The organism is Streptodolium elevatio, assembly GCF_053592165.1.
Window position 1 is genome coordinate 171,634 of the sequence record NZ_JBSFVE010000004.1, and the last position, 54,130, is coordinate 225,763.

Consider the following 54,130-nt stretch of genomic DNA (forward strand, 5'->3'; position numbering starts at 1 on the left):
TGAAGCTCGCCGAAGTCGCGGCCGGGCTCTTGGGCGTGGCGGCTCCCCCGAGTTCGCCGGCGATCCCCCGGGGTGGGTCGCCGGGCACCGGACAGACGGCCGCGGGTGGCACGGCCGCGGGGCGGACGACGGCTCCGGGACTGCCGGGCACGGAATCGCCGGGCGTCGGGCAACCGGGCGCGGAGCAGTCGGACGCGGGGCAGCCGAACGCCGGGCAGCCGGGCACCGGCCAACCGGGCTCGGGGCCGCGAGGCGGCGGCCAGTCGCGCCGTGCCCGGGCCGCGGCCGACCGCAAGCCCGAGGGCGGACGGCGACGCGGTACGGCTCCCACGTCGAGGACCGTGCCTCCGGCGCGCGTCCACCCCGCCGAAGAACAGCCCGGCACCACGCGCACGCCGCTCGACCTGTCCTCCGAGGAAGCGGCGCGCTACCACCTGGTCGCGGCGGTCCTGGAGACCGCCGACGACGGCGACGACATGGCCCGGCTGCTGTGCGAGGAGGCACTCGGCAGCACCGAGGCCTGCATGGTGGCCATCGCACTGCTCGAACCGGACGGCGCGCTGCGCCTTGTGGGAACGCACGGGGTACCCGCGCAGGTCGCGAGCCAGTGGCAGCGGATACCCCCGCAGACGTCCGTGCCGCTCACCGACGTCGTGCACAGCGGCGAGCCCGTGCACCTGCCCGACCGGGCCGCGTTCGCCGCGCGCTATCCCCAGGTCGACGCGGCCCTGATGCCCGGCGAACAGCTGTGGGTGGTTCCGCTGGTCGACGCGCAGGGCGCGACGAGCGGTGCCCTGGCCGTCGGCTGGCCGGCCTCGGTCCAGGACATGAGCGCAGCCGCCTCGTTCCTTAGGGCGCTCGCCCAACTGTGCGGCGGCGCCGTGCCGCGCCTGGCCGCGCGGACGGCTCGCGGCGCGGTCTCCGGCGACGAGATGTGGTTCCGAGCGCTGCTGGACTCGCTGCTCGACCCGGTACTGATCCTGGCCCCGATACGCGAGGCCGGCCCCGAGTCCGCGGGCGCGCCTGACCCGGCGTCCGGCGGCACCGGCGGCGACCACGGCGGCGTGACCGACTTCCGCATCGACTACGCCAACGCCGCGACCGTCGACCTGGCCGGGCGTACCGGCGCCGACGTGGTCGGGCGGCGGATGACCGACCTGTACCCCGGCATGGTGGTGTCCGGCGTGTTCGGGCAGTTGCTGGACGTGCAGCGCACCGGCACTCCGTACGAAGGCGAGGCCGAGCAGTTCATCGAGATGGTGTCCGGCCATCTGCGGTCGTCGACGATGACGCTGCGCGCCGTACGCTTCCTCGACGGCGTGCTGCTGAGTTGGCGCATCCACGACGAGGACGAGCGGCGTGCCGCCCAGTTCGCCCAGGCACAGCGGCTCGCCAACCTGGGCACGTGGCAGTACGACATGGGCACCGGCGAAACCGTCTGGTCCCCCGAGATGTTCACGATCATCGGGCTGGACCGCGCGGACGGCACGCCCGGCCCAGCCGCGCTCGCGGACGCCGTCGCCCCGGACGACCTCCCGGCGGTGGAGGCGGTGTTGCACGAGCTGCTGACCGAACACCGGCCGCAGACCCTGGAGTTCCGGGTGACCCGGCCGGACGGCAGGCCGTGCACGGTACGCGCGGCCGCCGAGGCCGTGTGCGACCCGGACGGCGAGGAGGTGCTCGCGCTGCGTGGCGTGCTCCAGGACGTCACCGCGTGGCGCCGGACGCAGGACGCCCTTGCCGACGCCCGGGACCAGTTGGCGGAGGAGCGCGGGCGTACCGCCACCCAGCACGCGGCGGTGACGCTGCTCCAGCGCGCCATCATCGACGTGCCGCCGCCGTCCGACCCCGAGGTGATGCGCTTCGCGGCGCACTACGTGCCCGCCGAGAGCATCGCCCAGGTCGGCGGCGACTGGTACGACCGCGTCACCCTGCCCGACGGCCGTATGCTCGTCGCCGTCGGCGACGTCTCCGGGCACGGTCTGCCGGCGGCGGCCGGAATGACCCAGGTACGCCACGCACTTCGGGGCATGGCGTACACCGGCGCCGAACCGGCGCAGATCCTCACCTGGCTGAACCGCATGGTGTGCCACCAGCGTTCGGACTACATCGCCACGGTCATCTGCGCGCTGGTGAACCCCAGGACCAGGACCATGACGTGGTCCCAGGCCGGCCATCTGCCGCCCCTGCACGTACGCGAGGGCGCACCGCGGGTGCTCCAGACGCCGTTCGGCATGGTCCTGGGGGCGAGTTCGGGCGCGGCGTACGGCTCGGCGGTGGTGGACCTGGCGCCGGGTGACATGGTCCTGATGTACACCGACGGCCTGGTCGAGCACCGCGGCGCGGACCTGGGCCGCGGGCTGTCCCGGCTGGTCGGGACCGTACGGGAGGGCTGCGACGGCGAGCTGGACGCTTGCGTGGAGCACGTCATGCGGCATCTGGGCACTCCCAATCCCCAGGACGACACCTGCCTGATCGGCTTCCAGATCCCGGGCGGCAAGTAGGGGCGTGCCGGGCGCCCGATCATCCCACCGGCTCCTTCTCGGCCGCCGCGGCCGTGGTGGGGCCTGATGCGGCCGCGGAGTTGCGCGTCCTGGCATGTTGCACGAGCTGCGCGACCGCGGCGACCGCGATGTTGGCGACCAGGCCGAGGATGCCCGCGTTGACGTTGCCGACGTCGGGCTTCTCGAAGGTGACATACCAGACGACCGCCACGCCCGCCGCCATGCCCAGGAGGACGGGCCACTTGGCGAGCAGTCTGCGGGCGGTGAGGACCGCGACGAACCCGGGCGCAAGCTGCGCGAGGCCGCTGAACGTCAGGAGGCGGGGCGCGTCGGGCGGCACGCGGGTCAGCGGGTCAGCGGGTCGGCGGGTCAGTCCGCGACGCTCGACGCCGCCCGTTTGCGTGCCCGGTGGGCCGCCACGTTGGCGCGGTTGGCGCACGCCTCCGAGCAGTAGCGGCGGCGGCCGTTGCGCGAGGTGTCCGCGTACACGCGCTCGCAGCGGTCCGCCGCGCACACGCCCGACCGCTCGATGCCGTGTTCGGCGAGGAGGTTGGCCAGGCCGATGGCGGTGTTGATGCGGACGCGCTCGGCGAAGGGCACGCCGGAGGGCGCGTAGTGCACGTGGAGGCCGTAGCCGTGGTCGACGAGCCGCGGCCGCATGGCCACCCGCTCCAGCATGCCGTTGGCCAGGCCCACCGCCGCCTCCAGCTCGTCGGCCGCGAAGATGCCGCGCAGCTCGGTTCCCCACTCGGCGAGCTGCGCCACCTCGGGGGCGCGCAGGTCGCGGGTGAGGAACGAGAACGGCGCGAGCAGTTCGCGCAGCGCCTCGACGGTGACCGGCGGAGCGTCCGGGGACGCGTTGTCGACCGTCCAGAAATTCACCAGCGCGACAGCGGCGCCGACACCGTCGCTGCGGTAACCGTTGACGTCCATTGAACCCTTACTTAGTCTGATCGGTAAGGAGCAACCCGTACGAGAAGTATTACCGATCCTCGAAGGGACGGCCATCATGGCGAGCTGCGACGTCTGCGGGCGGACCGAAGGACCGTGGGAGCACGTGATCTCGCGGCACCGCACCTCGGAGGGCGAAGTCGTCTACACCCGCTGCTCGTGCGGCAGCGTCGCGGTACGACTCGCCGCGCCGAGCCACACCGAGGACGCCGAGGTCCTGGCCCGCGGGCCCGCCGAGCCCGCACTCGCACCGCTTCTGGCACTCGGAGCACTCGGCCCGCCAGAGGCTTCGTAGATATCAAAACGGTAACTTACCTTCCGCATAGTAGGTTTGCGCTGCTGATATGAGCCGTGCCATTTCGGCGCCCGCCGTCCCCGGGCCCGCCTGTCCGTCCGTCGTACGGAGGCAGCTCATGGAAAGACGCTCATTCCTCGCCCGGGGCGCGGTTGTCACGGGTGCCGCCCTGACCGCCACCGCCGGGCCGTTCCAAGGCCTCGTGGCCGCTCACGCCGACACCGCCCGGACGGGTCGCGGCGGGCCGCGGCCCGGGCCCGGCTTCGGTGCGCTGGTGCCCACTCCGGACCGCACCGACGGCCAGGTGCGGCTGCACCTGCCGAAGGGGTTCGCGTACCGCAGCCTCGGCGTCGCGGGCGAGCCGATGAGCGACGGCGTGCCGACGCCCTCGCGCCACGACGGCATGGCCGCCTTCCGTGGTCAGCGCGACGGCACCGTCCTCATTCGCAACCACGAAGTCCCGGGTGTGGCAACGGCTTTCGGCAATCCGTCCGACGCGTACGACCCGTCGTGCGGCGGCGGCACGACCACGCTGACGCTCGACCGGCGCGGCAACCTGGTCGACCAGCGTGTCAGCATCAACGGCACGATGATGAACTGCTCGGGCGGGCCCATGCCGTGGGGCTCGTGGGTGACCTGCGAAGAGGCCGTCGACGGCCCCGACGTGGTGCCGGCGTTCCCGGGCCAGGACAACTCCAAGCTGACCCGCAAGCACGGCTACATCTTCGAAGTCCCCCTGTACGGCCGGACGCGGCGCGAACCGATCCGCAACGCGGGGCGCTTCCAGCACGAGTCGGTCGCGTTCGACCCGGTGTCCGGAGCGGTGTTCCTGACCGAGGACAACTTCGTGGCGCCGTGCGGCTTCTACCGCTACGTGCCGCCGGTGCACCCGTTGCGCGCGGGCAGGCTGCTGGACGGCGGGAGGCTGCAGATGCTCGCGGTGCGCGGCCGCCCGAACGCGCCGCTGCAACTGGGCCAGTCTCGCGGGGCGACGTACGAGGTCGATTGGGTCGACATCACCGATCCGGACCCGGCGCACGCCCCGGGGACGAGCTGGTTCACCGCCTCAAGTGCGGTCGCCAACCAGGGGATTGCCCGTGGCGCGGCGCTGTTCTCACGGCTGGAGGGGTCGACGTACCGGCACGGCACCGTCTACTTCTGCTCGACGCAGGGCGGAGCGGCCGCGCCGGGCGACGAGTTGCCCCCGGTGCCCTTCCCGCGGTTCGGCGAGGGGCGCGGGCAGGTGTGGGCGTACGACATCCTGCGCCGCCGGCTGCGGCTGGTCTACGAGTCCCCGCACTCGCAGGTCCTCGACCTGCCGGACAACATCGCGGTGTCGCCGAACGGGACGTTGATCCTGTGCGAGGACGGCGACGGCGACAATTACCTGCGCGGGCTGACCCAGAAGGGCGAGATCTTCGACATCTCGCGCATGGTGACGCCCGCCGGCGACGCGGACGCGGAGTTCGCCGGGGCGACGTTCTCCCCGGACGGCGACACCCTGTTCGTCAACATGCAGTCGGTGGTCGGCCGGACCTTCGCCATCTCGGGTCCCTGGAACCGCTGTTGACCCCCGGTTGAACCCCCTGTCGAACCTCTGGGCGGACTCGTGGTCAAACCGCCGCCGAGCCGCCGGTTGATCCGTGGCGCACCGGAGGTTCAGCCGCCCAGCGCGGTGGTCGCGGCCTCCGTCGCCGCCGTCAACGCCGAGGCCCAGGACCGGCACACACCCGCCGGTGCCTGGGCCCGGTCGGCCAGCAGCGTGAGCGTGTACCGCTGCCGCCCCAGACGGTCGCGGATCGGCGCACTCAGCGCCGCCAACGGGACCATCTCGTCGTCTTCCTCGGGGAGTTCGGTCGTGTACTCGGCCCACTCGACCGGCGGCATGTGGCGGCGCAGCACGTCGAGGACGGACCGCGGAAGGCCGGACACCTCCAGGTTGGCCAGCACGATGGTCGGTGTCGCGGCGTCGTCCCCGGTGCGGCGTTCGACGAGGTAGCCGCGCTCGCGGGCGGCCCGGACCAGCGCCCAGGTGCGCTCCTGCGACACCGCGAACGGCGCGAGCGGCGTACGCGCGAGCCAGGCGCGCACCGCGTCGTCGTCCCGCCACGCCGTGTTGGTCAGACCCAGCGGCGGTGTGCAGGGGAAGCGCTCGCCGACGATGTCGCGGTGGTCGCCGACGGGGATGCGGCCCACCCGGTCGAGCACCACCAGCGAGTCGTCGTGCAGGCCCGCCAGCACGCAAGGCAGGCCGAGTTGCTCGTGCAGGCGGCGGATGTGCGGCCGGACGATGTCCAGCGAGGCGAGGCCCGTCTCGGCCGCCCAGCCGAGCCGCAGCAGCGCGGGGCCCAGGCCGTACGCCTTCACGTCGTCGCGCGTCGCGAACCCCGCCTCGGTGAGCGCCGCGAGGATGCCCAGGCAGGTCGGCTTGCTCAGCCCGAGCCGCATGCTGACCTCGGTGAGCGTCAGCCGCCGGCGCGGTTCCTCGCCGAGCAGGCTCAGGACCGCCAGCACGCGTTCCGTCGGCGGCGACTGACGTCCCGTCATATCCCCTCGGGCTCTTGATGGTTAGCGCAGGCTGTGCTTACCTGCACGGCACGCACGTCCTCGAATTCCACATTCCATATATGTACCAGGGCACGTCTGCCCGGAGAAGAGGCCGCCGGTGCTCCTCGCCGACAAGACCGTCATCGTGTCCGGAACCGGCCCCGGACTCGGCCGGGAGATCGCCTTGGCCGCCGCCCGCGAGGGCGCCAACCTCGTGCTCGGCGCCCGCCGCACCGAGAACCTGGCCGCCGTCGCCGACGAGGTCGACCCGTCCGGCGCCCGCGTGGTGTGGCAGAAGACCGACATCACCGACCACGCGCAGGCCGAGGCGCTCGCCGAGTTGGCCGTCAAGCGGTTCGGCCGCATCGACGCGCTCCTCAACGTCGCGGCGCTGGACACGGCGGCCGGCGGTCTCGAGCAGACCTCCTGGGACGACCTGCGCGCGGTGCTGGAGACGAACCTCGTCGGCAGCCTCGCGATGACCAAGGCCACGATGCCGGCCCTGCGCCGGCAGGGCGGCTCGGTGGTCTTCGTCGGCTCGCAGGTGGAGATGAAGGTCGTCTCCGACCACCCGCAACTCGCGTACGCCGCCTCGAAGGCCGGGCTGCGCACCGCCGCGCACTACCTGGCCCAGGAGTACGGCCCGGACCGCGTGCGCGTGAACACCGTGTCGCCGGGGTGGATGCTCGGGCCGCCGGTCGAGGCGTACTTGGGCTATATGGCCGCCGCGCAGCAGGTCTCCCGGGAGGCGGTGCTCGCCGACCTGGAGCAGAAGATGGCGCTGCCGTACCTCGCGAGCGACGGGGACACCGCCGAGGCCGTGGTGTTCCTGGCGTCGGACCGGGCACGCGGCATCACCGGGCAGACCCTGCTCGTCAACGCCGGGGAGTACATGCGCTGACGGGACCGGTCCGAGGCGGGGCCGGCCCCCGTGCGCCCTCCGTCCGCGGCGCACGGTGGCCGGCCGCCGCGTTCGGCCCGGCGCCGCGCCCCGGGTCGGGCCGACGGCCCGTGGGCGTCATGCGCGGGCGCCGCCGCCGCGGCGCCCGCGCAGTCCCCACATCGTGAGCACGGCCAGAGCGGCAAACGCCGCCGCCGCGACGTGGAACGCGAAGGTGTACCCGTCGGTGGCCGCCTCGGCGGGTGTCATGCCCTTCGCGGAACCGCTGCGCGCGTCGGCCAACGAGGCGAACAGCGCCATGCCGACCGTCGGCCCGAACAGCATGAAGGTGTTGAACGCCCCTCCCGCCAAAGCCGCCTGACGCTCCGGCACGTCACCGGTGGCGGCGGTCACCGCGCCGGCCGCGGTGAGGCCGATGCCGAGCGGCAGGACCACCATGCCCGCGAGCGGCGCGCCGACGTACGCGGATTCGGGGGTGATGCGGGCGAACAGCAGGAACGCCGACGCCATCAGGAGCATGCCGAGCGTTGCGGAGCGGCGGGCGCCGAGACGGCCGACGAGCGGGACACTGGCGGCACTGACGGCGACGAGGGCCAGCGCGTACGGCACGAAGCCCATCGCCGAGCGCAGCGACGACCAGCCCAGCACCTGCTGGAAGTACAGCGACATCAGGAACGCCGTCGTCGAACCGGCGATCGGCGCGAACATCCCGGTCACCAGGGCCACCACGCGCCGACGCGACGCGAAGAACGACGGCGGCATGAGCGGCTCCGGCACCGTGTTCTCGGCGAATCCGAAAGCCGCCAGCAGCGCGACACCGCCCACGGCCGGGACCAGGAACCAGGCGGACGTCCAGCCGTGCCCGCCGACCGCCACGAATCCGTAGCTGAGCAGGGCGATTCCGCCGGTCGCCAGGGCCGCGCCGAGCACGTCCACGCGTGCGGTCCGCGGTGCCGGGCCGGGCGGCACCCGCCGCGGCGCGAGCAGCGCGACCGCCGCCGCGACGACGCCCATGACCACGAACGCCCAGCGCCACGAGGCCCAGGTCGCGGTCACCCCGCCCAGCGGCATGCCAAGTGCCGCGCCCACACCGGATATCCCGCCCCACGCGGCCAACGCCCGGGCGCGGGACCGGCCTTGCGGAAACAGGTGGCCGACCAGCGCCATCGACGCCGGTGCCGCGAGGGCCGCGCCGACGCCCTGCACGAGGCGGGCGGCGATGAGCAACGCACCGGTCGGAGCCAAGGCGCCCGCGACGGACGCAACCGCGAAGAGCGCGACCCCGGCGACGAACACCGGGCGCCGGCCGTGCCGGTCGGCCAAGCGGCCGCCCAGCAGGAGCAGCCCGCTGAACACGAGCGTGTACGCCGCTGTCGTCCAGACGAGCGCCGAGGACCCGAGCGACAGGTCGCGGGCGATGTCCGGGGCAACAGCCGAGGTGAGGGTGACAGAGGTGTTGAGCACGGCTTGGACCGCGGCGAGGAGGACGAAGGCGGCGCCAACGCCGGCCGCCGTACCCGCCGACGCATCCGTCGGCTCGCCTGTCGCCGCGCTTGCCGGTGCGCGTTCCCTCGCGCCTTCCGTCGCGTTCTCCGTTGCGCTGCCCGCCGCGTCTCCCGGCGCGCCTTTCTGTGCGACCGGTATCTCCGGACGTGTGTGCTCCATCGCGGTCTCCGTCTCCCTAGGCGCATGCCGGTCCCCGCGGACCGGAGGCGGTGCGCGGGTGCCAAACTGTACTTCTAAGTTCAGATGAACTCAACAGTACAGTTCAGGTCTCGTAGACTGGCTCCCGTACGGGCCGAAGACCGCGTCCGAAGCCCGGAATCGCGACGGACGTGAGGGAAAGAGGCCCAAGTGACCGCACCCGGACACCGCACCGCGACCCGGCGGGTGCCCGCGGGGGACCGCGCCCGGCGCAAGCGGGAGGCCATCGTGCGCGCCGCGTCCGGAGCGTTCCTGCGCGACGGCTACGACGCGGGCATGGACGCGATCGCCGCGGAGGCGGGCGTGTCGAAGGTGACGGTCTACAACCACTTCGGCAGCAAGGAAGAGCTGTTCACCGCGATCGTCGGCGACATCCTGGACCGCGCACTCGCCGACTCCACGGCCCTCGTCGAGGCCCGGCTCGGCGCCTCGGACGACGTACGCGCCGACCTGACGGCCATCTGCCGCGCCTGGGTCGCCGGCCACGCCACCCCCGAAGTGCTGGCGCTGCACAACGTGGTGGTGGGATCCACCCGGCGCTTCCCCGACCTCGGCCGCACCTGGCAGGAGTTGGGCCCGGACCGCTTCCATACTCTGGTACGCGCGGCCCTCCAGGAACTCGTCGACCGGGGGCGCCTCGTCATCGACGACGTCCCGCTCGCCGCGATCCAGCTCTCCGGGCTGGTCCTGCTGCCGCACATCGCCTACGGCGCGGCCGGCTCCGCCCCCGACGCGGACCTGACGGAGCGCCTGATCACCGGCGGCGTGGACATGTTCCTCGCCCGCTACCTGCCCTCGGCTACGCCGACCCCGTGACACGCCTCCCCCGACGGCGCGTCAGGCGGCGCGGGATCCGTGAGGAATCGCCGGATCTGTGTTTGTCTGCTGTGCATGACCGATGAATCGATCCTGGTACTGGGGGCCACCGGTTCGACAGGACGCCGCGTCACGGCACAGCTCCGCCTCGAAGGCCGCACGGTCCGTGCCGCCTCGCGGCAGGGGCACACGAACGGCGGCGTGCGCTTCGACTGGACCGATCCCGACACCTGGGCGGACGCCGTCGGCGATGCCACCTCGATGTACCTGATGGCACCTCATGAGCTGCCGGTGGAGCCGGAGTTCGTGGACACCGCCGTGGCGTCGGGGATCCGCCGCATCGTGCTGCTGTCCAGCCGGGGCATCGAGCCCATGGACGACACCCGGCTTCTGGCCGCGGAGCAGCTCGTACGCGACTCGGGCGTCGACTGGACGATCGTCCGGGCCGACTGGTTCGACCAGAACTTCGACGAGGGCTTCTTCCGCGCCGCGGTCATGGCCGGGGAGCTCGCCGTACCGGTCGGCGACCTCGGGCAGGCGTTCGTCGACGCCGGCGACATCGCCGCGGTGGCCGCGAAGGCGCTGGTGGGCCGGGGGCACGAGGCGACGACGTACGAGGTGACCGGCCCCGAGGCGCTGACCTTCGCCGAAGCCGCCGACGCCATCGGCCGGGCGGCCGGCCGCAAGGTCGTGTTCCGCGGCGAACCCGACGCCTACCGAGCCGTCCAACGGGAGATCGGTTTCCCGGCGGAGCAGACCGAGCGGGACATCGTCGCGTTCACGGCGCTGCGGGAGAGCGGCGGCGGGGATGCCACCGACACCGTCCGCACGGTGACGGGCCGGGAACCGCGGAGTTTCGCCGACTACGCGGCGGATGCCGCGGCGCGTGGCGCCTGGCGCGACGGGCGCTGACCCTCCGCCTGCGCGCCCGTTGCCTGCACGCCCGTTGCCTGCACGCCCGTTGTCTGCACGCCCGTTGTCTGCACGCCCGTTGTCTGCGCGCCCGTTGTCCGCGCACCCGTCACCTGCGGAACGGTCGACTGCTGCCTCGACCGCTTCCGACGGGCGAGAACGCCGCGCAGAACCGCGGCCACCACCATGGCGGCCGAAGCCCGGTCCAGTGGACCCTTCGTCATCGCAACTCCCCTTCCAGGACGGCGGGAACGCCGGAACGCCGGAACGCGCACGGACGGCGCGGACCGGTACGGATCGGGGTCCCATGCACTCGTGCCATGCGACCCCGATCCACCCGCTCCACCCGGCCGTGGGCGCGTACTCGCCGACTACCCGGACCGGCCCCGCACAGTCGACACCCGCGATCGGAACGCCCCGCATTGGTCGGCGTCCGGACGCATGCCCCGGACACAACCGGGCAGCGGGAGGTTTCCGGCAGTCCTACGCGAGGAGGAAGCATGGCTTCGATGCCGCCCGACGCGGGCCGCCCCGGCCGCCCGCGCAATTCCGTCGACGGCGAGACGCCGCCGAAACCGCGGGTGTCGCCCGAGACCGGCACAAGCACGACAGGCCCGAACAGCGGCACCGGCACCGGCACGTCCGACGAAGGGACGTCCCACAGCACCGGATCGGTCATCCGCGAAGTGCCCAAGCGTGCGCAGGAAACCGCCGCGCACACCGCGCACATAGCCGCCGAGAAGGCCGAACTCGCGCGCGACCGCGCCGTTTCGGCCGGCCACCAGATCGGCGAGCACACCCCGGACTCCGTGAAGGCGGCGACGGGGGAAGCGGTTTCGCAGGCGCGCAGGCGTCCCGTTCCCGTGGTGGGCGCCGTGGTCGTGGGTGCACTGGTCGTGCTGTGGGTGCGGCGCTCGCGCCGCTCGTAGCCCGTACGAAAGGCCCGCATCTCGACACCCGGGCCCGCACGCCGACGGAAGGAGATCCACTTGGGCATCGCATCCGGCCCCGAGGACGTCATCGCCGTCCTGGTACGCGACCACCGCGACATCGAGGACGTCTTCCTCGAACTCGAGCACCGGGCCACCGCCCCGGCACGCCGCAGACACCTTGTGGACACGGCCATCAGCACTCTGGCACGGCACACGCTCGCCGAGGAGCGATACCTCTATCCGGCGGTGCGCAGGCACCTCGAGGACGGCGACCCGGTCGCCGATCGCGAGATCGCCGAACACGCCGAGGCCGAACGCCTCATGAAGCGCCTCCAGGGGGTCGAGCCGACGGACGCGCGGTTCGAGCCGCTGGTGCGCGAGCTGATCGCGAGCGTACGCGGGCACGTCGAGGGCGAGGAGCACGGGCTGCTCCCCCGACTGCGGGACGCGTGTGCACGCGACGAGCTGATGGAACTCGGCGACACGGTAAGGCAGTTCGAGCGGAATGCGGAGCGCGGGGCCCCGGACGGCCACGCGTACCCGCCCCCGCACCCCGGCGGCCCGGCACGCCCGGCCGCCGACCCACCTGAGGCTCCCGGAACCGGCATGGTGGACCGGCTCCGGGATGCGTTGACCGGGCGCGGCAGATAGCCGACCCATCTGCGCCGCGCGCCAACCCCCCTCCCGTGCGCCGCGCAGGCCGGCAGCCCCCGGTCACGCACGAGGCCGGCCCGCATACGCGGGCCGGCCTCCTTGTGCGTCCTGCCTGTTGCGCTTGCCGTCGTGCTTGCTGTTTGTTGCGCGTCCTGCTCGTTCTTGCCGGGTCTTACGGGTGCGTCTTGGTGCGTCGGGGCTGTCCGGCCTCAGCCGGCTTGGCGGCCGTAGTGCTCTTCCAGCAGCCGCCGGTAGTCGGTGTCACCGGTGTGCTTGTCCCGGTCGAACTCCGGCGCGGTCTCTATCTGGGACTTGCTCGCCTCGACGTACACGCGCTTGTCCTCGACGTCGATGCTGGAGACCAGTCCGGCCGGGAGCAGGACGTGTTTGCCGAAGATCCACACGCCGGTGTCGACGACGAGGCACGTGGCGCCGACGTCGTCGCTGTGCTTGTCGATCTTTCCGATGTGCCCGTCCAAGGCCTCCACCTTGAACCCGATGAGGTCCAGTCCGCTCTGGAAGCCGGTCTCGGGCCGGTAACCCCACATGTCCTCGGGCATCGTGTCCGTCTCCTTCGTTGACGCTGTGACGCTGACCTTGCCGTGGACGGCGCTACCCGAGGGCCGGGGTGCCATGCGCGGCACGGCCGACGAACTCTGCCGAAGGCGTGGCTCCGGACTTATCCGTCACTCCGTCGAACCTGCTCCTCCTTCTCGTGCCGGAACGCTCCCCGACGCATGATCCAGGGCAGCACCACCCAGCACACCGCGAACCACACCATGACCGCCGTGGTGCTCACCCACGCCACGGCCCCGTCGGTCACCACATGCAGCAGCAGGAGCAGCACGCACGCCACTGTCACCGCGAGCAACCCCACCCCCAGCATCACCATCCGCCGCGCGGTGACCACCAGGCTCGGCTTGCGTCCGATCCCGGCGACCGCCAGGTGGAAGACCACCACGCCGACCAGCGTGCCGGTGGCCGCCGCCCCGAAGACGACCGCCCAGATGTACAGGGCCCGTTCGAAGTCGGTGAGCGTCTCGAAGCGCGACGTGAACGCCACGCTGAGCAGGAAGCCGAACAGGATCTGGGCACCTGTCTGGACGACCCGTACCTCTTGCAGCAATTCGTTCCAGCGACGGTCCGCCTGTTCACTCAGGGTCTCGTCGCGCTCGGAATCCTCGATTTTGCGGTCCGTTTGCGCCATGTTCGTGCGAATGCCCGGTGAGCGCCGGTCGAATCGGAATGGCCCCGGCCCTTCGTGGTAGGCGAGGAAGAGGGCCCGGCAACCCCGCGGCGTGCCTCCGGCGCCCGCCCGCCCGGACGCGGCCTCTGTCGCCCGGGCGGCAACCCCGACGACGGCCCGACAACGGGCCCGCGACGGTCGGCTGCACGCCCGCCGATGGCCCCGCACGACCGGCGGCCGATCGCCCGCGATGGGAGAGGACCCCATGCCACGCGACCCCGCCCCGGCCGGCGACCGACTGCGCGAGCGCACCGAAGCACTGCTGCGCCGACTGCGCGCGCTGCCGTTCGGCACGCCGAGGCACCGAGCGCTGCGCAACGAGATAGTCGAGCTGAACCTCAACCTGGCCGGCCTGGTGAGCGCCCGCTACCACCGGCGCCCCGACCTGCGCGACGACCTTCGGCAGGTGGCGGTGGTGGGGCTCATCAAAGCCGTCGACGGATACCGGCCCGGACAGGGGAACGGCTTCCTGGCGTACGCGATGCCGACGATCTCCGGCGAGGTCAAGCGCTACTTCCGCGACCACACGTGGCAGCTGCACGTACGCCGGTCCGAGCAGGAACTGTTCCTGGGGGTGGTCAAGGTCCGCGACGAGCTCGCCGCCCGCCTGGGACGCGTCCCGTCCGAGGACGACGTCGCCGAGCACATGGGCGTCCCGACCGCGGAGGTCCGCAAGGGCCTCGCCCTGGGGGACGCGCACCGCGTCACGTCCTTGGACCGCACCCTGAGTCCCGATGCCCCGGACACCGTGCACGCGGTGTACGGCGCCGAGGACCCGGCGCTGGAGCTCGCCGAGAACCTCGCGGCGCTGCGCCCGCTGCTCGCCCAACTGCCGGACCGCGACCGGCGGATCCTCACGATGCGGTTCCGCGACGACATGACGCAGTCCGAGATAGGCGAGCGCATCGGGCTGTCCCAGATGCACATCTCGCGCCTGCTCAGCAGCACCTGCCGCCGGCTCCGGGAAGGCCTGCTGGCGAGCTAGCCGCGCCAGCCGCGCTAGGCGCAGGCGCGGCGCAGGGCGTGGTTCGTCAGAAGCGTGCGGAGGCGCCGCCTCGCCTGGAAGAGACGGGTCATGACGATGCCGCGCGGGGTGTCGGTGATGTCGGCGATCTCCTGGTAGGAGTAGCCCTCAACGTCCGCGAAGTAGAGGACCACCCTCAGCTCGGGAGCGAGCGCCCCCAGCGCTGTGGTGACCGCCTCGTCCGTCATCCGCTCCAGCGCCTCGACCTCCGACGACCGCCAGTACTGGCCGTCCGAGAAGTCCGGCAGCGGGGCCGCGCTCGTGGGCCGCGCCGACCGGTACGAGTTCCGCCACACATTGTTCTGCACCCGGAACAGGAAGGCCGCCAGGTCGGCGTCGCAGCTCAGGCGCGGGAACAACCGGTACGCCCGCAGGTACGTCTCCTGCACCAGGTCCTCGGCCTCGGCCCGGCTCCCGGTCATGCGCAGGCCGGCCGCGTACAGCCGGTTCAGGTGCGCGAGTGCGTCCCGCTCGAACCGCGCGTCGCGCTCCGCGGGGCTCTCCTCCCCCTCGCCCCCGGGTTGTCGTCCCGTGCTGCGATCGGTAAGCGTGGACATCGGATCTCCCCTGGTGTTGATGACAACCACCACGATCCAGTCCTGAACGGCGCCGATCAACGCCGGATTCCGGAACGCTCACTGTCGTCTGACTTAACGATGGGCAGGCGGCCGCCACGCCGGACGCCCCTTGGCGCCCCCGGGTGAACCCGTGCGGAATACATGACAGTGGGTGTCGTGATTCGCTGACAGGCTCCTTCATGCGGCGTCGGACGGCGGTGGTCGAGCCGATGGACGTGCGCACTTCCCCTACGAAGCGAATGGAGCTGATGTTGCCATGGAGCGGACCGCGGTCAACCCTGTGCAGTGGTCGGTGGAGATGGGATTCAACCAGGGCGAGGTCGTCTCCGGGCACACGCGCACCCTGTACATCTCCGGCCAGACCGCGACGAGCGGGGACGGCAAGCCCCGGCACGACGACGACATGGCGGCGCAGCTGACGCTGAGCATCGACAACCTGGAGGCCGTGCTCGGCGAGGCCGGGATGTCTCTCGCGAACCTCGTCAGGCTCAACGTCTACACCACCGACGTCGACCTGCTGTTCCAGCACTACGGAGCCCTGGCCGCGCGCCTGGGCGCCGCCCGGGTGACCCCCACCACGACAATGCTCGGCGTGACACGCCTCGCTCTCCCCACCCTGCTCGTCGAATTGGAGGGCACCGCTGTGGCATGACGTAAGCACACCACGACCGCCGCGGTCACCCCAGATCGCCGTCGGGTCGGCACCTGAGAATCCGATGAACTTCTTGATGACTTCGGGTCCGGACAGGTCTCCTTCGACCATCGCTGTGTGCAGGACGCCGCTGAAGGAGGCGGCCGCCCGGAACATGCCGGGATTGCGTGCGGCGTACGTGAACGCGCCCTGGCCGCCCATCGACAGTCCGGCGGCCGCCCGTACGTGCCCGGCCCGATAACCCCCTTCGAGGAGCCGGCGCAGTTCGCGGGTGTGGAAGGTCTCCCACGCGGGACTCCCCCAGTCCCCGTGGTTCCACCAGTTCGAGTAATAGCCCGTCGCCCCGCCTTCCGGCATGACCACGATGACGTCGGTGTTGCCGACGATGTCGGATATCCCGTACCTGGTCCAGCTGGTGTGGTCGCCGAAGGCCCCGTGCAGCAGGTAGAGCACGGGCCAGGTGCGTCGCGCCGTGCGGTTCCAGCCCGGAGGGAGCAGGAGCCGTACGACCGCAGGGCGCCCGAGTGCGGGCGAGTCGACGGTCAGATCGAGGGTGCGCGCGTCGACGCGTACCTCGCCGACCACGCGCGCGTGGCGGGTCGAAGGGGGTGCGGGCCGCGGCGTGGCGGCCGCCGTCCCGGGGACAAGTACCGACCCCGAAACGGCGCTTGCCGCGACGACGAACGCTCTTCGGTGACTGTCGTGCTCGATCATCACGACGGTGATGGTGCGCGGCAGCGCCGCGACCAGGCTCGTGAGCCGGTGGGCGTCGGCGGGCGACAGGCCCGCGGTCGGCTCGTCGAGCAGCAGCACCTGCGGTTCGCGTGACATCGCAAGGGCGATCTCCAGGACGCGCTGCTGCCCGTACGCGAGTTCGCGCACCGCGCGGTCGGCGAACGCCGCGAGGTCCCACTCCTCCAGGACCTCCATGGCCTGCGCCGCGAGCCGGCCCACCGAGCCCAGCGGGCGCCAGAACACCCGGTGCGCGCCGGTCTGCGCGGCCAGCGTGAGTTCGACGTTCTGGCGCACGCTCAACTCGTCCAGGAGGTCGGTGAGTTGGAACGTACGCGCGAGTCCGAGCCGGGCCCGCCGGTGGGCCGGCAGGCGGGTGACGTTCCGGCCGAGCAGGCTCACCGTCCCTTCCGTGGGGCGCAGTTGGCCGGCCAGCAGGTTGAACAGGGTGGACTTCCCGGCGCCGTTCGGGCCGATGAGCGCCCGGCTTCACCCGCCGGGACCTTGAGGGTGACGTCGTCGTTGGCGCGGAAGGCCCCGAACTGCATGGTCAGGTTCTCGCCCGCGATCGCGTACTCGGTCATGCGCGCACCTCCGCCGGGACGCCGGCCGGGTCGGCCGCGGCGTCGGGTGGTGCCGCGCCTCCCGGCGAACTCTTCTTCTCCCACCAGGACTTGGTGGTACGCACCGCCCAGCCCGCGCGTCCCAGGACGCCGTCGGCGAGGAAGAGCGCGGTGGCGATGTAGACGATGCCGAGCACGGTCGTCCACCGGTCGGTGTAGGTGCTCACCCACACCTCCAGACCGGTGACCAAGACGGCGCCGAGGAACGGCCCCAGGAAGTGCCGGGCGCCGCCGAGGATCGCGAAGACCAGCACGTCGGCGCTGATCAGCCACGACATGTTGGCCGTCGACACCGAGCCCTGGAGGTAGACCTCCAGCACCCCCGCGACGGCCGAGAACGCGCCCGAGACGGTGAACGCGACGACGCGCAGGCGGCCGGTGCGGTACCCGGTCGCGCTCATCCGCGCCTCGCTCTCGCGCACGCCGACCACCGACATGCCCAGCGGGGAACGCTGGTACATCCACAGCAGCGCGACGCACACCGCGACCACGACCAGGGTGAGCATGTAGTACCCGTCGCCCTCGCGCACCGACGAAGGCAGCCCGTCGCGCGGGATGTTCGGGATGCCGTTGTCCCCGCCGGTCCATTCGGTCTGGTAGAAGGCCAGACCCGCGATGGCCTGGGCGAGGGCCAGGGTGAGCAGCAGCAGGTAGATGCCGCGCACCCGCAGGCACATGACGCCGAACACCGCCGCCACCGCCGCGCCGAGCACGACCGCCGCGGCCAGGACCACGAGCGGCGGCCAGTCCCAGCGGGTCACCGCGATACCGACGGTGTAGCCGCCGATGCCGAAGAACGCCGCGTGCCCGAGCGACGACATGCCGCCGAAGCCGAACACCGTGTTGTACGCCGTCGCGAACAGGCCGAGCAGCAGCATCCGCGTCGCGACGAACGTGTAGAAGGAGTCGGTGAACGACGGCACGAGCACGAGCAGCACCGCCGCGACGGCGAACCCGCCGGTGACCGTGATGCCGCGCCGCGACAGCACACGGTCCTTCGCCGCCCCCGCCGGCTTCTTCTCCGCAACGCTCATCGGAACACCGCCTTGCCGAACAGGCCGCGCGGACGCACCGCGAGGAGCGCCGCGACCGACGCGTACAGCGTGAACAGGGCCCACTCGGGGAACCAGACCTTGCCGTACTGGTCCACGAGCCCGACCAGGAACGCCGCGAGCAGCGCGCCGCCGATCGAACCGAGGCCGCCGACCACGACGACGATCAGGGCGAGCAGCAGTACTTCGAAGCCGCTGTCCGGGGCGAGCGAGGTGAAGGCGCCGCCCCACACGCCCGCGAACGCCGCGAGTCCCGTACCGCAGCCGAACACCAGCAGGAAGACGAGTGGGACGCGGATGCCCACCGCGCGGGCGATCTCCTCGTCGTCCACCGCCGCACGCACCTTGGCGCCGGTCGGCGTGTACTTCAGCAGCGCCCCGACGACCGCCGCGAGCACGATGGCGACGCCGATCATCACCAGCCGGAACTTGGGGAACACCCAGTCGCCGATGGTGACCGGCCCCTCCAGCCCGGGCGGGGTCGGCGGAGCGACCGGGTCTCCTCCGTAGTTCGCGAGGATCTGGTCGCCGATGATGTACGCGACGCCCAACGTCAGGACGATCTGCGGCAGTTCGCTGCCGGCGAGCCGGTGCAGGAACGCCCGCTCGACGACCATGCCGCCTGCCGCCGCGGCCAACACGCCGGCCAGCAGCGCCAGCCAATAGTCGGTGCCGTTGGTGGTCAGGTCGTACGCGAGGTATCCGCCGAGCAGGTAGAAGGCACCGTGCGCGAGGTTGACCGTGCGCATGAGGCCGAAGGTGATGGTCAGTCCGCTGGCGACGAGGGTACGCCTCGAACCCGGCGTTGACGTCGGTGCCCAGCGCGGCGAACGGGCCGGTGGCCGGGTTGAGCAGGCCGACCGTGACGGTGCCCTTGGCGCCGGCGGCTTTGCCGTCGTGCTGCGGGCCGCCGTTCTTGTCCGACGGGTCCTTCCCGCCGCAAGCGGCGAGGAGCAGCAGGGCCGAGGCGGCGACCGCGGCAACTCTCAGCTTTGACATGTCACATTGCATAGTCCACTCCAGATCTCCTGCGAGAACCTCATATTTCGGATTTTTCGCCTGGCCTGGGGCGAGAATCAGCGACCGCTCAGCAACGCACCCGCGCCCGGGACGCGGGTGTCGAGTCCGAGTTCGGAAAGCAGGCCGTACGCGGTTGCGGTGGCCGCCGACAGCACCGGCAGGCCGGCCTCGTTCTCCACCGCCTGAAGCACGGGAAGCGACGGCATCTGCACGCACGCGGACAGCACCAGCGCGTCGGCGCCGGTCAGGTCGAGCCGCTTGACGTGGCCGCGCAGGTCCTCGGGGTCCAGGCGCGCCACTGCGATGTTGTCGGGCACTTCGAGGCTCAGCGCGTCGACCACGCCGATGCCGGCGTCCTCCAGGTACGCCACGACCAGATCGGTGAGCTGCCGCATGTACGGCGTCACGATCGCCACACGCGACGCGCCCAGTGCCCGGATGCCGGTGATCAGCGCGCCCGCGCTCGACACGACCGGCGCCTCGACGCCTTCCTCACGCAGCACGCCGGTGATCTCGTCCTCGGCGGTGCAGTGGTACCCGGGCCCCTGGGCCATGATGGCGACGAGGCACGCGGTCGCCACGGCGTCGGGGCGGGCGTCCGCGAGTTCCGCCGCCGCGCGCCGGGTCTGCGCGTTCATGCCGCGCAGTTCCTCGGGCGTGACGTGCTTCATCCGCATGCGGCTGCTGTGGAACACGAACCGCTCGCCGGGCAGCACGCTTTCCCGGGCCCGCATCAGGCGCGGCAGCTCGGTCTCCATGGTGAGGTTCGAGCTCGGCACGATCAGGCCGATGTGGTGGTCCGAAGGGGCTCCGGACGGCTCTTCGGAAGCGCGTCCCGAAGGGGCTCCGGAGGGGGCTCCGGACTGGGCTCCGGACTGGGCTCCGGAGGGGACGTGTGGTGCGGTCACGGGGACTCCATGCGGCGGCTACAACGCCTCGGTCAGGCCCTCCCAGTGACCTGCGAGGGCAGTCAGCAAATCCATCAACTGCTCGCGCTGCTCGACGTCGTACGGCTCCAGGAGCCGTTCGTCGAGCGCCCGCGCGCGCAGGTTGGCCTCGTGCAGAGACCGCTCACCGTCCTCGGTGAGGTAGAGCAGCTTGCGACGGCCGTCGTCGGCCGCGGTCTTGCGGACGATGAGCCCGCGGTTCTCCAGCCGCCGGGCGACGTCCGCCATGGTCGAGGTGTCCAGGGCCACGGCCGAGGCCAGCGAGCGCTGGTCCTGCCCGGGGCTCGCGTCGACGGCCGTGAGGACCGCGAACTGCGGCCCGGTGAGCACCGGGTCGACCGCTCGGACCCAGGCCGCCAGGTACGCCTGGTGCAGGCGCCGGACCTGGTATCCGGGCGCCGCGACCAGGACGGCGGGCGGGACGGGGGTGGACGGAGCGGACGCGGTCTGATCAGCCATGCGCCCATTTGAGCACGGCGTCCCCGCGTTCCGCGGCCGGCGTCTCCCACGCGCCCCCGCCGAGGTCAGGGCGTCATGCCGCGCAGCGCGCCACGCAACGCGCCGACGGCTTCGGACGGGTTGTCCCAGAAGACCATGTGCGCCGCTCCCGGGACCGCCGCGAAGGAGGCCTCCGGGTTGCGTGCGGCCGCCTCGGCGGCGCCCTCCGATGTGACGACGGGGCTCTCCGCGCCGTACAGGAACACGGCCGGGGCCGGCACCGAGGGCCACCACCGGAAGAAGTCCTCGGCCTCGAAGCCGCGGTGCGTCGCCGCGACGGCCTCCGGATCGCAGCTCGCCAGCCACCGGGCCCGCAGCTCCTGTTCGCGGCGCGGCCAGCGGGGCCAGGACGCGGCGACCCGCTCCGCGGTGGTGCCGTTCCGTGCCTCGGCGAGTTGGCCTAGAAAGGCGTCCGCGCTCGTCGGGTACGGCCCCCGGCCCGGCCCGCTGAGCGGCGGGTCGACCAGCACGGTGCCGCCGAGTGCCGCCTTGGCGCGTACCGCGACGGCCGCCGCGATCCGCGCGCCCAGCGAGTGGCCCACGAGGACGGGCGGCGGGCCGTCCGCGCACAAGGCGTCCAACACGGCCTCGGTGTCCTCGGCGTAGTCCTCCAACGTGTACGAGGGCCCCGAGTCGGACATCCCGCGTCCGCGCGCATCGACGACCAGGACCCGGTGGCTGTCGGCGAGTTCGCGGGCCACGAAGTCCATGCCGATCGCCGGCATCGTGATACCGGGCAGCAGCACGACCGGCGCCCGGCCGGCCTCGGGCGACGCCCGTTCCCCGGAGGCGGGGCCGGCGGGCCCGGCGTAGTCGAGGACGTGCAGTTGCAGGGACTCGGTGCGGACCCACCGGCTGTCGGCCGGTATGCCCGCGAGGTCGTCGAACGCCTCCCTGGTGACGATGCGGCCGGTCACGGGTTGCCTCCTTCCCACGCCCGCGTCGGGGCGCTTCGGTGCGTCTGCCCGGCGGGCCGGGCACCGCCGCTCGGGCGGGTGGTGCGGCGCGGCGGAGCGGGGACGAGCGCCCGCAGGTAGGCCACGGCGTGGTCGAGGCTCACGACGTCCCCGTACTTGGCGTGGATGTCGAACAGCGCGGCGTCGTGCGGTCCGCGCGCCCGGTCGCCCGCGCAGTCGGCGGGTACCAGGACGGCGAAGCCGGACTGCACGGCGTCGACGGCGGTCGCCCGGACGCACCCGCTGGTCGTCGCGCCGCACACGATCGCCGTGTCGCAGCCGAGTGCCGTGAGGTGCGCGGCCAACGACGTCCCGAAGAAGGCCGAGGCCCCCTTCTTGACGACCAGGTGGTCCGTGTCCTCGCGCGGCAGGCGGGGGTCGATCGCCACCTCCTCGGAGCCTTCGCGCAGCGCCCGCAGGCCGGGGGCCTTGCGCAGCCACGCGACGCCGTCGCCGTCCGCTTCCGCCGCCGTGTACGCGATGGCCGTGAACACCACGGGGGCGCCCGCGAAGCGTGCCGCGTCGACGAGTTCGGTGGTGGCCGCGACGACGCCGGTCAGGTCGGCGCCGGTCGGGTAAGCGGGTTCGGTGAACCCCCGGGTGAGGTCGACGACCACGACGGCGGGGCGCTTGCCCGCGCCGGCGGGGGCGCCGAACCCGGCTCGGTCGTAGATCTCCTCGGTCGGCATGCCGTACAGCGCGGCCGCGTTCACGCGGTGCCTCCCCGTGCGGCCTTGAGCTGTCGCTCGACGGACACGAGGCGGCCGAGCAGCCAGCCCTCGAACACGCCGAAGGCGAACGCTCCGACGACCGGTGCGTACTTGGCGTACTTCGCGAGCGCGGGTCCGGCGACCATCGCGAACCCGTCGAGTTCCGGGCCGCTCACCGGGGTGAACTCCGCGGCGGACGCTTGGGTGGGCGCCGAGGCGGACGCCTGGGTGGACGCCTGGTGGGATGCCGCGGCGGGCACCGGCTCGGATGCCGCGAGGCGGCCCGGGGCCGCGTCGCCGGAGCGGGAGGCCGACACCCCCGCGGTGGCGTTCGACGGTGCCGGCCCGGCATCCAGCAGACCGCCCAGGTTGCGGGCGAACTGCTGGAGGATGCGGTCCGACACGGCGGTGATGGCGCCCTTGCCGAACTGCGCGATCTTGCCCCGGATCACCAGGTCGGTGGCCAGGTCGAGGCGCGCGCCGCCGGGTGCGTCGGCGACCAGTACGGTGACCTCCGCCTCGGCGTCCCCGCTGCCGTGCGTGTCGGTGCCGCGGGCCTGGACCCGCAGGCGGCGGTTCGCCTCGTCGACCTCCAGGAATCGCACGGTCCCGGCGTACGCGGCGGTGATGGGGCCGACCTTGACCTTGACCCCGCCCTGCCAGGCGTCGCCGTCGCGGCCGCTGAGGACCGCGCCGGGCATGCAGGTGGCCACCCGCTCGACGTCGTTGATCAGTGCGAAGACCGCCGCGGGCGGCGCGGCGACCGGCACGGTGCTGGTGAACCGCATCACTTCTCCTTCGGGTTCCGGGCACGGCGCCGTGCGGCGCAGTGCTCGATCGCCTCGACGATCGGCTGGTAGCCCGTGCAGCGGCACAGGTTCGCGGCGACGACCTCGCGGATCTCGTCCTTGGCGGGGTCCGGGGTCCCGGCGAGGTAGCCCTCGGCGAGCATCAGGAACCCCGGGGTGCAGAAGCCGCACTGGAGTGCGTGGTGTTCGGTGAACGCCTGTTGCAGATCCCCGAGTTGCCGGCCGTCGGCGAGGGACTCGACGGTGCGCAGTGCCATGCCTTCGGCCTGCGCGGCGAACATCAGGCACGCGCGTACCGGACGTCCGTCGGCGAGGATCGTGCACGCGCCGCAGATGCCGTGCTCGCAGCCGACGTGGGTGCCGGTGAGACCGAGGTCGTGGCGCAGGACGTCGACGAGGGTCCGCCGTGGCTCGACCACGAGTTCGTGGCGCTCGCCGTTGACGTCGAGGGTGAGCAGCAGATGCGTCTCGCGGGACGCGGTCCCGGTCTCAGTCATGAGGCGTTCTCCAGGGCGCGCTGTACCGTTTCGGGGGTGACGGGGGTGTCGTCCAGTTCGACGCCGGTCGGGGCCAGCGCGTCGTTCACGGCGTTGAGCACGGCGGCCGGGGCGCCGATCGTGCCGCCCTCGCCGGCGCCCTTGGCGCCGGTCGAGGTGAACGCGCACGGCGTCTCCAGGTGGTGGATCGCCACGTCGGGGATCTCCCAGGCGGTCGGCACCTTGTAGTCCATGAAGCTGGTCGCCGACGGCTCGCCCTGCGCGTCGTAGGTGATCTGCTCGAACAGGGCGCCGGCGATGCCCTGGGCGATGCCGCCGCGGCACTGCCCCTCGACGACCTGCGGGTTGACCGCGACGCCGCAGTCCTCGACGCAGATGTAGCGCAGGATCTCGACGCGGCCGGTGCCCTCGTGGAGTTCGACGACGACGCCGTGTGTGGCGTTCGAGAAGGTGCCGTCGTCGAACACGTCGAAGCTCGCGACCGCGCTCAGCCCGGGTTCGGCGCCGTCGGGCAGCAAGTGCGAGCGCAGGTAGGCCACGTCGGCGATGTCGGCGTACGTCACCGCCCGTTCCGGCGCGTCGCGCAGCCGTATCCGCCCCGGCACGCGCTCGACCTCGCCGGGCTTCGCGTCGAGCAGGTGCGCGCCGATCTCCACGAGCTTGGCGCCGAGCTTGGCGGCGGCCCGGTGGACCGCGCTGCCGCCGACCACGATGGACCGGCTCGCGAACGTGCCCCAGCCGTACGTGACGCGGTCCGTATCGCCCTGGTGCAGGCGGACCTTCGCCAGTTCGACGCCGAGTTCGTCGGCGACGATCTGGGCGAGCGTCGTCTCGTGGCTCTGCCCGTGGTTCTGGGTGCCGCTGGTGACGGTGACGGCGCCGGTGGTGTCCATGCGAACCTCGGCGATGTCGAACCCGGGCACGACGCGCATCTTGCGGGCCGCGAACGCGGTCGAGCCGTAGCCGGTGCGCTCGCTGAAGCACGAGTAGCCGATGCCGAGGTGGCGGCCCTCGCGGCGGGCGGCGTCCCGGGCGTCGTACCAGCCCTCGTCCTTCAGGACGCGCTCGCACAGGTCGAGCGATTCCAGGTACGAGCCGGGGTCGTAGGTGATCCGGTTGACGCCGGTGTAGGGGAAGTCGGTGATGACGTTGCGGCGGCGTATCTCGACGGCGTCCAGGCCGAGTTCGCGGGCCGCGCGCTCCATGAGGCGTTCGACGACCATGACGTACTGCGGTCGGCTGACGCCGCGGTAGGGCGCCGTCGGGGCCTTGTTGGTGGTGACGGCCCGGCCGCGCACGCGGTACGCCGGGACCTTGTACACACTCGGCATCTCGGCGGACGCCATCAGCGGCTCGATGCCCGCGGTGAACGGGTAGCATGAGTACGCGCCCATGTCGCACACCACGTCGGCGTCGATGGCGAGGATGGCGCCGTCGGCGTCGAACGCGGCCCGCACGTCGTAGCGTTGCTCGCGGGCGAGGAAGGACGCGGTGAGCGCGTCCTTGCGGTCCTCGATCCACTTGACCGGCCGTCCGAGGCGCAGCGCGGCGGCCGCGGCGGCGATCTCCTCGCGCCCGACCACGCACTTCTGTCCAAAGCCGCCGCCCATGTCCGGAACCACGACGCGCACCGCGCGTTCGTCGAGGCCGAGGCAGGACGCCGCGACGGTGCGCACCTGATGGGGCGTCTGGGTGCAGGTGTGCAGGACTAGTTGGTCCTCCTTGGCGTCCCATGCGGCGACGGCGCCGCGGGTCTCCAGCGGAAGGGCGTTCTGGCGGCCGGTCTTGGTCCGGACGTGGACGACGCAGGGCGCGGCGGCGAAGACGTCGTCGATTCCCTCGGTGGCGAACATCGCGACGTCCACGAGGGTGTTCGCGGCGGCGGCCTCGTGGACGCGCGGGGCGCCGGAGGCGAGGGCCTGGGTGTCCGAGACGACGGGGGTCATGACGTCGTACGTCACCTTGGCCGCCTCGATGCCGTCCTCGGCCGCGTAGGGGTCGCGGGCGACGACGACGGCGAGCGGTTCGCCGACGTACCGCACGCGGTCGCGGGCCAGGATCGGCATGTCGGTGGGCACGAACTCGTGGAGCGGGCGGTCGAGGCGGGCGGAGATGTCGCCGAGGGCGAGATCGGCGGCGTCGAAGGCGGCGACCACGCCGGGGACACCGCGGACCGCGTCGAGGTCGAGGCCGGTGACGGCCGCGTGCGCCACGGTGCTGCGCACGAACTGCGCGTGCAGCATGCCGGGCAGGGTGATGTCGTCGACGAACCGGCCGCGGCCGGTGAGCAGACGGGGGTCCTCCCGGCGGCGGACCGAGGAGCCGACGAGGCGGCCGGAGGTTGCCGGGTTCATCGGGTCATCGCCTCCTCACAAGCGTCCTGGACGAGCGTCCGGATGAGCGTGCGCCGGTACGCGGCGCTGCCGTTGGCGTCGTGGGGCGGGTCTGCCGCGGCCGCCGCGGCGTGCGTGCAGGCGGTGAACAGTTCGGCCTCGGCGCCGGCCGCCGCCCCGACGGCGAGCACGGCCTCGGCCTCGGGCGAGCGCACCGGGGCCGGGGCGACGCCGCCGAGGGCGACCCGGCCGCCGCGTACCTCCCGCGCGGGTCCCAGATCGAGGGAGACGGCTGTCGAGACGATGGCGAAGTCGCCGCGTCGCTCGGCGAATTCGGTGAGGGCCGCATGCGGTGCCGGGGCGGGGAAGGTGATCTCGACCAGGATCTCGTCGGGTTCGAGTGCGGTGGTGTAGAAGCCGTGGAAGAACTCGGCGGCCGGGATCACGCGTCGGCCGTGGGGCCCGAGCGCGGTGAGCTCGGCGTCGAGCAGGACCGCGAGCAGGCACCACTCGGCGGTCGTGTCGCCGTGCGCGATGCTGCCGCCCACGGTCCCCCGGGTGCGGATCGGCAGGTGGCCAACCCAGGACATCGCGTCGCGCAGGACCCGGAAACCGGGGCCGATGACGCCGTCCGGCGCGGTCTCGACCGCGTGGTGCGTGGTCAGGGCGCCGATGCGCAGCGATCCGTCGGATTCGGCGCGCAGGTAGTCGAGTTCGCGCAGCCCGCCGATGTCGACCAGGTGGCCGGGGCGGGCGAGCCGGAAGTTCATCATGGGGACCAGGCTCTGGCCGCCCGCGATGACCTTGGCGTCGTCGCCGAGTTCGGCCAGGAGCCGGGCGGCGCCCGCGGCGTCGCGGGCCCGGTGGTAGGCAAAGGGTGCGGGCTTCACGGTGTCCGGCCTCCTTCCTGGATTCCTGGCTCCCGGGTGTTCGGGTCCTGGGTGCTCGGGTCCCGGGTGCTCGGGTCCTGGGTGCTCGGGTCTTCGGTGTCAGGACGGGTTGCGTTCGGGGCGGCTTCGTCGCTGATTGCTCGATTCAGCACCGGGTACCGCACGCTCACCGGGCGAACTGGTAGGCGAAGGCGCCCAGATCGGGGTCGTCGAGCGGCGTGCCGGACCACAGCCAGTCGTACGAGACGTCTGACTCGCCGGTGAAGCCCCGCCGCAGCAGCTCGTCGCGCGCCTCCTGCTCCGGCCCGTCGGGCAGGTGGTAGAAGGCCATGTTGCGGACGGACGCCTCCTGCACCATGCCGGCGTGCTTGGCGCGGCGGTCTACGTACCGGCGCAGCGCGCCCTCGATGCCGGCCCCGGTCACCCGGCCCAACTCCTCGGCCAGCACTGCCGCGTCCTCCATCGCCTGGGACGCGCCCTGCGCCTGGTAGGGCAGCATCGCGTGGCACGAGTCGCCGAGCAGCGCGACGTGGCCGTCCATCCAGACCGGGTCGCGGCGCCGGTGGTACAGGGCGAAGCACGCGACATCCTCCTTGGCCTTGGAGAGCATCGCCGGGACCCGGTCGTCCCATCCGGCGAATGCCTCGACGAGGGCTTCGGCGCTGGACGCGACGGTCCACTTCTCGGCGACCTCGTCGGTGCAGGGCACACAGCCCACGACGTTGAGGAACTCGCCCTGGCGGATCATGTAGTGCACGAGATGGCGGTCGGGGCCGTACCAAATGGTGCTCTGGTAGCGGTCGACAAGCCACCGGGTGGCCGGGTCGGCGGCGACCAGGTCTCCGGGGACGAGCGCACGGAACGCCATCTCCCCGGAGAACTCCAGGGTGTCGGGGGCGCCCATGAGGTCCCGGACCGCGGAGCGGATGCCGTCGGCGCCGATGAGCACGTCGCCGGCGTACCGGGTGCCGTCCGCGGTGACGGCGACCGGGCGGGCGGGGTCGGTGCGGTCGAGACCGGTGACCTTGCTGTCGGTGCGCACCACCACCACCGGGCCGGGACCGTTCGGGTCGACGCAGGCGTCGAGGATCACGCGGTGCAGGTCGGCGCGGTGGTAGTGCCAGTAAGGCGCGTTGTAGTTGCGCTTGCAGAACTCACCGAGCGGGGTGAGCCCGATGACGCTGCCGTCCTTCCATCGCCTGCGCACCTGGTCGAGGGGTTCGGTGCGGATCGCCGCCAGCGGCGCGCGCAGGCCGAGGCCGAGCAGGATGCGGCTGGCGTTCGGCGCGGTCTGGATGCCCGCGCCGATCTCACCGAGCTCCGACGCCTGTTCCAGTACGGTCACCCGCACACCGCGCTGACGCAGCGCCAACGCGGCGGTCAGCCCGCCGAGTCCGCCGCCGACGACGGTGACTTCGAACGACTGGGTGAGCGACGGGGTCGAGGCCACGGTCTCTTGTCTCCTTGGGAGGTGCGGGAGATGAGGTCGGAGAGGAGCTGCGGGCGGATCGTCGGGGCGATCCGCCGGCGGGGGTAAGGGCGTTCAGGCGGGCAGACGCCCGGCGACCACGACGTCGGTGCCGTCGACCGACACCGTGCAGCCGCGCATCGCGATGTCGAGGTGGGCGTACGACTCGCGGCCGAGCACCGGGTGCGGCCCGGTGGACCACAGGAAGTTCCCGGCGAACGCGCGGGCGTCCATGCCCATGAGGTCGCCCTTGCCGTACATGGCGGTGGCGAACCAGTCGGCGGTGCGCATGAGTCCCCAGCCCATGTGGGAGAGGCTGCGGGCCCACCGGTCGTCGGCGTCCTCGAAGAAGGTCGCGAGCATGTGCGCCTCGGCGCCGCCGGAGACGTCCTCGATGTGCCCGTCGACGACCGTCAGGGCGACCGGGTCGTGGACGTACTCCTTGAACGGCAGCAGGATGTCGCCGGGGGCGAGCACGATGCGGCCGTTGCTGATCTCCGGCCAGCACAGGACCATGGTGCTGGGCCAGTGGTCCCAGCGCCCCGGGTCATCGGCGAAGCCGCACTGGAACTCGGGTTTGGCGCCCCCGAGTTGCACGTCGAGTTCGGTGCCCGCGGCGGACCTCACGAGCATCGTCGACGCGGACCTGAGCAGGTCGACGCCCTTGAGCACGTCGGCCTTGTCCGACTCCTTGGGGAGGTTGCGGATCAGGACGTCCGGTGCGTCGCAGACGAAGATGATGCGGGTGCCCGAGCGCAGGATCTCCTGCTGCACCGGGGCGTGGATGAAGCCTTCCTGCGTCAGGTCGACCACCAGGTCCGCCGACTTGAGCAGGTCCTGTGCGGCGCGGTCCGCCAGCACGGAGGAGAGTCCGGGGCCGGCCCCGGTGCGTGTGCTCGGCATCGGTGCCGGGCTGCCGCCGGGGACCGTGGCGGCGATGACGTGCGCGCCGCAGGCTTTCGCGGCGCCGAACGCGGCGGCGACGTAGTCGCCCCGGCTGGCGGGCTCGGCGAGCACGACGACGTGCTCGCCGGGCGTCAGCTTGCACAGCTGCAGCTCGCGGGTGAACGCGTCGAGCAGGTCCGCTGCGGACAAATCGAACACGGTGCCGCTCCAAGACTCGGGTCGGGTGCCGGACGCCGCGCCGGGCCGCCGGGATTCGGCGGTACGTCGGCGGGTACGGCGGGGATCCGTGGCGGGTGGGCAGGCCGAGCGGGCCCTCGGGCAGGGCTCGGCCGACGAGCTTCGGTCGGGCGGCGGACCGCCCGACGGAGATAATCCGAACACGTACTATCTCCGTCGTGCAAGGCCCCGGAGCCGAGTTAACCGGGTTGTTTCATTCCGCTCCGTCGGACAACCGTTCGGTCGGGGCCTGCCGCCCGACGCCGGCACCGCACTCCGCCCGGCCGCGTTCGCGCTGGTCACCGGGCGTGGCCCACATGACGGAATCGGCCACTCCGATGGCCTGGAGATCACCCTCCCGGACACGCTTTGCTGAGATCGGGCAAGTCGCCACGTGCAGGAATCCCACGATCCGGGGAAAAGCCATGGAACATTCCCGCACCGCGCGGACCGGTGCCGACGAAGCCGCCCGCGGCCACGGCGATGTCGACGAACTCGACCTCGTCCTCGTCAACGCACTCCAATTGCGCCCGCGCGCCACCTGGACCGAACTCGCGCCGATCCTGCGGGTCGACGCGGTCACGCTCGCCCGCCGCTGGCGCCGCCTGGTGCGCGGCGGCCGCGCCTGGGTCACGTGCTACCCCCGCATGGGGCACCTGGCCGACACCGACGGCGGCCTGGCGCTCATCGAAGTCGACACCGCCCGCGGGGCGTTGCACGACGTCGCGGCCCAACTGGCGGACGACCCGCACGCCGTCTCGGTGGAACGCGTCACCGGCGGCCACGACCTCCTGGTCTCCGTCATGGCCGCGCGCATGCCCGACCTCCTCTCCTACCTGCAGCACCGCTTCACCGGGATCCCCGGGGTGCTGGCGACGCGCACCCATCTGGTGACGCGCCTCTACACCGAGGCCGGGGGCTGGCGCCTGTGCGCACTGGACGCCGCCCAACGCGCCGCCCTCGCCGCACTCCCCCGCCCGCGCCCCACAGCGGCGTGCCTGGCGCCCTCGGACTCGGAGTTGATCGTGGCCCTGTCCGCGGACGGCCGCGCCTCCCACACCGACCTCGCCGCCGCCACCGGAACCAGCACCACCACCGTGGCCCGCCGGCTGCAACGCCTGGCCTCCGCCGACCTGGTACGGCTGCGCTGCGAGGTCGCCCAACCGATCTCCGGCTGGCCGATCCGCGCCTCGTTGTGGCTGCGCGTACCGCCCACGGCGCTCGACGCGGCGGCCCGGCAACTGGCGGCGTACCCGGAGGTGCGCGTCGTCGCGGCGGTCGCCGGACACGCCAACCTCTTCCTCGGCGTCTGGCTGCGGCAGGTCTCCGACGTCCCCCGACTGGAGGTCGAACTCCTTGGCCGCTCCCCGGACATCAGGGTGGTCGACCGGTCCGTGACGGTCGGCACCGCGAAGCAGATGGGCCGGGTGCTCGACGAACGCGGGTTCGCGGTGCGGCACGTGCCGCTCACCGTGTGGGACGCCACGGAGACCGCCGTACGCCCCGCCCACACCCCCGCCCCGGACACGCGGCCGACTCGCAGGCCGAGTTCATCCGGGCCTACGGCGCCGACCCGCTCGCGCTGTGGGGCGACCTGCGGAAGCAGCCGATGATTTGGGCCGCCAACAATCCCACCGACCAGGTCTGGCGCCTTCGCGGACTGCCGCTGTATGTGTCGGGAGGAGACGGGAACCCCGGGCCCTTGGACCCGCCGGGGACGAAGTTCGACCCGATGGAGGCGATCTTCGGTCCGATGTCGAACGACTTCGTGGCGGCGGGCCGCCGGGCCGGCCTGCGGATCACCGCGCGCCTGGGTGCCGGGACGCACACGATGCCGTACTGGCAGCACCACCTGCACCAGTCGTTCCCCAAGCTCATGGACGTGATCTGTGGCTGAAGCACCATCAGAGGAGATCACCCGCACCGACGACGGTCTGTGCGACTTCACGGCGCGGGAGTTGTCCGCGCTGCTGTCGGCGCGGGAGGTCTCCGCGCGCGAGGTGGTGCAGGCGCACCTCGCGCGCATCGAACGCACCAATCCGGCGGTCAACGCGATCGTCACGCTCGTACCGGAACAGGCACTGGCCGAGGCCCACGAGGCCGACCAGCGGCTGGCCCGGGGCGCCGACGTCGGGCCGCTGCACGGCCTGCCGATCGCGCACAAGGACACCCACGACACCGCGGGGATCCTGACGACGTACGGCACGCCGCTGCTCGCCGACAACGTCCCGGACCGGGACGAGTTGATCGTCGAACGCATGCGGGCCGCCGGGGCGATCACGATCGGAAAGACGAACGTCCCCGAATTCGCGGCGGGTTCGCACACGTTCAACCCGGTGTTCGGGGCGACGCGGAACCCGTACGACCTGTCCCGGTCCGCGGGCGGCAGCAGCGGCGGCGCGGCCGCCGCCCTCGCCTGCGGAATGCAGCCGCTCGCGGACGGCAGCGACATGGGCGGTTCGCTGCGCAACCCGGCGTCGTACTGCAACGTCGTCGGGTTCCGCCCGTCCCCGGGGCGGGTGCCGACCTGGCCCGAGGACACCGCGTGGGCGACCATGGCCGTGCAGGGCCCGATGGCACGCAACGTCGCCGACACCGCGCTGCTGCTGTCGGTGATGGCCGGTCCGGACCCGCGGTCGCCGATCTCCCTGGAGACGCCCGGCAGTTCCTTCCGCAGGTCGCTGCACTGCGACCCGGCCGGACTGCGGGTGGCGTGGTCGCCGGACCTCGGCGGGCGGCTGCCGGTCGAGCCCGCGGTCGCCGCGGTGGTCGAGGACGCCGCGCTGGTGTTCACCGAACTGGGTGCCGAAGTGGTCCAGGACTGCCCGGACTTCACCGGTGCGGAAGAGGTCTTCCGTACGCTCCGCGCCTGGCAGTTCGAGGCGGGGCTCGGGGCCGTGCTGGCCCGCGAGCCCGACTCCGTCAAGTTCGACCTCGCCGACAACATCCGGCAGGGCATCGGGCTGGTGGGGGCCGACATCGCGCGTGCCGAGAAGCTGCACGGCGCGCTGTTCCACCGCATGCGGGCGTTCTTCGAGCGGTACGACGTACTGCTCCTGCCGGTCAGCCAACTCGTGCCGTTCCCAGTGGAGTGGGAGTGGCCGCGCGAGGTGGCGGACGTGCCGATGCACTCGTACCTGGACTGGATGCGGTCCGCGTACTACGTGTCGGCCACCGGGTGTCCGGCGCTGTCGGTGCCGGGCGGGTTCACCCCGGACGGCCTGCCGGTCGGGGTCCAGATGGTGGGCGCGCACCGCGCGGACTTCACCGTCCTCCAGGCCGGCTACGCCTTCGAGCAGGCGACCTTGTACGGGGACCGCAGGCCGGAACTCTGACCCCGCGCAACCCTGCCGGGGCAAGAGGACGGCGGCGGGCCCGCGCGGGTCGGCGGGGGCGGCTGGGGCGGGACACGGTTCCGTCCCGCCGCTCCCGCGCGACGCGGCCCTTGTCAGCTCCCCGGTCGGGACTCCGCCCCGAGCAGGTGCTCGCGCGCAAATTGCAGCCCCAGGCGTACGCCGCGCCCAAGGGCAGCCTCGTCGCGGCCGCCGTCGACGGCCCTGGCGAAGGCTTCCGAGGGCGACGCGTCCTGAGGCGGCGTCAAGAGCCCGGCAAGCAGGCCCGCGGCAAAGGCATCGCCGGCCCCGGTGGGGTTGCGGATGTCGCCTGCCGCCAAGCGCGCGTGCGCGATGCGCGCGCGACGAGTGCCCCTGAGCCAGATGTCCGCGCCGTCGGGGCACTTGACGACAACCGGGCCGCGGGCGAGGTCGGCGATCCCCGCGAACTCCCGCTCGTTGACCAGGACATAGTCCGCGACCCCGACCAGGGCGGCCACATCGGCCGACGGTCGGGCGCACCACTCGTCGCCGGGATCGAGGCAGATCACCGCCGCCGGGGAGCGTCGGCGTACCTCGCGCAGCACGCGGTGCAGTTCGGCGGGTGTCGTGTCGTCCAGGAAGGACGTCACGTGCACGAAGCGCGACCGCGCGAGCCGGCCCACGATCGCGTCGAAACTGTCGCGCAGGTGGGCCGCCATGCGCAGGTTCGCGCCCGGGTGCACATGGAGTCGGCGCGCGTCGCCGTCCTCGATCGCGAGGCAAACCCCGGCCTGTCCGGGGACCGCTGCGATACCGGCGGTGTCCACACCGAGCGCCCGGAGTTCGTGGCTGTGCGACCGTGCCCCGAACGGCGGCGCGCCCGCGACGCCGGTGAACCCGAGCGCGAGGTCGGGCCGCGTGTGGGCCAGGCGTACGAGCGCGTTGTAGGCCGAGCCGCCGAGCCGCACGCTGCGCGGGAGGCTTTCCACGGACCGCAGCAGGCGGGCCATGCCGGCCGCGTCGACGGACTCCTCCGAGTCTCGTGCGGTGGGGTCGTCGGGCGTCGGCGCAATTCCGCCGACGGCGGCGTCCACCACGACATCGACGTTGAGAGCGCCCACTGCCGTCACGTCCAAGCGCACGGAACATCCTCCAGGTGGTCGGTCCAATGAAACGGGACGCAGCGGGTGGCAGGCGGCTGAGAAACATCGGGGATGCCGGGGTGGATGGCAGGTATGCACAAGATGTTTTGATTTAGGACAGCGAAACCTGGACGGCTGACGGAAATAGTCTCATGCTGGGCCTGTGTCCAATCAACCGCTTCACAGATCCATCGACGCTCTCGACCGCCGGATCATCGGCGCGCTCCAGGTCGACGGACGCGCGTCGTGGCGGCGGATCGCCGCCGCGCTGGACGAGCCCGAGCGCACGGTCGCCCGGCACGGCGCCCGGCTGCTGGACCAACGCGTCGTCGTGGTCACGGGGTTGGGGGTACGCGGCGGAGCGGTGCTGGTGCGCGGCCAGTGCCTCCAGGCCGCGGCCCGGGTCGCGGCGGGCGCTCTTGCCCGGCACCCCGACACGACGTTCGCGTACATGCTCACGGGTACGGCCGACTGCCTCGCCGAGGTGATGTGCCCGACCGGCCGCCTCGCGACCCTGACCCTTGACGAACTCCCCGGCATCCCGGGCCTGGTGCAGAGCACGACCCTGCCGGTCCTGCGCTACTTCCGTACCGTGCACGACTGGCAGCCGGGGATCCTGACGGACGCGGAGGCCGACGCGGTCCGCGAGTACCCGATGATGACCCCGCTGCCGACGGATGACCGAGTGGCCGGACTGGCGCGCGAGGAACGCACGATGCTGCGGGCGCTGGCGTCCGACGGGCGGCGTACGCACGAGGAGATCGCCCGCATCGCGGGGGTGTCCGAACCGACCGCGCGCCGTCGGGTGGACTGGATGCGGCGTACCGGAGCCCTGCACATCCGTGCGGTGGTCGACCCTGGGGTGCTGGGCCTGCCGGTGCAGGCGATCCTGTGGGTCAAGGCCAGCCCGACGAAGGTCGAGGCGGTCGGCGAGGCGCTGCTCTCGTCGCCGCTCGTCCGGTACGTCGCGGCGGTGATGGGCGAGCACCAGATAGTGGCCGACGTGACGGTGCCGGACCGGACCGCGCTGTACGAGTTCGTCACGCGGTCCCCGTGGGTGCGGCACACCGAGTCGATCGAGACGTCGATGGTGATCCGGACGCTCAAGCGCAGCGGCGTGCTCAGTGAGGCCCTGCCCGAAGAGTAGGACTGCCCGATCTCGCCATCACCCTGGCGACTTTCGTCAAATCCTCGGCACCCGTTGTCCGAAGACACCGGTGCGGGCATTGTGGGCGCGGCGCCCAGCGGCGCTTGTCCACCGCTCCACGGGCCGCACCTGTTTCCGGCCCCGCACCCCCGGAGACTCGTGTGCGCCCCGTTGCCGATCCGCCCGACCGCTCGTCCGACAACCCCGGCGACCACGCCGGGGCGATCGAGATCGACGGACGCTCGCTGAGCCGTGCCGACCTCGACGCCGCGGCGGCAGCACTCGCGGAACGCATCGCGGGCGCACCGGCCGTCGCGGTACGGGCGACCGCGTCCCTGGAGACGGTGGTCGCGGTGCTCGCGGGGCTGGTCGGCGGCGTACCGGTCGTGCCGCTGCCGCCGGACGCGGGACCGCGCGAGCGCGACCACATCCTCGGCGACTCCGGCGCCACGCTGCTGCTCGACCCCGACCCCGACCCGGAGCACGGCGCGGCGCGGTGGGACGGCGTCGCGGCGGAGATCGTACGGATCGACGTCGACGCGCGCTCCTCCGCGAGGTTCGCGGTGCCGCCCGCGGATGCCATCGCCCTCATTCTCTACACGAGCGGAACCACCGGCGCCCCCAAGGGAGTCCTCGTCCCGCACACGGCCATCGCGGCGGACGTCGACGCACTCGCGGACGCGTGGGCGTGGACGTCCGAGGACGTACTCGTGCACGGGCTGCCGCTGTTCCACGTGCACGGTCTCGTCCTCGGCGTGCTCGGTGCGCTGCGTACCGGTTCGCGGCTCGTCCACACCGGGCGGCCGACTCCCACCCGGTACGCGCAAGCCGCCGCCGAGGCCGGGGGGACCCTGTTCTTCGGGGTCCCCACCGTCTGGGGGCGCATCGTCGAAGACCCGGATTCCGCACGGGCGTTGGCCGGGGCACGCCTCCTCGTGTCCGGCAGCGCACCGCTCCCGGTTCCGGTGTTCGAACGGCTCGCCGAACTGACCGGGCACCGTCCGGTCGAGCGGTACGGGATGACAGAGACGCTGATCACGGTCAGCACCCGCGCGGACGGCGAGCGGGTCCCGGGGACGGTAGGGGTCCCGGTCGCGGGCGTTGCGACCCGGCTGGTCGACGACCACGGTCGGCCCGTCCCCCACGACGGCACGAGCGTCGGTGAACTCCAGGTCAGCGGCCGGACGTTGAGCGACGGCTACCTGAACCGGCCGGACGCCGACTCCGCGTCGTTCACGGCGGACGGCTGGTTCCGCACCGGCGACGTCGCGACGATCACCCCGGACGGCACCCACCGCATCGTCGGCCGGGCATCCACCGACCTCATCAAGAGCGGCGGCTACCGCATCGGTGCGGGCGAGGTGGAAGGCGCCTTGCTGGCCCACCCGGGCGTACGCGAGGCGGCGGTGATCGGGGCCCCACACGCGGACCTCGGCCAGGAGGTCGTGGCGTACGTGGTCGCGGACGCGGGCGTCGAGGCAGCGGAGCTCACCGACTTCGTGGCCGGCACCCTGTCGGTACACAAACGCCCGCGCCGCGTCGTGCTCATGACCGAACTGCCGCGCAACGCGATGGGGAAGGTCCAGAAGACGCTGCTGGGGTGACGGGGGACGTCAGCGGCAGGGGCGTCCGACTCCACACCGGCCCGATGGAGCCGGACGCCCCGACACCGTCAACCGCGAGCGGTGACCCTGACGAATTCCGCCCAGTCGCCCGGCCCGACGAGAAGTTGAGCGCCCTTGGGCTGCTTGGAATCTCTTACATGAATGGCCTGGTCGGTGACTGCGATCTCCACACAGTCGTCGCCTTGACTGCCACTGTGGCTGGACTTGAACCAGGCGAGCCCGGACGTGCTCATAGGTCTCCTCGCAGTCGCTCCAGCAAGCCCGCGAGTCGATGGGGTTCAGGGCCTGCGAGCGCAGTGTGGCATAGCGCTCGCAGAGGAGGCTCACCTCATTCGGGTCAGAAATGAGTCGACCATTTTGTTGCCCCTCCGAGTAGGCAAGTCGTCGCCCCTCTCGGGTTTCCAGCAGTCGCACCGGGCCATCCAGACAGGCGTGCAGCCCGGCCTCCAGCGACACGATTTGCAGCGTGATGTTCCGTCGTCCGGTCAGCGCCAGCACATGATCAAGGAGGCTCCGCCGCGCCTCGGTATCACCGAAGGCGCGGCGAAAGACCGCCTCCTCGACGATGAAACTGAAGGGCACGCTGGGCCTTTCGTACAGCAGCCGCTGCCGCTCCGCCCGAGCCTTCAGCTGGGCATCCAACTGAGCGTCCGTGAGCAAGGGAATGGTTCCCTCGAACACCGCTCTCGCGTAGTCATCCGTCTGCAACAACCCCGGAACCAGCCTGCATTCGTAGGTGCACAGGCTCACCGCGCGGCGTTCCAGGTCGGCCCAGCGGCGGAACCAGGCGGCGAGTCCCGGCTTGCCCCGGGTGATGTGCTTGGCCGACTTCCGCAGCGCTCCGGTGTTGCCGGTCGCCACCTCCGCCCGCTCGACGAACGCCTCGTCCGGCATCCGGCGGCCCAGTTCCACCGACTCGACCGTGTGCTTGGAGTACCGCACGGCCTCCCCGAACTCCACGCGGCTGAGCCCCGCATGCTCGCGCAGCGCCTGGACTACCGCGCCGAACGTGCGCAAGCCGTCCGACGGATCGGGCTCCCGTCCCCATTCCCTGTTCTCGTCGTCCGGCTCGATTTGGATGGTCATGGCGATTCCTCCCCTGCACGCCCCCGCGTGATCGCCCCCTCGCGCCAACCCGTCAAGCCTGCCCAACCAACGTGCCGACCGTCCACCGAATGTGCCCGTACGCTGACTCAGCGTACGCAGCGCGCTGTCTGTCTTGTCTGGCCCGATCACCGCGACCTTGAGCCCTGAGCACTTCCACCCACCGCGTTTCGGCCACCGCCGATGGAAGCCGGGCGGAGCGGCTATCCACGGAACGTAGCCGGGCGTCCACTGAGCGCGTCGCCAAGTTAGGTTGTTCGGCGGCTTGTTCGAGCGGACGGGATGGGACTGTCGATGTCGGATACCTCGGTTCTCGAGACACCGCATGCGGATGTGCTCCGCGAGATCGAACGTCTGGGCGGCGTTGTCGACCGGCAGTTCGCGCCGGACGACCGCAACGTCGACACGCCGGTGGGACCGCGCCGCATCCCTTCGGCGGTCCAGGCGGTCCTGTCGGTCGCATGGCCGGAGCACCACGTCCTACTGACCGACGAGGACGATTACGAGGTGACGTTTCCCCGACTCGTCGACGGGGACCCCATCGCGGACGACCGCGCGTTCTTCGTCATCGCCTACAACGAGTCGACGCAGTACTACTGGGTCATCGACTTGGACGACGAACGCCCGGACGACCCATGGGTGCACGTCATCGACCACGACCTGCACGGCGGCGACGAGAGGTTCCGGCACGCCGAGCGCCTGTCGCGGCGGCTCGCCGATCTCGTCGCCGCCTGATCGGAGGTCAGCCGGCTTCGGTGACGCGGATCAGCGCCGTCATGCGGTCGGCGAAGCCGTCCGCCGGGCCGAACCAGATCGCGAGGTGGTCGGCCCCCGCCGCGTCCCACTCGCGTACCTCGGCGGCGACGTCCTCGACGGAGCGGGTGGCGTCGGGCCACTCGGCTCGGGCGCCCAGTTCGAGCGGACGCTCCGCCTCCGCTCGCAACGCGGCCGCCCGTTCGGCGAAGGCCGCGGGCTTGTCCGGCGGGCTCTGCCACACGTCCGCCGACCGGACCGCGCGGCGGAGCGCGGCCGGCGAGGTACCGCCGACCATGATCTTCAGACCCGGTCCAGGGCGTGGCGCGAACACCCCGGTCCCGAACCCGAAGCGCTCTCCCTCGAAAGGCCCTTGGCCCTGCTCGAACAGGTGCCTGAGCAACCGCAGGGACTCGTCCGTACGCCCCGCCCGGTCCGCGAACTCAGCTCCCACGGCGGCGGATTCGTCGCGGTCCCAGCCGAGCCCGACGCCGAGCGTGAACCGGCCGCCGGACAGGCGGTCCAACGTGGCGACCTGCTTGGCGACGACGAACGGGTTGCGCAGCGCCAGCAGCAGGACGGAAGTGCCGAGCCGGATGCGGCTGGTCGCGGCGGCGATGTACGAGAGCGTCACCAACGGCTCGAAGACGCCCCCGTACGCACCGCCGTACTCGGCAGGCGGGAGCAGATGGTCCGGCAGCCAGACGCCGCCGTACCCCGACTCCTCGGCCAGCACGGCCAGTTCGGTCAGCAGCGACGGGTCGAGGTCGGCGGATTCGTTCGGCAGGACGACGTGCAGTTCCACAGGCTGTCCTTCGAGGTGGTCGTTCGGCGGTCGCGAAATCGTCCGAGGCTCGACAGCTCGACAGCTGATCGGCTCGCCGGTTCGCCGACTCATCGCGAGCCGGCCTCGGCGGCGAGGGTGGCGAGATCTTTGTTGCCGTCCGCCCACGTCGCGGTCATGACGACGCCGGTGATGCGCCAGCCGTCGCCGGAACGCGCCAGGTCGAAGCGGTAGTCGCCGCCCAGGGTCCACAGCGGCGCACCGAACGGGTTCGCCAGCCGGTGGGTTGCCTGGAAGGCTGCTGTGCACACCGCCGAGTCGCCCGTCACGTCCACCATGTGATTGGTGATCAGGTGCTGGGTAGCGTCGAACCCGCCGAGCGCCTGGGACCAGCCGGCCACGATGTCCTCGGCCGCCAGCTCGACGGCCTCACCGCCGTTGAGAGGCCGGCGTACCTCGCCCCGCAGAGTTCGCGGCCCGGCTCGCCCTGGTCATGGAAGGCGTGTACGCCTCGGTGCAGGCCACCGGAACCGACGCCCCGGCCCACGATGCGCGGGCGCTCGTCGACGACCTGTTCACGCTGGCAGGCGCCTGAGGAACACCGGGGCACGCAGTCACGCCGCCGCCCGCTCCCCTGACGCCACGTCAGGGGCAGATCATCAGGGCCTGCCGCGCCCGGAAGCCGTTGCCGTGCGGGTTGTCGGGCCCCATCGCGCGGTCACCGCGTCGATCTCCTTGGCCGCGTTGGCCGCACCCGATGCCGAACTGGTGTCCGAACTGGTGGCGTGCGCCGCGGAGTTGGGGCTCGTTGCCGGCCTGACCGGCGGCGGCGGACACGGCCCCGGCCCGGTATGGCCAATATGCGGCCACCGGTTCCGCCGAGAGACTTCCCCGCGATTACCCGACCTATTTCGACAAACTACCGCATAGCAGACCAGCCGTGGCAATCAAGCCTCGTGCGCGCATCGTCGGAGGGGTACGTTTCCCGCGTGAGCTCATCGATACCCCCAGGTTGGTACGACGACCCGGCAGGCCCCGGGAACGAGCGCTGGTGGGACGGCGCGCAGTGGACCGAGTCCACGCGCCCCGCGTCCGACCCGGGCGCGCTCCCGGCCGCCCCGGAGCCGTCGCCCGCCCCCGTGGCGCCGCCGCCCGTCCCGCCCGGCCCGGCCCCCGGCATGGCCCAGGCACCGACGATGTCCGCCGGCGCACCGCAGGGCGGTCCGTACAGCCCGTACGGCGGCGGTCCCGCCCCCGGTCCGGCCGGGCCCGGCGGCATGGGAGGCCACGGGTACCCGCCCGGCCCGCACCAGATGGGCGCGCCCGGCGGCAATCCCGGCAACCGCAACCGCACGATCCTGATCAGCGTCGTCGCGCTGCTCGTGGTGGGCGGTCTCGTCGCGGCGCTCGTGCTCCTGCTCGGCGGCGACGACGACAAGAAGGACCCGATCGCCGACCCGACGAACACCACGGCCACCTCGCAGCAGACGGACAAGCCGCAGCCGCCGCCGGGTCCCGCCACGGACGGCACGCTGAGCGACACGGCCACGGGCATCACCGTGCCGAAGATGAAGGGCTGGGAGGAGCTTTCCGACGCGGGCTCCGAGGCGCACCAGTACAAGGACGAGATCCCGTGCACCGGGGACACCTCGTCGCCGGACCCGGGCGACACGACCGGCTGCTACCTCGGTGAGATCGACGTGGGCTCGTTCCGCGGCACGGACTTCGACGAGCTCACCACCCGCCTGACGGGACAGGTCAAGGACAGCGACGACTACACGACCACCAAGACGATCACGGACGAGCGCGCCACGATCGACGGCAAGGACGCGCACGTACTGGTCGTCGAGGTCGAGGAGAAAGAAGCGGACGCGAGCGGCAACCTGCGGACCGCGACGCTGCAGTTCATCTTCATCGACAACCCGTACGACGACGACGGCAAGCTGATGTACCCGGTCGTGTACACGTCCATCGACGGCGACCCGAAGTCACCGCCGATGGAGGTCATCGAAACGGTCCGCAAGGGAGTCAAGATCGGTACGCCGAGGCCGAGCGCGACCGCGAGCTGACCAGGCGTCCGGCCCGGTCGAGCGCCCACCGGCGCCGACCGGGCCGCCGCGTAACCAGGGCCGCCCAACCGGGGCGCCGCACAACCGGTCTGCCGTTCATTCCCTCAGGCGCTCAGGCGCTCAGGCACGCGAACCGCGTCGGCGCTCCTCGCGCTCCGGGCCAGCTCCTCGACCGCGGTCGGTGGCGTCGCCTCGAAGTCGATCAGCTTCGCCCAGGTCGGCCGGGATGCCGTCGTCGTAGGCCAGCTCGGCCCGGCCCCGGATGAGCAGGATGTCGGGCGCGGAAGACCCGTGGCTCGGCTTCGGTCCCACACTTATGGCGTACGCCGCCCACCCGAATGGCGGCCGCCGCCCCGCCGCGCGTGCGCGTCGCCGGTGCACGCCCTGCCGAGTCGCGCCAGGTGGGTGATCCTGGAGGCGGGCTTGTCGGTGATCATGGCGACCTTGAGGACACGAGTGGATGCAATGCCGGCCCCCCGACCGGGGCCCACACGGCGACGGGACCGGTGCCGTGCCCGGTGACGAGGCCGCCGCCGCGCCCGGTGGGGGCTCCCCCGGCGTGTCCGGCACACCCGACACAGCCGGGACATCCGGCGCGTCCGGCGCGTCCGGCGCGTCCGCGTGGTGGCAGACCGCCGCCGCGGACCCGATGTTCACCGAGTGCCCCTTCGGCCTGGCCATCCTCGACCCGGCCGGCCGCGTACTGGCCGCCAACGCCACCCTCGCCGCGATCCACGGCCTGCCCGTCGACGAGCTCCGCGGACGCGCGGCCGCTTCGCTGGACGGCCCCCTCGGCCACCCCGACCTCCTGGCCGCGCTGCTGAACGTGGTCGAGGCCGGTGAGCCGCAGACCGACCGCGTCGTCCGGGGCACGGTACGCGCCACCGACACGTCGTTCATGTGCACATTCGGGATGTGGCCGATGCGCGGCCCTGACGGACTGCTCGGGATCGGCGCGACGGTGACCGACGTCAGCGAGGACCAGGCCGCGCTGACCCGGCTCGAACGAGTGCGCGCCCGCCTGGCCCTGGTCAACGAGGCCGAGCTGCGGATGGGCTTCAGCCAGGACGTGGTCGGCTGCGCCGAGCAGTTGCCGCTGGTCGCGGTGCCCTCGTTCGCGGACGCCGCGGCCGTCGGCCTGTTCGACACCCCGATTCCCCTCAACGTGCTGCCCGAGCACGGCTTCGATCCCCCGCCCGGGACCATGCTGCGGACCGTCGCGGCCGCCCTGCGGCCGGGCCTGCCGGTCCTGCGGCCGAAGGACTACGGGCGGCCGTTCCCGGTGCCCGCGGAGGTACGCGCGGCACTGCGCCGCCAGCGCGCCGAGCTGAGCGGCACCGGCAGCAAGGGCGACCTGGGCGAACCGGCGCTCGGCAACACCGACATCGGGCCGGTGACGCCGGACGCGCCGCCGCTGCGCACGTACCTGGTCGACGCGGGCATGCACTCGCGCATCGTGGCGCCGCTGATCGCGCGCGGGCGGGCCCTGGGGGCGGCGATGTTCTCCCGGGTCGACGGGAGCCCGGCGTTCGAGCCGGACGACGTGCGGACCGCGGAGGAACTCGGCCTGCGGGCCGCGGCGTCCATCGACAACGCGCAGGCGCACGCGCGGCAGCGCCACGCGGTCCGCACGCTCCAGCGCCATCTACTGCCCCGCGCTCTCCCGGCGGTGGCGGGGTTGTCGCTCGCGCACGCGTACCAGCCGGCCCGCTCCGACCGACTGGCCGGCGGGGACTGGTACGACGTGGTTCCGCTCGCGGACGACCGGGTCGCGCTGGTGGTCGGCGACGTGACCGGCCATGGCCTCCAGGCGGCCGCGCTGATGGGCCAACTGCGGGTCGCCGTACGGGCGGTCGCGCGCCTCGGCATCCCGCCCGCCGCGCTCCTGGCGCATGTGGACTCGCTGATGGACGACTTCGCGGTGGACGGCGAACTGGCCAGCTGCGTCTACGCGGTGCTCGACCGGACGCGGCGGACGCTGACGTGGTCGAGGGCCGGGCACCCGCCCCCGCTGCTGCTGGCGCCGGGGCGGCCCGGCCGGATCCTGGACGGTCCGCCGAACGCACTGCTGGGGATCGGCGGCATCCGGTTCGAGCAGACGTCGTGCGAGATGCCATGCGACGGTGCGGTGGTGCTCTACAGCGACGGCCTCGTGGAGCGCCGGGGCCACGACATCGACAGCGGGATCCGGGACCTGGCCGCCACGCTCGACGCCGCCGTGGCCGAGGGCGCGTCCGCGGAGGGGCTGCGCGACGCCGCGCTGCGGGTGCTGCCGTCGGACCCGGAGGACGACGTCGCGGTGCTGGTCGCACGGATGACCGGGTGACCGGATGACCGGATCCGGCCACCGGGGTCACATCGCCATGGGACCGGCCACCAGGCTGAACCAGACCTCTTTGCCGTAGCCCGTCGCGCGCGTGCCCCACTCCTTCGCCACCTGGTTGACGATCGCCAGGCCACGGCCGTCCTCGTCTCCCCCGCCGGCCTCGCGCAGGCCGGGCAGCGACGACGAGCAGTCCGCGACCGCGCCGACCAGCGTGCCCCCGTCCAGGCCCTCCGGCACCACCTGCAACGACACCGCGAGATGGCTGGAATCCGTATGGCGCAGGACGTTGCCGACGAGTTCGGAGACGATCAGCTCGGTGTCGTCGATGAGTTCCGGGCGCTCCCACGCGGCGAGGATCGCGGCGGCGAACCGGCGTACCGTGCGGCCGACCGCGGCATGCGTGCACAGGACCAGTTGGGCGCTCAGCGGCACCGGCGCGGGGCGGATCACGGGCACGACGATAGCCACTGAGCGGCAGGCGATCGCCAGGAAAGCCGCAACATGCCGACAAGCCAGACAAAAGCCTTGACGTAGGTCTACGCCCCGCACGCGCCGAAACCGGGCTGATGCCAGTCTGCTCGAAATGCCCAGTGCGGGTGTCCGACATCGCCGACCCGGTGACGCCCCGTCGGCGCGCGGCGAACTGGAGATCACCGACCTCAACCTGCGGTACGTCCGTGAAGGCCGCGCCCGGCTCGTCGACCTCGGCCCCGGCTCGGTTTGGTTCGACACCGGGACGGACGGCAGCCTGCTGGACGCGGCGCGGTTCGTGCAGTTGCTGGAGAAGCAGCGGGGCGTGCGCGTGAGCTGCCCGGAGGAAGTGGCGTACCGCATGGGCTTCATCGACGCCGCACAACTGCGCGCTCGGGGCGGTGTTGGGCGAGGCGTCCGCGTACGGCCGGTATCTCCTGCGGATCGCGGCCGCGTCGGCACCCGTCGGACGGTGAGCACCGCACAGAGCGTGCCGCCGCGTCGACCGCCCGTCACCCCGGTGCTGTGTGCGGGCCCGGGATGCGACAATCATGGGCCTTCGTCGAGGATGGGAGCACACGGGTGCTGGAGCGGCACGAGATAGAGAGCTTCCTCGCGGTCGCCGATGAACTGCACTTCGGACGGGCCGCCGACCGGCTCCTGGTGTCCCGGGCACGGGTCAGCCAGACCATCCAGAAGCTGGAGCGGCGCGTCGGGGCCCCGCTCTTCGAGCGGACCAGCCGCCGGGTGCAGCTGACCCCGCTGGGCCGCCAGCTCCGCACCGACATCGCCGACCACCACCAGGCCATCAACGACGGCTTCGCGCGGGCGGTGGCCTCGGCCCGCGGCGTGGCCGGCGTGCTGCGGCTCGGCGTGATGGGCTCGTACGGCCAGCTCATGATCGACATCTTCGACACCTTCAGTGCCCGGCACCCGGACTGCGAGGTGCAGATCCGCGAGATCCACTTCAGCGACCCGTTCGGCGCGCTGCGCGGCGGCGAAGTGGACATCGCGGTGCCGTGGCTGCCGGTGAACGAGCCGGACCTCGCGGTCGGGCCGTCGGTGGGCAGCGAGTCGATCATCCTCGCGGTCTCCTCGCGGCATCGCTTCGCCCGGCGCGAGAGCGTGGGCCTGGAAGAACTCGGCGACGAGCGCGTGGTGGGCCTGCCGGTCGGCAACGCGATGCCGGAGTACTGGGTGGAGGCGCACGCGCCGCGCCGCACGCCGTCCGGGCGGCCGATCCCGACCGGGCCGTCGGTGTCGACGTTCCACGAACTGCTGTCGACGGTCGCCACCGGACAGGCGATCTCGTACGCGTCCGGGCACGGCGCGCGCTTCTACCCGACACCGAACGTCGCGTACGTGCCCATCGCCGAGGACCCGCAGGTGACCTGGGCCCTGGTCTGGCGCAAGAGCGACGAGAACCACCGGATCCGGGCCTTCGCGGAGGCGGCCCGCGACGCCGCCGACTCGGTGGACGCCGCGCTGCACCCGGACCGTCCCGCGGCCGGTGCGGGCAACGCCGCCGCGGCCGTGCCCGCATCGGGCTGACGGAGGGCCGCCGGACAGGCGGCCGCGGCGGCGGGCGGGCCGGGCGCCGCGCAGGCCGGGAAATGCCCTCCGGGCAATCGGCAACCCCACCCGCCGACCCGGACACTCCTGGGATGTGATGACGCATCAGGAGCAAGACCTCACGGACCGGGACCTGTGGCGCGGCGTCGCCGCCGGGGACCGCTTGGCGTTCGCGGAGATCTTCGACCGGCACGCGGGTGCCGTCTACGGGCATCTGCTGCGCCGCATGGGCGACCACGGCGAGGCGGAGGACCTGACGTCCGCCGTCTTCCTCGCCGCGTGGCGGCGCCGGGGCGAGGTCCGCCTCGACCGCGAGAGCGTGCTGCCGTGGCTGCTCGGCACCGCCAACCACACGCTCGCCAACCGCCGACGGGCGCTCGGCAGGGGTGGGCCGGTGAACGCCGTCCCGACGGCGCCCTGACTGCCTGTCAATTGCCTTTTGCCGAAAGCCCGTTCGCCCTCGCAGGCGGACGGGCTTCGGTGTGTTGCGGCGCCGCGCGCCGGCCGTGTGACGCAACTCGCGCGCGCTGACGCCGCCCCCGTTCGTCCCCGGCCGTCGGTCCCGGGCCGTCGGTTCCCGGTCAGTCCCCGGTCAGGGCGACGGCCGCCTCCGGCGAGTAGAGCGAGAACGTCAGCGACTCGGTGAGGTACAGGCGTACCGACCCGGCGTCGTGCGACTCGTAGCCGATCGACAGGTCCTGGCCGAGGTGCAGCGTGAAGTCGCCGCCGCGCGTGGACAGCAGTACGGCGCCCTTCAGCGCCGGCGCCCACACGATCTCGCCGCCGGCCAGCACCCGCGCCACATGCTCGCGCACCGGGTAGCCGTGGTTGGAGGTCTCGTTGACCGCGGTGTACGCGTCGGCGCCGAGCAGCAGCGCGTACGGCCCGCCGACGCCCGCGAGGCGGAGCGCCGTGAGGGCGCGGGACACCGCGTCCGGGTAGTCCTCGACACGCGGCGGCAAGGCCACCGAGGGAGTGTCGGCGCCGGTACGGATGCCGGTGATGCCCGCGTCCGCCCAGCCCTCGAACACCGCGCGGTCCTCGGCGATGGCCATCGTGCGGGCGGCGTCCTTGACCGGCTGCCAGTCGGAGTCCGCGGAGCCGCGCAGGACGTCGTCGACCGCCTGGCGGTCCAGCGTGAACGGCACCCGGAGCTCGACGACGTGCCGTGCCTCCCGGCTGAACGCCTGCACACCGTCGCCGGGCGAACCGAGCGGCTTCAGATGCCCCGTGCCGACCGCCGCCAGCCCGGTCCCGGACGGTCCCGCCAGGTCGACGACGCGGCGTCCGGCCAGGTGCAGGGTGAAGGTGCGGCGGGCCTCGTCCTCGATCTCCGCCCATGCGGCGTCGGAGATCGGGGCCAGTTCGCGGTGCAGGTTGTTCATCGGGTCGTGCTCCTTTTCAGGCTGCCGATGCGGAGTGAACCGTCGGACGTCTCGGCTGAGGCGGTGCTCTGGTCGGTGCTCGGTTCGCCGCCCGGCCTGGCGCTCGGTTCGGCGGCCGGCCTGGCGCTCGGGTCTGGGGCCGGGTCGGCGCTCGCGCCGACGTCCGCGCCGGCCTCCCGGCCGTCGGGTGCGGGTGGCGGGTCGTCGAGGAAGTCCTGCGCCGGCACGAAGTACAGCGACCCGGTGACCGCCGTAGAGAAGTCGAGCAGCCGGTCGTGCAGCCCGGGCGGGTCGCCCAGGAACATGTTGTCGAGCATGCGCTCGGTGACCGCCGGGGTGGCGCAGTAGCCGATGAAGTAGGTCCCGAACTCGCCGCGCCCGAGCGTCCCGAACGGCATGTTCAACCGGACGATCTCCAGCTTGTTGCCGTCCTCGTCGTCGATGTCGGTCAGCGCGATGTGCGCGTTCGGCGGCTTCACGTCGTCGGACATCTCGATGTCGGACAGCTTGGCCCGGCCGACCGCGCGCTCCTGCGCCTCGACCGGAAGCGCGTTCCACGACTCCATGTCGTGCAGGTACTTCTGCACGATCACGTAGCTCCCGCCCGCGAAGTCCGGTTCGGCGGTGCGGGTGGCGATGGCCGCGCGATGGGCCGGGGAGCCGGCCGGGTTCTCCGTACCGTCGACGAAGCCGAGCAGGTCGCGGTCGTCGAAGTAGCGGAAGCCGTGCACCTCGTCCTGCACGGTGACCGCGCCCGCGAGCCGGTTCATCAGGTGCGTCGCGAGCTCGAAGCAGAGGTCCATGCGCTGCGCGCGGATGTGGAAGAGGAGGTCGCCCGGGGTGGAGGGGGCGCGGTGCGTGGCGCCCACGCGCTCCTCCAGCGGGTGCAGCTCGGCCGGGCGCGGGCCCGTGAACAGGCGGTCCCACGCGTCGGAGCCGATGCCGGTGATGCAGGTGAGCGCGTCCTGCGGGGCGCGGAAGCCGACCGCGCGCACGAGCCCGGAGATGTCCGGGACGAGGTCGCGGACCTGCTCCTCGCCGCCCTCGTCCACCGTCAGGACCAGGAAGACCGCGGCGTTGGTCAGCGGTGCCAGCACCGCCTGCAGCACCGGCTGCGGCTGCTCCGGCAGCGGCTCCGGCGACGGCTGCGTCATCCGGCGGGCTCCTCTCGCTCAGGGGTCGGACCCGCGCGGGCCGGGAGGCCGTGTGCGGGTCGGACCGGGATCTCGATCCGGACAGGTCCGCATCGGTCCAGGGCAGGTCCGGGGTCGAGCATGGCGGACTGATCGAAACTGCGCGCCACGTCGTCAACACATACCGGACGTTGGTCCCGGTTCGGCGCGACCTTCGCCACGATGCCTGCCCGTGTCGGACCGATACGTCAGGATGATGATCATGCATCTCGAGGAGTGGCGGCACACCGGGGAGTACTTCGACCTGCTGGTTGCGGGCAACACCCCGGAGATGACGCGCTTCCTGGGCGGCCCCGAGCCCGAGGCCAAGCTGCGCGAGCGGCACCTCCGGTACGCGGACCTCGCCGACACCGAGGCGGGCCGCATGTTCGGCATCCGCGCGGACGAGGCCGACGGCCCGGGCGGGGCCGCGAGTGGGGCCGAGGGCGGCGGGAGTCCGGCGCTCGCCGGCTCGGTCGGCTACTGGGAACGCGAATGGCTCGGCACGACGGTGTGGGAGGCAGGCTGGGCGGTGCTGCCCGCGTTCCAGGGCCGCGGCCTCGCCGTCGCGGCCGTCGTCGCGCTGCTGGACCACGCGCGGGCGGACGGGCGGCACCGGCTGCTGCACGCGTACCCGAAGGTGGACCACCCCGCGTCGAACGGGGTGTGCCGCAAGGCCGGGTTCACGCTGCTCGGCCCGGCCGATTTCGAGTACCCGCCGGGCAATCCGATCCGGTGCAACGACTGGCAGTTCGTGCTCAGAGCGGGGTGACCGACCGCCGCGGCGGCGGACTCAGCCCTCGCTTTCCCGCAGGCGGGCGAGCAGGATGGACAAGTAGCTCCCGGCCGGGTCCCTGACCGCGGTGAGCAGCGTGACGTTGCCCTTGGCGACCGCCGCGCGCAGCCGCTCCAGACCCTCGCGCTCGGTGTAGCCGTCGAGTTCGTCGGTGTACCGGACGGCGAACTCGGCGGCGCGCCCCTCGGGATCGGCGTGGAACCACTTGCGGAGCTCGGTCGAGGGGGCGACCTCCTTGGCCCACACGTCGACGGCGGCCTTCTCCTTGCTGATGCCGCGCGGCCACAGCCGGTCGACGAGGACGCGGAGGCCGTCGTCGGGACCGGGAGCGTCGTACACCCGTGCGACGCGGTAGCCGGTCGGTAGTTCGGGGACCTCGGCGAGACGTTTGGTCATACCCCGAGTATCGGTCGGACGGCCCCGCGACACCCCGGCGACACAGCACTGATCGATAATGCGGGGGCATGGCGTCGGCCGTGCCCCCGAACAGCACGAAAGAGAGCCGAATGACCTTGGACCAGAAGGACGCCGAAACCACCGGCGTCGTGCGCGACGAGATGGGCATAGCCCTGGTCGCACACGACGGCTGCAAGGCCGAGATGGTCGCGTGGGCGGGCGAGCACCGCGAGATCCTGGGACGCCACCGGCTCTACGCGACCGGGACCACCGGCGGCTTGGTCGCGGAGGCGACCGGCCTGCCGGTGGTGCGCTTCCGCAGCGGACCGCTCGGCGGCGACCAGCAGGTCGGCGCCCGTATCGCCGAGGGTGACGTCGACCTGCTGGTGTTCTTCTGGGACGCGCTGACCGCGCAGCCGCACGAGCCCGACGTACGGGCGCTCCTGCGCCTGGCGGTGCTGGCCAACGTGCCCGTCGCCTGCAACCGGGCGACGGCCGACCTGGTGATCACATCGCCGCAGTTGGGCGGCGACCACCGCGTGCACGTGGACAGCCGGCTGGCGGGCCGCGTCGCGTCCTGAGGCGTCAGAACATGCCGTTGTCGTGCGGCAGCCTGGGCGGCACGGGGGTCAGGACGTCCCAGTGCTCGACGATGAAGCCGCCGCCCGCGCCGCTGCCGTCGACGCGGAAGAGGTCGTGGAACGCGTACGGGCTGCCGCCGAGACTGCCGGACGACAGGGTGTAGACGAACTCGCCCTCGGCCACCACGCGGTGCACCCGGTCGTAACGCGGCACGAGGCCCTGCGCGCGCATCGCGGCGGACGCCGCACCCAGGCCGGCGATGCCGTCGCCGGTGCCGGGGTTGTGCTGGGCGAAGTCGTCGGCGTGGACGAACTCGGCTATCCGGTCGTACTCGCGGTCGATCAGCACGGTGCGCAGGAACGTTTCACCAACCTGACGGCTGGTGGCCCGTTGACCCGGACGGGTGACGAGCGTGGGCCCGTCGGTCTGCGAGCGGCCGCTCACCGTGGCCCCGGCCTCGGGGGTCAGGGCGTCCCAGTGCTCGGCGATCCGGCCGTCCGCGACGCGGAAGAGGTCGAACGCCACCAGGGGCCGCGGGCCGAGCCCGTGGTAGGTGCCGTGCATGAGCACCAGGTCCCCGTCGGAGAGCAGGCGGGCGCAGGCGTACGAGAAGGTCTCCGGCAGCGCCGCCACATGCGCGCGCAGCGCTTCCGGCCCGTCGCCGAGCAGCGCGCTGTGCTGCCGGAAACCGGGTGTGACCAGGCGCGCGACGGCGTCCGGGTCGCGCTTGCCGAACATTTCGTCAACGGCTTGGGTGACCACGTCCTTGGGTCCCTGGGGCATCATCGGCACCGCTCCTCACGCTCTGCCCGCCCCCGACAGCGGGTGATCACTGTGTGCGACTCATCGTGGCGCAAGGTCACGCCACCGTCATCCCGAGAAAGGTGTCACGGGGGTCGTGCAGGTTCGCGGGGTCGCGCGGAATCGGGGGCGCGGGGGCTCGGGAATGTGGGGGTTGGGGTTGTGTTGTGGGTGGTGTGACTTCGTTTTCGCGCAGTACGCGCCTCTCGGTGCTGGATCGGTCGCGCACGCGGCGGGGCGAGGCGTACCCCGAGGCGCTGCGGGCGACCGTCGAGTTCGCGCGGCAGGCCGAGGACCTCGGCTACCACCGATTCTGGGTGTCCGAGCACCACGCGGTGCCCGGCGTCGCCGGGTCCGCGCCGACCGTCCTGGCCTCCGCGGTGGCCGCCGCGACGCGGCGGATCCGGGTGGGCACCGGCGGCGTCATGCTGCCGAACCACCGGCCCATCGTGGTCGCCGAGCAGTTCGGCGTGCTGGAGTCGCTGTTCCCCGGCCGTATCGACATGGGCCTGGGCCGCTCACTGGGCTTCACCGACGGCATCCGCCGCGCACTGGGCCGGGACAAGTCGGCGGCCGCCGAGTTCCCGGAGCAACTGGCCGAGCTGCTGGGCTACTTCACGGGCGACCAAAGCACGTACCCCGATGTGCACGCGCGGCCTGCCGAGGGGCTGCGGCCGGCGCCGTTCGTGCTGGCGACGGGCGAGGGCGCGGGGTTCGCCGCGGACGCCGGGCTGCCGCTGGTGATCGCGGCGTTCGGCGGCGAGGAGCGGATGCTGCGGTCGATCGACGCGTACCGCGTGGCCTTCCGGTCGTCGGTGTGGGCGCGGGAGCCGTACGTCGTGGTGTCGGGCAGCGTCGCGGTGGCCGACAGCGAGCGCGAGGCCGAGGAGCTGCTGCTGCCCGAAGCATGGTCGGCGGCGTACTCGCGCACTCATGGGGTGTTCCCGCCGCTGGTGTCGGTGGGCGAGATTCGCGCGACGGCGATGACGTCGCGCGAGCGGGCGTACCTGGAGGAGTCGCTGCGCGGCCACATCCGCGGCACCGACGAGCAGGTCGCCGACGAGCTGGCCCGTCTCGTCGCGGTGAGCGGGGCGGACGAATTCCTGGTGACGACGAGCACGTTCGACCGCGCCGCGCAGTTGGCGGCGTACGCGCGGCTCGCCCGGGTGATGCGCCTGTCCGGCGCGACCGCCGCGGCAGCCTGACGCCGCCCTCTTGTCCGCAGTCCTCTTGCCCTCGTCAAGAAAACCTGTTTTCCTGGCTCGGCCGCCGCACCGCGCACCGCAGCACCCGCGAGGAGAGCCGACCATGAAGTACGCCGAGATCGAACGCCCCGCCGACGGGGTCGCCCTGGTCCGGCTCAACCGCCCCGACCGGCTCAACGCGCTCAGCGCGACCCTGGTGTCGGACGTCTACACCGCCTTCCGCACGCTGAACCGGGAGCGCGGCATCCGGGCGATCGTCCTGACCGGGGCCGGCCGCGGGTTCTGCTCGGGCGCCGACCTGAGCGGCGACCCGGACCACGCGCCGGACGCCGAGGGGCGTGGCAAGGTCGGCCTCGTCTACCGGTCGCAGGAGCACCTGGTCGACATGATCCTCGCCGTGCACGAGTGCGAGAAGCCGGTCATCGCTGCGGTGCACGGGGCCGCCGTGGGCGGCGGTCTCGCCCTCGCCCTGGCCTCCGACCTGCGCGTCGCCGACGCCACGGCCAAGTTCGGCTCGGTGTTCATCAAGGTGGGCCTGTCGTCCGCCGACGTGGGCACGTCGTACCTGCTGCCGCGCCTGGTCGGGCCCACGCGCGCCGCCGAACTGATGCTGACCGGCCGCCACTTCACCGCCGACGAGGCCGACCGCTTCGGCATGCTGAACGCGCTCACGCCGGCGGGTGGGCACGTGGACGCGGCGCTGGAGCTCGCGGGTCAGATCGCGCAGAACTCCGAGTACGGCGTGTGGATGACGAAGAAGGGCCTGTGGGCGGGCGTCGAGGCCAACAGCCTGCGGCAGCAGTTGGAACTGGAGAACCGCACGCAGGTTCTCGGCACGTTCACCGGCAACATGACCGAGGCCGCCGTCGCGTTCCGCGAACGCCGCGCGCCCGTCTGGCAGGACATGTAGCGCGGCGAGCGGATCGCCCGCGGGACGTGGATCCCCGCGATGGGGATCATTCGGGCGATCCGCACCCCGCACACCCCACTCCCTTCGATTAGTCGAATGGCCTGTTCGACAATATGGCCGCGTGTCACAATGCCGCCATGCCGACGCCCTCAGTGAGCCGCGTACGCGGCTACAGCCACATCGGAATCGGGGTCGACGACCTTGACGCCGCCCGTGCGTTCTACATCGGCCTGCTCGGCTTCGAGGAACTTCCGCGCCCGGACCTCGGTCCGGGCATGTGGCTGCGCATCGGAGACCTCCAGCTGCACTTCGTGGGGACGGACGACATGCCCACCCCCGGCGGAGGCCTTCCTGGGCCCGCTGGCTCCGCGTACACCGACCGGCGTCCCTGTCGGCGACGTACCGGCCGACGGCCTCGACCCCTGATGGACCCCTGATCGAGTCCTGATCGGGAGTCGATCAACCCCTGGTCGCCTCGGGGCTCTTGCGGCCCTCGGTGACCAGGGGCAGGAACAGCGTGTCGACGATCTCCTCGATCACCGCGTCCGCTACGGGGCGGAAGGTCATGAAGAACTCCTGCTTCAGGAGGTCGAACGGCAGCGACTTCATGCGCTCGGTCACGTGCGCCGGATCGATCTCGCCGCGCGCGAAGGCTCGTTCGAAGATGTCGTCGAGGAGGTTGCGCCGCCCCGCCTTCGCGAATTCGCGCAGGTCGGCCGGACTGGTGCCGGTCTCCTGGTATTAGGCCGCCATCTGGATGCTCATGATCGTGGCGAGGTGCGCGCGCGTGGCGTTGATCCGCCGGAGCAGCCCGATCATGTCGCTGCGCAGCGAACCGGTGTCGGGCGCTTCGCTGTGCCTGCTGCTGCCCGGCCGCACGCCGGCGGGCGGCGCACCGGGCGCGGCCCGGCCGGTCCCCGACTCCCCCACGAAATCCGAGTCGGCCGGACGGAGCTGACGGCCTACCGCGTAGCGGACTAGTCCGGTACGCCGATGAGTTCGACCCTTTCGTCCACGCCGACCGTGCCCGCGGTGCCTCCGGTGGCGCGCTCGTCGGAACGGGCCGTTTCGGGCTCGGCGGCCGGGGGCTTCTCGTCCGCGCACACCGTCCCCTCGGGCGGCAGCACGCCGTCCGCGAGGTAGCGGACGACCGCGTCCCGTGCGCAGTTGCTGCGGCCGAACGCGGTGTGGCCCTCGGCCTGG

61 protein-coding genes and 3 pseudogenes (2 of these 64 running past the window's edge) are annotated in these 54,130 nt (G+C 72.4%); 28 read left to right on the top strand and 36 right to left on the bottom strand.

Translation table 11 applies throughout. The features are described from left to right. On the top strand, positions 1-2,504 hold the 3' portion of the coding sequence (locus ACWD12_RS10460) for a SpoIIE family protein phosphatase (protein WP_450099183.1). 244 nt of this gene lie to the left of the window's left edge; 2,504 of the gene's 2,748 nt are visible here — the last part of the coding sequence; the start codon falls outside the window, past its left edge; it ends in the stop codon at positions 2,502-2,504. 19 nt (positions 2,505-2,523) lie between these two features. On the opposite strand, the gene ACWD12_RS10465 is transcribed toward ACWD12_RS10460, so the two are convergent. Beyond that, on the bottom strand, positions 2,524-2,844 hold the full coding sequence (locus ACWD12_RS10465; RefSeq protein WP_450099184.1) for a hypothetical protein: 321 nt from the start codon (positions 2,842-2,844) through the stop codon (positions 2,524-2,526). 29 nt (positions 2,845-2,873) lie between these two features. Continuing rightward, on the bottom strand, positions 2,874-3,437 hold the full coding sequence (locus ACWD12_RS10470) for a CGNR zinc finger domain-containing protein (protein WP_358348928.1): 564 nt from the start codon (positions 3,435-3,437) through the stop codon (positions 2,874-2,876). Positions 3,438-3,513: 76 nt separating this feature from the next. On the opposite strand from ACWD12_RS10470, the gene ACWD12_RS10475 reads away from it, so the two are divergent. Together ACWD12_RS10475 and ACWD12_RS10480 are read left to right on the top strand one after the other, a co-directional pair. Beyond that, complete coding sequence (locus ACWD12_RS10475; RefSeq protein WP_358348931.1) at positions 3,514-3,750, top strand: hypothetical protein; 237 nt, start codon at positions 3,514-3,516, stop codon at positions 3,748-3,750. A 118-nt stretch (positions 3,751-3,868) separates the two neighbouring features. Then, on the top strand, positions 3,869-5,320 hold the full coding sequence (locus ACWD12_RS10480; RefSeq protein WP_450099185.1) for an alkaline phosphatase PhoX: 1,452 nt from the start codon (positions 3,869-3,871) through the stop codon (positions 5,318-5,320). A gap of 89 nt (positions 5,321-5,409) precedes the next feature. Here ACWD12_RS10480 and ACWD12_RS10485 read toward each other — a convergent pair whose 3' ends face one another. Next, the gene (locus ACWD12_RS10485) at positions 5,410-6,297 is read right to left on the bottom strand and encodes an IclR family transcriptional regulator (protein WP_450099186.1); all 888 of its coding nucleotides are present in this window, start codon (positions 6,295-6,297) and stop codon (positions 5,410-5,412) included. 118 nt (positions 6,298-6,415) lie between these two features. Between ACWD12_RS10485 and ACWD12_RS10490 the strand changes: the two genes are divergently transcribed. Next, complete coding sequence (locus tag ACWD12_RS10490) at positions 6,416-7,198, top strand: SDR family oxidoreductase (RefSeq protein WP_450099187.1); 783 nt, start codon at positions 6,416-6,418, stop codon at positions 7,196-7,198. A 117-nt stretch (positions 7,199-7,315) separates the two neighbouring features. Here ACWD12_RS10490 and ACWD12_RS10495 read toward each other — a convergent pair whose 3' ends face one another. Beyond that, the gene (locus ACWD12_RS10495; RefSeq protein WP_450099188.1) at positions 7,316-8,863 is read right to left on the bottom strand and encodes an MFS transporter; all 1,548 of its coding nucleotides are present in this window, start codon (positions 8,861-8,863) and stop codon (positions 7,316-7,318) included. 189 nt (positions 8,864-9,052) lie between these two features. On the opposite strand from ACWD12_RS10495, the gene ACWD12_RS10500 reads away from it, so the two are divergent. From ACWD12_RS10500 to ACWD12_RS10515, 4 genes are all read left to right on the top strand, one after another. Further along, positions 9,053-9,718 (top strand): TetR/AcrR family transcriptional regulator C-terminal domain-containing protein, encoded by a 666-nt coding sequence (locus ACWD12_RS10500; protein ID WP_450099189.1) that lies wholly within the window; start codon positions 9,053-9,055, stop codon positions 9,716-9,718. A 75-nt stretch (positions 9,719-9,793) separates the two neighbouring features. Then, positions 9,794-10,630 (top strand): NAD(P)H-binding protein, encoded by an 837-nt coding sequence (locus tag ACWD12_RS10505; protein WP_450099190.1) that lies wholly within the window; start codon positions 9,794-9,796, stop codon positions 10,628-10,630. A gap of 500 nt (positions 10,631-11,130) precedes the next feature. After that, complete coding sequence (locus ACWD12_RS10510; protein WP_450099191.1) at positions 11,131-11,559, top strand: hypothetical protein; 429 nt, start codon at positions 11,131-11,133, stop codon at positions 11,557-11,559. A 60-nt stretch (positions 11,560-11,619) separates the two neighbouring features. Further along, positions 11,620-12,213: a hemerythrin domain-containing protein gene (locus ACWD12_RS10515; RefSeq protein ID WP_450099192.1), complete on the top strand. Its 594-nt coding sequence runs from the start codon at positions 11,620-11,622 to the stop codon at positions 12,211-12,213. Between the two features lie 212 nt (positions 12,214-12,425). On the opposite strand, the gene ACWD12_RS10520 is transcribed toward ACWD12_RS10515, so the two are convergent. Together ACWD12_RS10520 and ACWD12_RS10525 are read right to left on the bottom strand one after the other, a co-directional pair. Beyond that, on the bottom strand, positions 12,426-12,776 hold the full coding sequence (locus tag ACWD12_RS10520) for a PRC-barrel domain-containing protein (protein WP_358348956.1): 351 nt from the start codon (positions 12,774-12,776) through the stop codon (positions 12,426-12,428). 119 nt (positions 12,777-12,895) lie between these two features. Further along, a complete protein-coding gene (locus ACWD12_RS10525; RefSeq protein ID WP_358348959.1) occupies positions 12,896-13,423 on the bottom strand; it encodes a DUF6328 family protein in 528 nt (175 codons plus the stop codon). 244 nt (positions 13,424-13,667) lie between these two features. Between ACWD12_RS10525 and ACWD12_RS10530 the strand changes: the two genes are divergently transcribed. Next, the gene (locus ACWD12_RS10530; RefSeq protein WP_450099193.1) at positions 13,668-14,447 is read left to right on the top strand and encodes a sigma-70 family RNA polymerase sigma factor; all 780 of its coding nucleotides are present in this window, start codon (positions 13,668-13,670) and stop codon (positions 14,445-14,447) included. 14 nt (positions 14,448-14,461) lie between these two features. On the opposite strand, the gene ACWD12_RS10535 is transcribed toward ACWD12_RS10530, so the two are convergent. Next, a complete protein-coding gene (locus ACWD12_RS10535; protein ID WP_450099194.1) occupies positions 14,462-15,043 on the bottom strand; it encodes a sigma-70 family RNA polymerase sigma factor in 582 nt (193 codons plus the stop codon). Between the two features lie 277 nt (positions 15,044-15,320). Between ACWD12_RS10535 and ACWD12_RS10540 the strand changes: the two genes are divergently transcribed. Next, on the top strand, positions 15,321-15,716 hold the full coding sequence (locus ACWD12_RS10540; RefSeq protein ID WP_450099195.1) for a RidA family protein: 396 nt from the start codon (positions 15,321-15,323) through the stop codon (positions 15,714-15,716). 36 nt (positions 15,717-15,752) lie between these two features. Here the strand turns inward: ACWD12_RS10540 and ACWD12_RS10545 are convergent. Beyond that, a pseudogene (locus ACWD12_RS10545) lies at positions 15,753-16,430 on the bottom strand (alpha/beta hydrolase); the annotation flags it as partial. Here ACWD12_RS10545 and ACWD12_RS10550 point away from each other — a divergent pair. After that, complete coding sequence (locus tag ACWD12_RS10550; protein WP_450099196.1) at positions 16,419-16,544, top strand: hypothetical protein; 126 nt, start codon at positions 16,419-16,421, stop codon at positions 16,542-16,544. The pseudogene ACWD12_RS10545 and the gene ACWD12_RS10550 overlap by 12 nt on opposite strands. An 18-nt stretch (positions 16,545-16,562) precedes the next feature. On the opposite strand, the pseudogene ACWD12_RS10555 reads toward ACWD12_RS10550, so the two are convergent. The 4 genes and pseudogenes from ACWD12_RS10555 to ACWD12_RS10570 form a co-directional block, all read right to left on the bottom strand. Next, positions 16,563-16,925: pseudogene (locus ACWD12_RS10555) on the bottom strand (ATP-binding cassette domain-containing protein); the annotation flags it as partial. Continuing rightward, the gene (locus ACWD12_RS10560; protein WP_450099197.1) at positions 16,847-17,032 is read right to left on the bottom strand and encodes a hypothetical protein; all 186 of its coding nucleotides are present in this window, start codon (positions 17,030-17,032) and stop codon (positions 16,847-16,849) included. The pseudogene ACWD12_RS10555 and the gene ACWD12_RS10560, both read right to left, overlap by 79 nt. Then, entirely contained in the window at positions 17,029-18,105 is a 1,077-nt protein-coding gene (locus tag ACWD12_RS10565; RefSeq protein WP_450099198.1) for a branched-chain amino acid ABC transporter permease, read from the bottom strand. The genes ACWD12_RS10560 and ACWD12_RS10565 overlap by 4 nt, the downstream gene beginning before the upstream one ends. Further along, positions 18,102-18,872 carry a branched-chain amino acid ABC transporter permease gene (locus ACWD12_RS10570; protein ID WP_450099199.1) on the bottom strand — a complete coding sequence of 257 codons (771 nt, stop codon included), beginning with the start codon at positions 18,870-18,872 and terminating at the stop codon, positions 18,102-18,104. The genes ACWD12_RS10565 and ACWD12_RS10570 overlap by 4 nt, the downstream gene beginning before the upstream one ends. Between ACWD12_RS10570 and ACWD12_RS10575 the strand changes: the two genes are divergently transcribed. Then, positions 18,871-19,119: a hypothetical protein gene (locus tag ACWD12_RS10575; protein ID WP_450099200.1), complete on the top strand. Its 249-nt coding sequence runs from the start codon at positions 18,871-18,873 to the stop codon at positions 19,117-19,119. The genes ACWD12_RS10570 and ACWD12_RS10575 overlap by 2 nt on opposite strands. Positions 19,120-19,199: 80 nt before the next feature. Here ACWD12_RS10575 and ACWD12_RS10580 read toward each other — a convergent pair whose 3' ends face one another. The 10 genes from ACWD12_RS10580 to ACWD12_RS10625 form a co-directional block, all read right to left on the bottom strand. Beyond that, on the bottom strand, positions 19,200-19,934 hold the full coding sequence (locus tag ACWD12_RS10580) for a maleate cis-trans isomerase family protein (RefSeq protein ID WP_450099376.1): 735 nt from the start codon (positions 19,932-19,934) through the stop codon (positions 19,200-19,202). A gap of 135 nt (positions 19,935-20,069) precedes the next feature. Next, positions 20,070-20,549 carry a MarR family winged helix-turn-helix transcriptional regulator gene (locus ACWD12_RS10585; protein ID WP_450099201.1) on the bottom strand — a complete coding sequence of 160 codons (480 nt, stop codon included), beginning with the start codon at positions 20,547-20,549 and terminating at the stop codon, positions 20,070-20,072. A 65-nt stretch (positions 20,550-20,614) separates the two neighbouring features. Beyond that, positions 20,615-21,505, bottom strand: coding sequence for an alpha/beta fold hydrolase (locus ACWD12_RS10590; RefSeq protein ID WP_450099202.1), 891 nt, complete (start codon positions 21,503-21,505; stop codon positions 20,615-20,617). Further along, positions 21,502-22,233 (bottom strand): isochorismatase family protein, encoded by a 732-nt coding sequence (locus ACWD12_RS10595; protein WP_450099377.1) that lies wholly within the window; start codon positions 22,231-22,233, stop codon positions 21,502-21,504. The genes ACWD12_RS10590 and ACWD12_RS10595 overlap by 4 nt, the downstream gene beginning before the upstream one ends. Positions 22,234-22,253: 20 nt before the next feature. Continuing rightward, positions 22,254-23,042: an SRPBCC family protein gene (locus ACWD12_RS10600; protein WP_450099203.1), complete on the bottom strand. Its 789-nt coding sequence runs from the start codon at positions 23,040-23,042 to the stop codon at positions 22,254-22,256. Further along, the gene (locus ACWD12_RS10605) at positions 23,042-23,560 is read right to left on the bottom strand and encodes a (2Fe-2S)-binding protein (protein WP_450099204.1); all 519 of its coding nucleotides are present in this window, start codon (positions 23,558-23,560) and stop codon (positions 23,042-23,044) included. The genes ACWD12_RS10600 and ACWD12_RS10605 overlap by 1 nt, the downstream gene beginning before the upstream one ends. Continuing rightward, positions 23,557-25,914, bottom strand: a complete 2,358-nt coding sequence (locus ACWD12_RS10610) for a xanthine dehydrogenase family protein molybdopterin-binding subunit (RefSeq protein ID WP_450099205.1) — start codon at positions 25,912-25,914, stop codon at positions 23,557-23,559. Before ACWD12_RS10610 ends, ACWD12_RS10605 begins: the two co-directional genes overlap by 4 nt. Beyond that, a complete protein-coding gene (locus tag ACWD12_RS10615; RefSeq protein ID WP_450099206.1) occupies positions 25,911-26,783 on the bottom strand; it encodes an FAD binding domain-containing protein in 873 nt (290 codons plus the stop codon). Before ACWD12_RS10615 ends, ACWD12_RS10610 begins: the two co-directional genes overlap by 4 nt. A 166-nt stretch (positions 26,784-26,949) precedes the next feature. After that, positions 26,950-28,233 carry an FAD-dependent monooxygenase gene (locus tag ACWD12_RS10620; protein WP_450099207.1) on the bottom strand — a complete coding sequence of 428 codons (1,284 nt, stop codon included), beginning with the start codon at positions 28,231-28,233 and terminating at the stop codon, positions 26,950-26,952. Between the two features lie 93 nt (positions 28,234-28,326). Next, complete coding sequence (locus ACWD12_RS10625) at positions 28,327-29,355, bottom strand: hypothetical protein (RefSeq protein WP_450099208.1); 1,029 nt, start codon at positions 29,353-29,355, stop codon at positions 28,327-28,329. 443 nt (positions 29,356-29,798) lie between these two features. On the opposite strand from ACWD12_RS10625, the gene ACWD12_RS10630 reads away from it, so the two are divergent. The 3 genes from ACWD12_RS10630 to ACWD12_RS10640 are packed head-to-tail and all read left to right on the top strand — an operon-like array spanning position 29,799 to position 32,708. After that, entirely contained in the window at positions 29,799-30,986 is a 1,188-nt protein-coding gene (locus ACWD12_RS10630) for an Lrp/AsnC family transcriptional regulator (RefSeq protein ID WP_450099209.1), read from the top strand. Then, positions 30,983-31,270: a hypothetical protein gene (locus tag ACWD12_RS10635; protein ID WP_450099210.1), complete on the top strand. Its 288-nt coding sequence runs from the start codon at positions 30,983-30,985 to the stop codon at positions 31,268-31,270. The genes ACWD12_RS10630 and ACWD12_RS10635 overlap by 4 nt, the downstream gene beginning before the upstream one ends. Further along, on the top strand, positions 31,263-32,708 hold the full coding sequence (locus ACWD12_RS10640; protein ID WP_450099211.1) for an amidase: 1,446 nt from the start codon (positions 31,263-31,265) through the stop codon (positions 32,706-32,708). Before ACWD12_RS10635 ends, ACWD12_RS10640 begins: the two co-directional genes overlap by 8 nt. Before the next feature lie 113 nt (positions 32,709-32,821). Here the strand turns inward: ACWD12_RS10640 and ACWD12_RS10645 are convergent, their stop codons facing one another. Next, on the bottom strand, positions 32,822-33,829 hold the full coding sequence (locus tag ACWD12_RS10645; RefSeq protein WP_450099212.1) for a carbohydrate kinase family protein: 1,008 nt from the start codon (positions 33,827-33,829) through the stop codon (positions 32,822-32,824). A 163-nt stretch (positions 33,830-33,992) separates the two neighbouring features. On the opposite strand from ACWD12_RS10645, the gene ACWD12_RS10650 reads away from it, so the two are divergent. After that, positions 33,993-34,976 carry an Lrp/AsnC family transcriptional regulator gene (locus ACWD12_RS10650; RefSeq protein WP_358349019.1) on the top strand — a complete coding sequence of 328 codons (984 nt, stop codon included), beginning with the start codon at positions 33,993-33,995 and terminating at the stop codon, positions 34,974-34,976. Positions 34,977-35,137: 161 nt separating this feature from the next. Beyond that, positions 35,138-36,580 (top strand): acyl-CoA synthetase, encoded by a 1,443-nt coding sequence (locus ACWD12_RS10655; RefSeq protein ID WP_450099213.1) that lies wholly within the window; start codon positions 35,138-35,140, stop codon positions 36,578-36,580. Between the two features lie 68 nt (positions 36,581-36,648). Here ACWD12_RS10655 and ACWD12_RS10660 read toward each other — a convergent pair whose 3' ends face one another. After that, positions 36,649-36,834: a DUF397 domain-containing protein gene (locus ACWD12_RS10660; RefSeq protein WP_450099214.1), complete on the bottom strand. Its 186-nt coding sequence runs from the start codon at positions 36,832-36,834 to the stop codon at positions 36,649-36,651. Further along, positions 36,831-37,687 (bottom strand): annotated as a pseudogene (locus ACWD12_RS10665) (helix-turn-helix domain-containing protein). The gene ACWD12_RS10660 and the pseudogene ACWD12_RS10665 overlap by 4 nt, the downstream one beginning before the upstream one ends. Before the next feature lie 312 nt (positions 37,688-37,999). On the opposite strand from ACWD12_RS10665, the gene ACWD12_RS10670 reads away from it, so the two are divergent. Further along, a complete protein-coding gene (locus ACWD12_RS10670) occupies positions 38,000-38,440 on the top strand; it encodes a hypothetical protein (protein ID WP_450099215.1) in 441 nt (146 codons plus the stop codon). 7 nt (positions 38,441-38,447) lie between these two features. Here the strand turns inward: ACWD12_RS10670 and ACWD12_RS10675 are convergent, their stop codons facing one another. Together ACWD12_RS10675 and ACWD12_RS10680 are read right to left on the bottom strand one after the other, a co-directional pair. After that, positions 38,448-39,263 carry a TIGR03619 family F420-dependent LLM class oxidoreductase gene (locus tag ACWD12_RS10675; RefSeq protein WP_450099216.1) on the bottom strand — a complete coding sequence of 272 codons (816 nt, stop codon included), beginning with the start codon at positions 39,261-39,263 and terminating at the stop codon, positions 38,448-38,450. Between the two features lie 89 nt (positions 39,264-39,352). Next, positions 39,353-39,643: a nuclear transport factor 2 family protein gene (locus ACWD12_RS10680; RefSeq protein WP_450099217.1), complete on the bottom strand. Its 291-nt coding sequence runs from the start codon at positions 39,641-39,643 to the stop codon at positions 39,353-39,355. Between the two features lie 588 nt (positions 39,644-40,231). Here ACWD12_RS10680 and ACWD12_RS10685 point away from each other — a divergent pair. Continuing rightward, positions 40,232-41,311: a DUF2510 domain-containing protein gene (locus ACWD12_RS10685; protein WP_450099218.1), complete on the top strand. Its 1,080-nt coding sequence runs from the start codon at positions 40,232-40,234 to the stop codon at positions 41,309-41,311. A gap of 120 nt (positions 41,312-41,431) precedes the next feature. Here the strand turns inward: ACWD12_RS10685 and ACWD12_RS10690 are convergent, their stop codons facing one another. After that, a complete protein-coding gene (locus ACWD12_RS10690; protein WP_450099219.1) occupies positions 41,432-41,623 on the bottom strand; it encodes a hypothetical protein in 192 nt (63 codons plus the stop codon). A gap of 199 nt (positions 41,624-41,822) precedes the next feature. On the opposite strand from ACWD12_RS10690, the gene ACWD12_RS10695 reads away from it, so the two are divergent. Continuing rightward, on the top strand, positions 41,823-43,637 hold the full coding sequence (locus ACWD12_RS10695) for a SpoIIE family protein phosphatase (RefSeq protein ID WP_450099220.1): 1,815 nt from the start codon (positions 41,823-41,825) through the stop codon (positions 43,635-43,637). Between the two features lie 27 nt (positions 43,638-43,664). On the opposite strand, the gene ACWD12_RS10700 is transcribed toward ACWD12_RS10695, so the two are convergent. Further along, positions 43,665-44,087 (bottom strand): ATP-binding protein, encoded by a 423-nt coding sequence (locus ACWD12_RS10700; protein WP_450099221.1) that lies wholly within the window; start codon positions 44,085-44,087, stop codon positions 43,665-43,667. Positions 44,088-44,220: 133 nt separating this feature from the next. Between ACWD12_RS10700 and ACWD12_RS10705 the strand changes: the two genes are divergently transcribed. The 3 genes from ACWD12_RS10705 to ACWD12_RS10715 all read left to right on the top strand — a co-directional run bounded on the left by ACWD12_RS10705 (position 44,221) and on the right by ACWD12_RS10715 (position 46,101). Next, complete coding sequence (locus ACWD12_RS10705; RefSeq protein WP_450099222.1) at positions 44,221-44,712, top strand: hypothetical protein; 492 nt, start codon at positions 44,221-44,223, stop codon at positions 44,710-44,712. Further along, a complete protein-coding gene (locus ACWD12_RS10710; RefSeq protein WP_450099223.1) occupies positions 44,691-45,659 on the top strand; it encodes a LysR family transcriptional regulator in 969 nt (322 codons plus the stop codon). The genes ACWD12_RS10705 and ACWD12_RS10710 overlap by 22 nt, the downstream gene beginning before the upstream one ends. A gap of 118 nt (positions 45,660-45,777) precedes the next feature. Then, positions 45,778-46,101: an RNA polymerase sigma factor gene (locus ACWD12_RS10715; RefSeq protein WP_450099378.1), complete on the top strand. Its 324-nt coding sequence runs from the start codon at positions 45,778-45,780 to the stop codon at positions 46,099-46,101. A 160-nt stretch (positions 46,102-46,261) separates the two neighbouring features. On the opposite strand, the gene ACWD12_RS10720 is transcribed toward ACWD12_RS10715, so the two are convergent. Further along, positions 46,262-47,065 carry a family 1 encapsulin nanocompartment shell protein gene (locus ACWD12_RS10720; RefSeq protein ID WP_358349058.1) on the bottom strand — a complete coding sequence of 268 codons (804 nt, stop codon included), beginning with the start codon at positions 47,063-47,065 and terminating at the stop codon, positions 46,262-46,264. Next, positions 47,062-48,219, bottom strand: a complete 1,158-nt coding sequence (locus ACWD12_RS10725; RefSeq protein WP_450099224.1) for a Dyp-type peroxidase — start codon at positions 48,217-48,219, stop codon at positions 47,062-47,064. The genes ACWD12_RS10720 and ACWD12_RS10725 overlap by 4 nt, the downstream gene beginning before the upstream one ends. Before the next feature lie 241 nt (positions 48,220-48,460). Between ACWD12_RS10725 and ACWD12_RS10730 the strand changes: the two genes are divergently transcribed. Continuing rightward, a complete protein-coding gene (locus ACWD12_RS10730; RefSeq protein ID WP_450099225.1) occupies positions 48,461-49,009 on the top strand; it encodes a GNAT family N-acetyltransferase in 549 nt (182 codons plus the stop codon). 21 nt (positions 49,010-49,030) lie between these two features. On the opposite strand, the gene ACWD12_RS10735 is transcribed toward ACWD12_RS10730, so the two are convergent. Beyond that, complete coding sequence (locus tag ACWD12_RS10735) at positions 49,031-49,429, bottom strand: DUF488 domain-containing protein (RefSeq protein ID WP_450099226.1); 399 nt, start codon at positions 49,427-49,429, stop codon at positions 49,031-49,033. Between the two features lie 110 nt (positions 49,430-49,539). Here ACWD12_RS10735 and ACWD12_RS10740 point away from each other — a divergent pair, with 110 nt between their 5' ends. Next, positions 49,540-50,010, top strand: a complete 471-nt coding sequence (locus ACWD12_RS10740; RefSeq protein WP_358349070.1) for a methylglyoxal synthase — start codon at positions 49,540-49,542, stop codon at positions 50,008-50,010. A 4-nt stretch (positions 50,011-50,014) separates the two neighbouring features. Here the strand turns inward: ACWD12_RS10740 and ACWD12_RS10745 are convergent, their stop codons facing one another. Further along, a complete protein-coding gene (locus ACWD12_RS10745) occupies positions 50,015-50,797 on the bottom strand; it encodes a nuclear transport factor 2 family protein (RefSeq protein WP_450099227.1) in 783 nt (260 codons plus the stop codon). Between the two features lie 224 nt (positions 50,798-51,021). Between ACWD12_RS10745 and ACWD12_RS10750 the strand changes: the two genes are divergently transcribed. From ACWD12_RS10750 to ACWD12_RS10760, 3 genes are all read left to right on the top strand, one after another. Continuing rightward, the gene (locus ACWD12_RS10750) at positions 51,022-52,017 is read left to right on the top strand and encodes an LLM class flavin-dependent oxidoreductase (protein WP_450099228.1); all 996 of its coding nucleotides are present in this window, start codon (positions 51,022-51,024) and stop codon (positions 52,015-52,017) included. 103 nt (positions 52,018-52,120) lie between these two features. Next, on the top strand, positions 52,121-52,927 hold the full coding sequence (locus ACWD12_RS10755) for an enoyl-CoA hydratase/isomerase family protein (protein WP_450099229.1): 807 nt from the start codon (positions 52,121-52,123) through the stop codon (positions 52,925-52,927). Between the two features lie 137 nt (positions 52,928-53,064). Then, positions 53,065-53,364 (top strand): VOC family protein, encoded by a 300-nt coding sequence (locus tag ACWD12_RS10760; RefSeq protein ID WP_450099230.1) that lies wholly within the window; start codon positions 53,065-53,067, stop codon positions 53,362-53,364. Between the two features lie 22 nt (positions 53,365-53,386). Here ACWD12_RS10760 and ACWD12_RS10765 read toward each other — a convergent pair whose 3' ends face one another. The 3 genes in view from ACWD12_RS10765 to ACWD12_RS10775 are tightly spaced (at most 47 nt apart) and all read right to left on the bottom strand, a layout consistent with a single transcriptional unit that may run on beyond the window. After that, complete coding sequence (locus ACWD12_RS10765; protein ID WP_450099379.1) at positions 53,387-53,638, bottom strand: TetR-like C-terminal domain-containing protein; 252 nt, start codon at positions 53,636-53,638, stop codon at positions 53,387-53,389. A gap of 30 nt (positions 53,639-53,668) precedes the next feature. Continuing rightward, positions 53,669-53,857, bottom strand: coding sequence for a hypothetical protein (locus tag ACWD12_RS10770; protein ID WP_450099231.1), 189 nt, complete (start codon positions 53,855-53,857; stop codon positions 53,669-53,671). A 47-nt stretch (positions 53,858-53,904) separates the two neighbouring features. After that, positions 53,905-54,130, bottom strand: partial view of an alpha/beta hydrolase gene (locus ACWD12_RS10775; RefSeq protein WP_450099232.1) — the 3' end only. 1,382 nt of this gene lie beyond the right edge of the window; 226 of the gene's 1,608 nt are visible here — the last part of the coding sequence; the start codon falls outside the window, past its right edge; it ends in the stop codon at positions 53,905-53,907.

Bases quoted from the DNA above. Each gene is read 5' to 3' on its own strand.
- ACWD12_RS10470 (WP_358348928.1), bottom strand. From the start codon at position 3,437: ATGGACGTCAACGGTTACCGCAGCGACGGTGTCGGCGCCGCTGTCGCG.
- ACWD12_RS10475 (WP_358348931.1), top strand. From the start codon at position 3,514: ATGGCGAGCTGCGACGTCTGCGGGCGGACCGAAGGACCGTGGGAGCAC.
- ACWD12_RS10480 (WP_450099185.1), top strand. From the start codon at position 3,869: ATGGAAAGACGCTCATTCCTCGCCCGGGGCGCGGTTGTCACGGGTGCC.
- ACWD12_RS10485 (WP_450099186.1), bottom strand. From the start codon at position 6,297: ATGACGGGACGTCAGTCGCCGCCGACGGAACGCGTGCTGGCGGTCCTG.
- ACWD12_RS10495 (WP_450099188.1), bottom strand. From the start codon at position 8,863: ATGGAGCACACACGTCCGGAGATACCGGTCGCACAGAAAGGCGCGCCG.
- ACWD12_RS10505 (WP_450099190.1), top strand. From the start codon at position 9,794: ATGACCGATGAATCGATCCTGGTACTGGGGGCCACCGGTTCGACAGGA.
- ACWD12_RS10510 (WP_450099191.1), top strand. From the start codon at position 11,131: ATGGCTTCGATGCCGCCCGACGCGGGCCGCCCCGGCCGCCCGCGCAAT.
- ACWD12_RS10520 (WP_358348956.1), bottom strand. From the start codon at position 12,776: ATGCCCGAGGACATGTGGGGTTACCGGCCCGAGACCGGCTTCCAGAGC.
- ACWD12_RS10525 (WP_358348959.1), bottom strand. From the start codon at position 13,423: ATGGCGCAAACGGACCGCAAAATCGAGGATTCCGAGCGCGACGAGACC.
- ACWD12_RS10530 (WP_450099193.1), top strand. From the start codon at position 13,668: ATGCCACGCGACCCCGCCCCGGCCGGCGACCGACTGCGCGAGCGCACC.
- ACWD12_RS10535 (WP_450099194.1), bottom strand. From the start codon at position 15,043: ATGTCCACGCTTACCGATCGCAGCACGGGACGACAACCCGGGGGCGAG.
- ACWD12_RS10540 (WP_450099195.1), top strand. From the start codon at position 15,321: ATGGAGCGGACCGCGGTCAACCCTGTGCAGTGGTCGGTGGAGATGGGA.
- ACWD12_RS10560 (WP_450099197.1), bottom strand. From the start codon at position 17,032: ATGACCGAGTACGCGATCGCGGGCGAGAACCTGACCATGCAGTTCGGG.
- ACWD12_RS10565 (WP_450099198.1), bottom strand. From the start codon at position 18,105: ATGAGCGTTGCGGAGAAGAAGCCGGCGGGGGCGGCGAAGGACCGTGTG.
- ACWD12_RS10575 (WP_450099200.1), top strand. From the start codon at position 18,871: ATGAGGCCGAAGGTGATGGTCAGTCCGCTGGCGACGAGGGTACGCCTC.
- ACWD12_RS10570 (WP_450099199.1), bottom strand. From the start codon at position 18,872: ATGCGCACGGTCAACCTCGCGCACGGTGCCTTCTACCTGCTCGGCGGA.
- ACWD12_RS10585 (WP_450099201.1), bottom strand. From the start codon at position 20,549: ATGGCTGATCAGACCGCGTCCGCTCCGTCCACCCCCGTCCCGCCCGCC.
- ACWD12_RS10595 (WP_450099377.1), bottom strand. From the start codon at position 22,233: ATGCCGACCGAGGAGATCTACGACCGAGCCGGGTTCGGCGCCCCCGCC.
- ACWD12_RS10600 (WP_450099203.1), bottom strand. From the start codon at position 23,042: ATGCGGTTCACCAGCACCGTGCCGGTCGCCGCGCCGCCCGCGGCGGTC.
- ACWD12_RS10605 (WP_450099204.1), bottom strand. From the start codon at position 23,560: ATGACTGAGACCGGGACCGCGTCCCGCGAGACGCATCTGCTGCTCACC.
- ACWD12_RS10610 (WP_450099205.1), bottom strand. From the start codon at position 25,914: ATGAACCCGGCAACCTCCGGCCGCCTCGTCGGCTCCTCGGTCCGCCGC.
- ACWD12_RS10630 (WP_450099209.1), top strand. From the start codon at position 29,799: ATGGAACATTCCCGCACCGCGCGGACCGGTGCCGACGAAGCCGCCCGC.
- ACWD12_RS10635 (WP_450099210.1), top strand. From the start codon at position 30,983: ATGATTTGGGCCGCCAACAATCCCACCGACCAGGTCTGGCGCCTTCGC.
- ACWD12_RS10660 (WP_450099214.1), bottom strand. From the start codon at position 36,834: ATGAGCACGTCCGGGCTCGCCTGGTTCAAGTCCAGCCACAGTGGCAGT.
- ACWD12_RS10670 (WP_450099215.1), top strand. From the start codon at position 38,000: ATGTCGGATACCTCGGTTCTCGAGACACCGCATGCGGATGTGCTCCGC.
- ACWD12_RS10705 (WP_450099222.1), top strand. From the start codon at position 44,221: ATGCCCAGTGCGGGTGTCCGACATCGCCGACCCGGTGACGCCCCGTCG.
- ACWD12_RS10715 (WP_450099378.1), top strand. From the start codon at position 45,778: ATGACGCATCAGGAGCAAGACCTCACGGACCGGGACCTGTGGCGCGGC.
- ACWD12_RS10720 (WP_358349058.1), bottom strand. From the start codon at position 47,065: ATGAACAACCTGCACCGCGAACTGGCCCCGATCTCCGACGCCGCATGG.
- ACWD12_RS10725 (WP_450099224.1), bottom strand. From the start codon at position 48,219: ATGACGCAGCCGTCGCCGGAGCCGCTGCCGGAGCAGCCGCAGCCGGTG.
- ACWD12_RS10730 (WP_450099225.1), top strand. From the start codon at position 48,461: ATGCATCTCGAGGAGTGGCGGCACACCGGGGAGTACTTCGACCTGCTG.
- ACWD12_RS10735 (WP_450099226.1), bottom strand. From the start codon at position 49,429: ATGACCAAACGTCTCGCCGAGGTCCCCGAACTACCGACCGGCTACCGC.
- ACWD12_RS10740 (WP_358349070.1), top strand. From the start codon at position 49,540: ATGACCTTGGACCAGAAGGACGCCGAAACCACCGGCGTCGTGCGCGAC.
- ACWD12_RS10745 (WP_450099227.1), bottom strand. From the start codon at position 50,797: ATGATGCCCCAGGGACCCAAGGACGTGGTCACCCAAGCCGTTGACGAA.
- ACWD12_RS10755 (WP_450099229.1), top strand. From the start codon at position 52,121: ATGAAGTACGCCGAGATCGAACGCCCCGCCGACGGGGTCGCCCTGGTC.
- ACWD12_RS10760 (WP_450099230.1), top strand. From the start codon at position 53,065: ATGCCGACGCCCTCAGTGAGCCGCGTACGCGGCTACAGCCACATCGGA.